This is a genomic window from uncultured Bacteroides sp., assembly GCF_902472605.1.
Classification (GTDB): domain Bacteria; phylum Bacteroidota; class Bacteroidia; order Bacteroidales; family Bacteroidaceae; genus Phocaeicola.
Genome location: NZ_CABROP010000005.1, coordinates 1 through 57,671, shown reverse-complemented (window position 1 = coordinate 57,671; position 57,671 = coordinate 1). Strand labels below are relative to the sequence as shown.

Here is a 57,671-nt window from a genome sequence, read left to right as displayed (position 1 = left end):
AATCTATAGCGTGAAAAGAATATTCAAATTTATTCTGATGGCAGTATGGCTCCTAACCTGTGCTTTCGGAAATCATGTGTGGGGAAAAAGTTTACCTCAAGTCCGTCTGTTGCATACGGGCTGGGAATTTTCAATGTATGGCAGTAACGAATGGTTGTCTGCTGAAGTCCCAGGTACGGTTCATCAAGATTTGCTGGCTCACCATCAATTGCCGGATCCTTTTTATGGCATGAATGAGGAGAAAATCCAATGGGTAGAAAAAGAAGACTGGCAGTATCGCACTTCATTCGTGCTTGGCGAAGAAGAAATGGAGATGGAAGAAGTGTTTCTGGTTTTTGAAGGACTGGATACCTATGCCGATGTGTTCTTGAACGGTTCTCTTTTATTGAAGGCGGATAATATGTTTGTGGGCTACCGCATCCCCGTCAAGAAAGTATTGAAAAAGGGTGAAAACAAGCTGGTGGTACGTTTTCGTTCACCTATTCGGGAGGCGATGCCCCAATGGGAAAGTAACGGATTCGATTATCCGGCAGACAATGATCATTTCCCACAGAAATTAAGTGTGTTTACACGTAAAGCTCCTTACTCTTATGGCTGGGACTGGGGCATTCGTATGGTGACCTGTGGCATCTGGCGTCCTGTGTACCTGGAGTTTGCCAATAAGGCGGTGGTAGAAGATTATTTTGTGCATCAGACGTCTGTGAGTGCAGCCCGTGCAGAGGTGGACAATCAAATAGAGATAAATAATATAGGCAATGATAGGCAGCAGGCTCTTGTCCGCGTCACTTATCGCTATCCTGGAGAGGCTGATAAAAGCATGGAAAAGAAGGTAGAGCTTCAGCCGGGACAAAATACCGTGTCGCTTCCGTTGTCGGTAGAATCACCGCATCTTTGGATGCCCAACGGTTGGGGAGAGCCTGCGTTGTATGAGTTTGAAGCATCGGTATGGATTGATGGACAGCTGGTTTCGCAGAAAAGCCATCAAATAGGGCTTCGTCAAGTACGTGTGATACAAGAAAAGGACAAAGAGGGAATGAGCTTCTATTTTGAAGTGAACGGTATTCCGATGTTCGCCAAGGGTACCAATTTGATTCCTTCCGATGCCTTGCTTCCGCGGGTGACTCGTGCTCGTTATGCGCGTTTACTGGAAGATGCACAAGCTTCTCACATGAATATGATACGTGTGTGGGGAGGTGGTATCTATGAAGATGATGCTTTCTTTGAGGAGGCCGACAAGCGGGGAATCCTTATCTGGCAGGATTTTATGTTTGCTTGTACCACGTATCCGCACGATCCGGCTTTCCTGCATCGGGTATCGGAAGAGGCTGAATACAATATCAAACGGTTGCGGAATCATGCCTCATTGGCCATGTGGTGTGGCAACAATGAGATTTATGAAGGCTTGCGTTATTGGGGCTGGAAAGAAAAATATACACCGGAAGTCTATCAGCAGATGCTGGAAGGATACGATGTGCTTTTCCGTCAGCTTCTGCCGGAAAAAGTGAAAGAGCTGGATCCGGGTCGGTTCTATCTGGAGGGTTCTCCGTATGAGGCCAACTGGGGAAGACCGGAAAGCTGGAAGATTGCCGACAGCCATAACTGGGGTACCTGGTATGGCCAGAAACCTTTTGAGAGCCTCGACAAGGAGATTCCGCGGTTTATGAGCGAATATGGGTTTCAGGCCTTCCCGGAAATGAAGACCATCCGTACGTTTGCTTCTCCGGAAGACTATGAGCTGGAATCGCCGGTGATGAACGCACATCAGAAGAGTACCATCGGGAATGCCTTGATAAAAAAGACGATGGCCCTCTATTATCCAGTGCCGGAGAAATTTGAAGATTTGGTATATGCTGGTCTTGTATTGCAAGGACAGGGCATGCGTCATGGCATGGAGGCACATCGCCGGAATCGCCCGTATTGTATGGGAAGTCTGCCTTGGCAGCTGAATGACAGCTGGCCAGTCGTGTCCTGGTCGGCCATCGACTATTACGGCAATTGGAAAGCCATGCAGTACCAGACCCAAAGGGCTTTTGCTCCGGTGCTGATCAATGCCATCCGGGAAGGAGATAAACTGCGCGTATATGTGTTGTCCGATTGCCTGAAAGGGGAGAAAGTGACCTTGCAACTGGAATGGACTGACTTCCAGGGAAAGGTACATCGTCGGCAGCAAATAGACGGTAACTTGCCGGTCAATGCTTCGGAGGTACTCTATGAAGAGGATTGGCAGAAGGCTTTTGCAGCCTGTGATACGACGGCTTCCTTCTTGCGTATGACCTTAAAAGGCCATCAAAGCCGGAAGATACTCTCGGATGAAGTCTACTATCCGGTATATCCCAAATACCAGCGTCTGCCTAAGGCGAAGATTTCTTGCAAGAAAACTCCTAAGAAAGGGGTTTACGAGCTAACCTTGAAATCCAATTTGCTGGCGCGGGATGTATTTATAGAGATACCGGTGCAAGGGGTACGTTTTTCCGATAACTTCTTTGATTTGCTGCCGGGAGTGACCAAGAAAGTGACGGTCTCTTCGGCCGATGGAAGTCCTTTGGAAGATATTACGGTCCATATTCATCAATTGAGTGATATTACTTCTAATTATTAACCTTTATATTATCGACATGAAACCATTTTCAAAAATGAATTGTTTGGGGTTGGCATTGGCTGGAATGCTGATCACTTCGTGTACGGATAGTCCGACCGCAGTCGCAGACTATCAGGTGGTACCTATGCCATTGGAAATTACAGTGGCATCACAGGGATCGTTTCTGCTGAAGGGTGGAGAAACGGTTTATTATCCTGCCGGAAACGAAAAAATGAAAAAGAATGCGGAGTTCCTGGCTACTTTTATCAAAGAACAGACGGGGATTACGTTGAAGACACAAGAAGGAGAGAAAGAAGAGGGAATTGTGTTGAAGCTGGGTCTGGAAGCCAATTCTCCGGAAGCATATCGTTTGACGGTGGACGGAAAGAAAGTGGTGATTGCCGCTCCTTCGGAAGCTGGTGTGTTCTATGGTATCCAGACTTTACGTAAGTCTGTATCTGTGCATGAAGGAGGGGGTGCCATTGAATTGCCTGCCGTAGAGATTAATGACAGTCCGCGCTTCAGCTATCGTGGAATGATGCTCGATGTAGGTCGTCATATGTTTACGGTAGATGAAATCAAAACATACATCGACATGCTGGCGTTGCACAACATCAACCGTTTCCACTGGCATCTTTCTGAAGACCAGGGATGGCGTATTGAAATCAAGAAATATCCGAAGCTGACCGAAATCGGTTCCAAACGTAGTGAAACGGTTATCGGACGCAACTCGGGCGAATACGACGGTAAGCCTTACGGTGGTTTCTATACCCAGGAACAGGCTAAGGAAATTGTGGCCTACGCGGCAGAACGTTACATCACAGTGATTCCGGAAATCGACATGCCGGGACACATGCAGGCAGCTTTGGCGGCTTATCCGGAACTGGGATGTACAGGTGGTCCGTATGAAGTATGGCGTATGTGGGGTATCTCCGATAATGTGCTTTGTGCCGGAAACGACAAGACCATTCAATTTATCAAGGATGTGCTGGCTGAAATTATCGAAATCTTCCCTTCTAAATACATTCATGTAGGTGGCGACGAATGTCCGAAAGTGAAGTGGGAGACTTGTCCGAAGTGTCAGGCCCGTATCAAAGCCTTGGGTATCAAGGGTGACAGCAAGCATTCCAAGGAAGAATATTTGCAGAGCTATGTGATTCATGAAGCCGAGAAGTTCCTCACTGAGCATGGACGGAACATGATTGGGTGGGATGAAATCTTAGAGGGTGGATTGGCTCCGAATGCCACAGTCATGTCTTGGAGAGGCGAAGCAGGAGGTATTGAAGCCGCTCACCAGAAGCACAATGTCATTATGACGCCGAATACTTACCTGTATTTCGACTATTATCAGGCAAAGGATACCGACAATGAACCGTTAGCTATCGGTGGCTATCTGCCGATTGAAAGAGTGTATAGCTACGAACCGATGCCTGCTGCACTTTCTCCGGAAGAACAGAAATACATCACGGGTGTGCAGGCCAATCTGTGGACGGAATACATTCCTACGCTTGCACAGGCGCAGTACATGGTATTGCCGCGTATGGCTGCCCTTTGCGAGACCCAGTGGAGTGCTCCTGAAAAGAAGAAAGATTATCAGGGATTCCTGAAACGTACGGCTCGTCTGACCAAGATTTATCAGTTGAAGGGCTGGAACTATGCGACTCATATCTTTGATGTGAACGTGAATATTGTGCCGAATTCGGAAACCGGTAAACTGGATGTCAGTGCCGCTACGATTGATGAGGCTCCGATATACTATACACTCGACGGAACTGAACCGACAGCTTCTTCTACCAAGTTTGAAGGTAATTTGAGCATCGATGCGGCTTGTGTATTGCGCATGATGGCGGTACGTCCGGAAGGCAATTCCCGTGTGACACTCGACAGCATCTCATTCAGCAAGTCTACGGCGAAACCGATTACAATGCTGCAACCTATCAACAAGCCCTACGAGTTCAAGGGAGCGGTGACGTTGGTAGACGGTATGACCGGTAACCGGAACTACAAGACCGGCCGTTGGATAGCGTTCTACAAGAATGACATGGAAGCGGTAATTGATTTGAAGGAAGCGACTGAAATCAGTTCCATGACCCTGCGTACCTGCGTGGAAAAAGGTGACTGGATTTTTGATGCCAGAGGAATCACGGTAGAAGTATCTGATGACAACAAGACCTTCAAAAAGGTGGCTTCAGAAACTTATCCGGCCATGACCGAAAAGGATGCCAATCAGATTTATACGCATACGCTGAAGTTTACGCCGGTAAAGACCCGTTATGTGAAAGTTACCGCCTTGTCTGAAAAGAACATTCCGGCATGGCACGGAGGAAAAGGCAATCCGGGCTATCTGTTTGTGGATGAAATCGTACTGAACTAATATATTGACAGTTCTTTTATAACGATGGGGTCTGGTTTCCTGAGAAGGAAGCTGGACCTTTTTTATGCAATTATTGAAAGGAGTATTTGAATTGTCGACCGACGATATATATCTTTGTACCTGTAAATGTGATTATTTAGAACAACTGCATGATGAAAAAAAAGTTGGTTTTTGCGACAAACAATGCCCATAAGTTGGACGAAATACGGGCCATCTTGGGAGATAAGGTAGACATCTTGAGCCTGAAAGATATTCATTGTGAGGCAGATATTCCTGAAACGGCAGACACCTTGGAGGGAAATGCGGCACTCAAGGCGGAGTATATTTATCAGCACTACGGTATGGATTGCTTTGCAGACGATACGGGTCTGGAAGTGGAAGCACTGAATGGAGCTCCCGGAGTGTATTCGGCACGCTATGCGGGTGGTGAAGGACACGACTCAGAGGCCAATATGAAGAAGTTGCTGGCTGAGCTGGAGGGAAAAGACAACCGGAAGGCACAGTTCCGTACGGCCATCTGCCTGATAGAAGGAGGACAGTCGCACTTGTTTGAAGGAATCGTAAAAGGTGAAATCATCCGGGAGAAACGGGGAGCCTCAGGCTTTGGTTACGATCCGGTGTTTGTACCCGAAGGTTATGCCGAGACTTTTGCCGAGATGGGGGCAGAAGAGAAAAATAAAATCAGCCACCGGGCAAGGGCCGTACAGCATTTGTGTGAGTACCTGAACGGACAGCCTTCTTAATTTGAAACATTGTCCGCAGTAAGCGTACACTTCAGATAATATCCCCGTCCCTTGACGGTGACAATCCGATAATCCGGGAAGTCTTGTAGGACTTTCCGGATGGTTTGTATATGGGTTTCGAGTTTTTCGTTGGCTTCGGCATCATCTGGCCAGCAAGTGGCTGTAATTTCCTCCCGATTGACGCATTCTCCATTCTTCGTCCACAATTGATGGAGAATCTGTAAATCCAGGCGGGAGATGGCACATTGTATGCCGTCGATGAGGAGGGCCTGATGCGTCAGATCAATGTAGAGGCCTTTTGCAGGCTTTTTCTGCCGTTTTTTGTAGCGTAGGTAAAGCAATACGCCTCCGGCGAACAGCACCAGGAAAAAGGTACCATAATAAGCCACAGGGACATAGCGCAGCAGCGTAAGGAAGTCGTAGTCTGCCCACCCCTGCAACTGGAGATTGTGCGTCAGGTCGAGCTGATAGACGGGCGTTCGATAAGCTGAGGCTGTCGGCAGGATGCCTGCCCGTGTTTGGGTGCGGGCCTGCGTGTGGATATAAAACACTCCGGCCATTCCACTGATGTGTCTTTGGGCAAGTTGTGCCTGGAACAGCTGGTTGATTTGTTCGGCATTGACTGGCAGAATATCATCTAACAAGTATTCATTCAGCAGTTTCCGGGCAGTGGCTTCCGGAATACTGTCCTGAAATACATAAGTCGTTTTTTTCTCCAAGGTTTGGAGGGTATAGCTCTTGATTTTCCGGTTAGTAATGGGAGCAAGAAGATAGGCCTTGAGCGCAGGGTCTACGAATAGTCTGTTGTCTGTCTGAAAAGTATTTAGACGGTCCTCATAATGCAAGCGTTCGGCTTCCCGTAAAGCCTTGTTGATGGCCGTGTGAACCTGTGTCCGGCTGCAGCGGAAGGCGATGTCGCAGATGGCAATGCAGGCACGGAAAAAAACGGCGGCAAACAGGAGTGTGATAATTCTTTTTTTCATGACAGCTTCTTTGAGGACAAATTAAACGAAAAAAAGCGGGAATTCAAAAACGTAACGGTATCCATGAGAAAGTGGGCTTGCTTGTTTTAGGTTTCCCAGTCAGGAAACATACGTTTCTCGGTGCGGAAACATACGTTTCGCGTAAGGAAAACGTACGTTTCCGCGCCGGAAAACGTAAAAAAGAACGAGGCCTTTTCCAGGAAATTTACCTGTGTTTTCTTATCTTTCTTTCAGAAATTGTGCTACTTTCTCAAAAAACTGGGAGATGTGGGCTCCGTCCACGAACGCATGACTCACTGTCAGGGCAATGGGCATTACCAGCCGTCCTTCCCGCTTGACGGCCTTTCCTGCGTTCATCAGCGGGTAATCCAACGGATGACCGGGGGCATACTGTGTGTAGGAAATAGACGTGAAATACAATTTCGGAGTCGCGCTGAGCAGGATGACGTCGAAGTCTCCCTGCGCGGTAATTTCCTTGTCGGTGCCGTACGGGTCTCCATCTTCCGGAATGGACGTGATGATGCACCGGGCTTCTTCGTAGAAGGCCTTGAAATCGCTTTGCCAGGGGATACGTACGGTGTAGAAGGTCTTTCCGGGGACGGCAATCGGGGTGGTGATGTCTACCGTGTCATGGTAGACCACCTGGCCATTTTTGTCCCATCGGTAGCGGAACTCCTTGATTTCGTTTGCAGCACGGAGTACGGCATACAGGTAATACAGGAAAAAGGAATGTCCTTTGGCCTTGGCTTCGGCGTAAGCTTCGGTACAGTCCACTTCGCTGGTGATGGCAATCCATGAGTTATGGAAGTCACGGAAGAAGAGATAATTGTCCTTCCGTTCCCAGGTGTCAATGTCAATCAGGTGTTTCATGCAGGTTTGAATTTCTGCGCCACTTTTCGGTAGGTAGGCATGTCGATGTGTAACTGTTCTCCTAAGGCAATCATGTCGAAGAGCAGGCCCTGAATTTCCGATTCATGACCGCGGGCGATGTCCTTCTGCATGGAAGCCGTGCTGTGCGGGTCGAGCTTGTCGATGACCATCAGGTTGTAAGCAACCGGGTCGTGGGGGTAGTGGATGCCTAATTTCTCACCTATCTGTGCACTTTCACGCGACAGGCCGATGAAGGTATCACGTACTTCACCTTCGTGTTGCACTTCTCCCATCGGCACGTCGTGATAAGCTCCTGTGCAGGCCATGGCAGAGATGAATGACCATTTGATGAAGGTATCACGGTTGATATCGTCCGATACGTCTACTTTGATACCGCATGCACGGAGTTCTTCGGCAATGGCTTCCAGCCGTTCGGGGGCGACATGCTGTTCCGGACGGGCTCCAAATACCAGGCGGAAGATGCTTCCCATCTGACTGATTTCTCCTTCACCGGACACGAAGCCTACGATGTAAATACAGCCGTCGAGTACTTTGACCGACGGAACAAGGCGTCCGATACGAGGACCAGTGCCATACACATTGAGGATAGGGATCACCAGTGTGTCGGGAGTGGCAGCCTGTTCCAGCACGTCCTTGATGGAGTCGATGGAATAGCCTTTCACGCAGACAAAGATCACGTCGGCTTTTCCCTGAAATTCTTCGGCGGTACAGGCTTTTACGGGGAGAAAATGTTCGCCTTTCAAATCCGATTTCAAATGCAATCCCTGACGACGGATGGCCTCCAGGTGCTTTCCACGGGCGATGCAAGTGACATCCTTGCCAGCCAAGGCAAGAAATCCGGCGATGCATCCTCCTACACCGCCTGTTCCGATGATAAGATAGTTCATGGTGTAATCAATTTAGAGGGATAAAAAAACAGCACGGAACCGTGGAGGTTCCGTGCTGAGGTAATGAGTTTTATACGTTGAAACGGAAGTGCATGATGTCACCGTCTTCCACGATGTAATCCTTACCTTCCACATTGAGTTTTCCAGCCTCACGTACAGCTGCTTCTGAACCGTAGTGGATGAAGTCGTCATACTTGATGACCTCGGCGCGGATAAAGCCTTTTTCAAAGTCGGTGTGGATGACACCGGCACACTGCGGAGCTTTCCAACCTTTGTGGAAGGTCCATGCACGGACTTCCATCTTTCCGGCCGTGAAGTAAGTTTCCAGGTTCAGCAGCTTGTAGGCGGCTCGTATCAGTCGGCTCACGCCTGATTCTTCCAGTCCGACTTCCTGCAGGAACATTTGACGATCTTCGTAGGTTTCCAGTTCGGCAATATCGGCTTCCGTTTTGGCGGCTACAATCAGGATTTCAGCGCCTTCGTCTTTGACTGCTTCGCGTACCTGCTCTACGTATTTGTTGCCATTTACCGCACTGCCTTCGTCCACGTTGCAGACATACAGTACCGGTTTGGAAGTCAGCAGGAACAAGTCGTGTGCGATTTTCTGCTCATCCTTTGATTCAAACTGTACGGTGCGGGCTGATTTTCCTTGCAGCAGGGCATCGCGGTAGCGTACCAGTACTTCGTAAGTTTGTTTAGCCACCTTGTCGCCTCCGGTCTGTGCTTGTTTCTGTACTTTCTGGATACGGCTTTCGATGGTTTCCAGGTCTTTCAGCTGAAGTTCCGTGTCGATGATTTCCTTGTCGCGCACAGGATCAACACTTCCGTCCACATGGGTCACGTTTTCATCGTCAAAGCAACGCAACACGTGCAGGATGGCATCCGTTTCACGGATGTTGGCCAGGAACTTGTTGCCCAGTCCTTCTCCTTTGCTGGCTCCTTTCACCAGTCCGGCGATGTCCACAATTTCTACCGTAGTAGGAACGATGCGGTCCGGATCCACCAATTCGGCCAGCTTGTTGAGTCGGTCATCCGGTACGGTAATGACTCCTACGTTCGGTTCAATAGTACAGAATGGGAAATTGGCTGCCTGCGCTTTCGCGTTGGATAGGCAGTTGAAGAGTGTCGATTTTCCGACGTTCGGCAAACCGACGATACCACATTGTAATGCCATAATTTATAGTTTGTTTTTAATCTATTTCTACAGATAATCCTCTAATTTTCTGCAAAGATAGTGAAAGCCTTGCGCAGAGGCAAATAGAAAACGCAGTTTTCTGAATTTGACTATGCCAAGGCGCCTCCTGTCTTCTGGAAAGATAGTGAAAGCCTTGCGCAGAGGCAAATAGAAAACGCAGTTTTCTGAATTTGTCTATGCCAAGGCGCTTCCAGTCTATTTAAGTACTTTCTTTACATCCATGGCATTTATAGTTCAACCTATGTGCTTATTGCGAAACTATTAATGAATCCTATCCTTTCTTTGTTGTTTGTGCTTTTTCAATTTGTCTTGAAATGTTTATATTGAGTGGACTTATGAGCAAAATAATTAGATATCTGTGATAAAAAGATATATTTAATTTTATTTTTATGACTTTTTTATTTGTCTATTGCGAAAAATATAAATAGTTTTGCGGCCGAAATAATTCTTATAGCAAGTGAAAAATAACAAAATTGTGAATTAAAACTTTTTAAGCATGGGAAAAAGATTGTTATTGATGCTTATCTTTCTAGTTGCTATGGTAAGCATGGTTTCTGCACAGACTCGAAAAGTATTTGGAGTGGTTACCTCTTCTGAGGATGGAGCTCCTGTAGTCGGTGCTTCTGTCTTAGTGGAAGGGACAACTATCGGTACGATTACCGATATAGATGGAAACTTTGAAATCACCAATGTGCCTTCTTCCAGCAAGACTCTGCGAATCTCTTTTGTCAGCATGAAAACTGCTGAAGTAAAGATTGTATCTGGGAAAATGACAGTGGTGCTATACCCGGATACTGAGGTTTTGGATGAAGTGGTGGTTACGGCGCAAGGATTGACCCGTAAAGAAAAATCAATCGGTTATTCTGCTCAGAAAGTAGATGCAGAGAAGTTGACAGTAGCCCGACAGACAGATTTGGGTAATGCGATGGCGGGTAAAATAGCCGGTGCGCGTTTCTTCGGAAAGTCTGGTTCTACATTTGATTCAGGTAGTATTGTATTGCGTGGTTCATCAGACTTTACCAAGCCTTCCGGTAGCGAACCTATCTATGTGGTAGACGGTTCTATTTCCAATAAAGATGCGGTCAACATGGATGATGTGGAAAGCATCAATGTGTTGAAAGGTGCGGCTGCTACAGCTTTGTATGGTTCTCAGGGCGGTAACGGTGCAGTCATCATCACGACCAAATCAGCCAAACAAGGTGATGATAAGGGACATATCGAAGTAAGCCATACTCTTTCTTTCGATAAGTATTACAACCATTTTGATATGCAGAAGTCTTATGGTGGTGGTAGTTATGGAGATTATGGTGAACGTTATGCCAGTCAATACGAAGGTGTGGACGTAATGAGTCCGCAGTTCCTGTATGGTACATACGGTGGCATGCAGAATGCAGACGGATCTTATTATCTGGATTACGGTTCAGATGAAAGCTGGGGTGCCCGTTATGATTCCAATGTCATGATGGCCAATGCCAACTACTATGACCCTACCAGCTCACAATACATGAAGGCAAAACCGTTTGTACATGGATTGAATCTGGCAGATTTGTTCCAGACAGGTATGGCCAACACCACAAATGTGGCATTCTCCAAAGCAGGAAAGGATTACAGCACACGTGTTTCCTTTACCAATAGTCAGCGTGACGGTATCCAGCAGAACTCAGATGCAGTACGTCGTTACCTCGGAATCAAGACTACTTTCAAGCCGGTTAAATGGTTGAACATATCTATGGATTATAAGTACACCTACCGTAGGGACCATAATGGAGCAACTGAAGGATATGGGGCAACGGGTAATGCCTTATATGATTTCCTGCAATGGGGACATACGGAAGTAGACTTGAATGACTTTAAGGATTACAAACGGCCGGATGGTACATGGAGAACTTGGAACATCATCTCTCCGGACAACCTGACAGCCAACTTCCATGATAACCCTTATGCTACTTTTGACAATATCAATAATTACAAGACTTATCGTTGGAATGTATTCACCGGTGATGCGGAAGTATTGCTGCCGCTCAACTTTAAAGCAGGTGTACGTGTAACTGGTAACATGAGAAATTATAACTACGAAAGCAAGCGTAATGAGGGTTCTATCAATTTCACGTCTTACTATGGTGAAGAACAGAATCATGTAAGTGACTTGACAATCCAGGGACGGTTGACCTGGGGTGACCGTTTCATCAACGACCGCTTGACCGTAGATGCGGCAGCCTTTATCGAACAGCGTAACTACGATTATGGCACGCTGGCTTCTAATACGACTGACGGATTGATTATGGATGGGTATTTCAACCTGGGAGCTTCTAATGGTTATGTGTCATCCAATAACAGTGAACAGCATTATAAGACCAGAAGTGTATTTGCTACTGCTACCGTGGGATTTGATGATACTTACTTCCTGGATGGCTCACTTCGTAATGACTGGGATTCCAGACTTCCGGTGACCAATAACAGTTATCTCTATGGAGGTCTCTCTGCCAGTGTGATGCTCAATCGGTTTATTGCTGATAAGGCTCCTTGGATTAACTATTGGAAAATACGTGGTTCGTTGGCCCAGGTAGGTTCAACCTTGGATGTATATAATACGATCATGCAGTATAATTATACGGATAGTGACAACACAAATTATAAATACAATTCCTTGACTTCTTTGTACCCTAACTCCACACAGCTGAATTCGTATATCAAGCCTACCATTTCTACTTCTTACGAAGTGGGTACTGAATTCAGACTGTTCAACAACCGTGTTTGGGGTGATATCAACTTCTACCGCCGTGACACAAAGAACCAGATTCTGAACATGACGGTTGCACCTCAGTCTGGTTTCTCATCTCGCCAGTTGAACTCCGGTTTGGTTCGTAACCAAGGTGTAGAAATCAGTCTTGGATTTACTCCGGTACGTACGAAGGACTTTCAATGGGATGTGGATGCCAATATTTCAAAGAACGACAACAAGTTGATTCGTTTGAATGAGAACATTACCAGCTATCAGCTGGATGGAAACAGCTTCTACTACTATTGGTATTTGAAAGCAATTGAAGGCAAACCGCTGGGTGTAATTACTACCATGGCCCGTTGGGCACGTAATGAGAACGGTCAGTTGATTTTGAGCCCGACTACTTCAAATGCATGGGGAGGTGGATATTCTCCGACGTATGAGTTCAATGAAGAGAAGGAAGTAGGTAACTTCCAGCCAGACTGGACCGGTGGTTTCTCTACCAACTTCCGCTATAAAAACCTGAGTGTAGCTGCCAACTTTGATTTCATGATTGGAGGTGAAATGGTATCATGGACAAACATGTGGTCTGTTGGTTCTGGTACGAGTGCTGCTACAGCTAAACTCAATGACAAAGGTATCAATGAACGTGAGCCGATTATCAATGGCGGTGGTGTAAGAGTAGATGGAGTAGATACAGATGGTAATCCGGTATCTTGTTATATGAATGCGTATACTTATTATCACTATAAAGCTTATTACGATTTGGATTCATGGGTATATAGCCGTTCTTATCTGAAAATGCGTGAACTTTCAGTCACCTATGACTTCCCGAAGTCACTTTTGGCGAAGGCAAAAATCGGTTTGAGCAATGCAAGTATCTCATTCGTTGCTTCCAATCCATGGTTGATTTATTCCGCATGTCCGAATGTGGATCCGTCTGAAACCGGTGACAACTGGTTGGAAGGTGGCCAGGCAGCGTCTACACGTTCTTTCGGATTTACAGTTAAATTAGGTTTCTAATTCAATTAATCAATAAGGAGATTAGATATGAAATTCTTTAAGACTTTAGCTATTGCTGCAACAGCATGTGTAACGATATTTACAAGTTGTAACATGGGAGATTTCGGTGACCTGAACGTAAGCCCGAACAAGCCGAACACAGCCTATACCTCCATGCTTTTTACTTATTCTGCCAGGTATGTGCGGAATTTCACCATGAATTCTTATACCTATGACCCATGGACACAGCTTAGAACCGGTTATTTGTCGGAAGCGAAGAACAACCAGTATGGAGGAATGACTACGACCACTACTTTTAATACGAAAAATTATTATTTGTATGTCATCAAGAATTTGAACACCATCATCGAAATGAACGAAGATGAAGCAACGAAGAATGATGTTTCTGTCATTTCATTTGGTGATAATGCCAACCAGATAGCCGTGGCAAAGACACTGAGAGCATTTTTCTATATGACATTGACCGATATCCTGGGGCCGTTGCCGTATTCAGATGCCTTCAAGGGTGAAAGTGAAGATAACTGGGAACCGAAATTCGATTCACAGGAAGACATCTATGCGGGTCTTGACGCAGATTTGCGGGAAGCATATAGCGAATTCAATACTTCCGGTTCATTGACGAGTGCTGACATCATCTATAATGGAGACATCGCCAAATGGAAGAAATTCAATGCTACTTTGCGTGCGATGATGGCCATCAAGATGGCTGACGTGGATCCGGCCAACGGAAAAGCACGGTTTGCACAAGCTTATCAGGATGGCATGATTACGGAGGTAGAAGATGGTTTCCATTATACTTTCGACAGTAACAGTTCGGCCTATGCGTGGATGTACTACATCGGCAACATGGACTATTCCGGAAGAAGTCTGTCTTTTGTGCCCAACAAAGTCATTGTAGATGCGCTGAAGGAATATCAGGACCCACGTATGTTCTCTTATTTCACACTGGATGGATATAGAGGTACGGTGGAAGGTGATCCGACTGACTTTAATGCATATAAAGGTGTACCGTTCGGATTGCCGACCAATGATGCAGTTATTTCCGCTGCAGAAGGATGTTGTAGTGTGGCAGCCAGCTATTGTGAACCGCAGGCAACCTACGGTGTCATCACAGCAGCACGTTCCTTGCTTGTGGCAGCTGAAGCAGCCGAACTGGGATGGATTGAGGCTGATCCGAAAGCTTTGTACGAAGCCGGTATTCGTGCGTCATTTGATTTTCAGGCTACTTATCACACCGCAGTTTCAGGCGTAGACGACTACATCAATTCGGCTAAGGTGACTTTGTCTGGCGACAAGGACACGGCTATCAAACAGATTGTAATGCAGCGTTTCTTGGCTGGATTTATGACGGATGGTATCGAATCCTGGTCAGACTGGCGTAGATATAATATTCCGGTGCTGCCCATTTATGAAGGCCAGACAGATAATGGAGTAGAAGTATATCCTTATCGACTTTCTTATGCGGATACGGATAAGCAGTATAATGTGACCAACTCACAGGAAGCGATAGACAAATACCTCAATGGCAATGATGGTATGTGGGAACGCGTTTGGTGGGATGTGGCAGATAATATATGATACTAAAGTCACTCATTGATAAATTATCAGGATCTCGTTAAAAGGAACTTCTCTCTTAATTTAACGATATCAATTCACACAGAGACCGTCTCGATTGAGGCGGCCTCTTTTTGTTTGTTTCTCATTGAGGTATTCTAAGAGAATCCTTGCTATGGTTCGAAAATGGGGCGTATAGGCCATTTTATATGCGGTACCTGGTTGGTGTATGTTTCGTTGGTGTTTTGGCCGTAGAATGGAAAAGAAGGCCTATATACGTAAATAGACTTGATGCACATAACAAAAAAAGAGGCGCTTCCTCTCGAAGCACCTCTTTCAAAGAGAGTTTATGAATTTTTTATTTAATCATTTATCCATAGTAACGGTCATTTCAGGAATCAGAATGAAATCGTTCTTCTTGGAATTCCATTTGTAGTATTCAGTAGTTACACTCTTGTTGTCGTAAGTATACCGGATACACAAATCATTTTTCCAGCAGTTGTCGCTTGCATCCCATTTCTGCGACATATTTTCTGTCATTTGGTTATTGGCGTTATACTTGTAACTATATCTCATATAGTTTGTCAGCATATTGCCATCTTTCTTGTATACAGTTTCAGCAACTTTTAATCCGTTTACTTCTTCTGCATTGTAAATCAAATTATTATTCATCTTTTCAGCGTAAGTTGATACACTTGCGATGAAAGTCATAACCAAAACAACCAAACACTTTGCTAAACTTGTCTTTTTCATATCTTTTGTATTTTAAGGTTTTACTTACTTTTTGTTCCTTTTGACAGTGCAAATGTAGTAAAAGCTTTGATACGTTGTATGGTTTACCGCGAAAAAAATGCGATAAATTAGCAAAATGTCACGAATTAAGCATTCGTTAACAGATTGGATGAATTAGTGTGCTTCCAGCCAATTTTGTCCCCAACCATAGTCTGCACGCAGTGGAGCTTTCATTTTGTAAGCAGCTTCCATTTCGGATATCACAATTTGCTGTACTTTTTCTTTTTCTTCAGGCAAGACGCTGAAATTGAGTTCGTCGTGTACCTGAAGAATCATCTTTGAACGGATACCTTCTTCCAAGAAACGGTGGTAGATTCGGATCATAGCTACCTTAATAATATCGGCTGCACTCCCTTGAATCGGGGCGTTGATTGCATTTCGTTCGGCATAGCCTCTGACTACCGCATTTTTAGAGTTAATATCGGGCAGATAGCGTTTGCGCTTGAAGATGGTTTCGATGTAACCTTTCTCTCGTGCCTGACGGATACTTTCGTCCATGTAAGCTTTTACTTTCGGATAATTCTCAAAGTAACCGTCAATCAGTTCCTTGGCTTCTTTCCGGTCAACGTTCAGGCGTTCGGCCAGTCCGAAGACTGAAATGCCGTAAATAATGCCGAAATTGGCGGTTTTGGCCTTGCTGCGTTGTTCGCGGGTGACATCCTCCAGTTCCACCTTATATATTTTAGCGGCGGTGGCTGCATGAATGTCCTGTCCTTTCTGGAAAGCTTCTATCATGTGAGGATCACCACTTAGGTGAGCCATGATACGCAATTCAATCTGAGAATAGTCGGCCGAAAAAAATTCGCATCCTTCATCGGGGATGAAGGCTTTGCGGATTTCTTTCCCGTCCTCGTTGCGGATAGGAATGTTCTGTAAGTTCGGGTTACTGGAGCTTAATCGGCCAGTGGCCGTGACTGTTTGGTTGAAAGAGGTGTGAATACGTCCGGTTGCCGGATTAATCAGTTGGGGGAGGGCATCGATGTAGGTGCCTAACAACTTTTTCAGGCCGCGGTGTTCCAGGATTTTTCCGACAATCTCGTGCTTGCCTTTCAGGCTTTCCAGTACCTCTTCCGAGGTGACGTATTGCCCTGTTTTCGTCTTCTTGGCTTTTTCTACAATCTTCAAACGGTCGAAGAGTACCTCGCCGACTTGTTTAGGTGAAGCAATGTTGAATTCCATTCCGGCCAGTTGATACACTTCTTGTTCTATCTGGTTCATGCGGGCGGTAAAATGGCGGGAAGTCTCTTTCAAGGCTTCCGGGTCAATACGGACTCCCGTACGTTCCATGTAGGCCAGTACCGGCATGAGCGGCATTTCAATTTCCTCAAACAGTTTCTCGACTCCGTTTTCCACCAGTTCCTTCTCAAGTACGTGTTTCAACTTGAGCGTGACATCGGCATCCTCGCAGGCGTATTTGTAGACATCCACCGGAGGCAGGTCGCGCATGTTGCCCTGTTTTTTTCCTTTCGGTCCGATGAGTTCTTCAATCTTGATGGTTTCGTAGTGCAAGTACACTTCGGCTAAGTAGTCCATGCCGTGGCGCAGTTCAGGCTGTAGCACATAATGGGCAATCATGGTGTCGAACATTTTTCCCTGAAGAGTCACTCCGTAATGTGCTAATACATTCAGGTCATATTTGATGTTTTGCCCGATTTTGAGCGAATGGGGATTTTCGAAGGCGGGTTTAAATATATTCACAATTTTAAGAGCTTCTTCACGATTGGCCGGTACCGGTACATAAAAAGCCTGATTTTCGGCAAAACTGAAGCTCATTCCCACCAGTTCGGCGGTGATGGGGTCTACTCCCGTGGTTTCCGTGTCTAAACTGAAAAAATCTTGAGCAAGTAATTTTTGGGCTAAAATCTCCATTTTCTCTTGATTGTCAACCAGTTGATAATCGTAGGGGAGAGATTCTAACCTCGTGAGATTTGAATTTTTGGCGTCGCCTGTATCTTCCTGCGCAAATAAGCCAAAGAGATCGGGTTGAGCGGAGGGGGAAGAAGGAGCCTTCTGTTCGGTTTTGAGTACCCGGTCAATCAGGGTCCGGAATTCCAGCATTTCGAACAAGCGGCGCAACTCTTCTTCGTTGGGGGCTTCTTTTTTCAGTGCTTCCATGTCAAGGGCGATGGGCACATCCGTTTTGATGGTTGCCAGGAATTTGGAGAACGTAATTTGTTCCTTGTTTTCTTCTACCTTCTTTTTAAGAGCTCCTTTCAGTTCGTCGGTATGCGCTAACAGGTTCTCGATGCTTCCGAATTGCGCAATCAGTTTCTGGGCTGTCTTTTCTCCTACACCGGGACAGCCGGGAATGTTGTCGGCCGTATCTCCCATCAGGCCCAGCATGTCGATGACCTGTAGGGGAGACTCGATGTCGAATTTAGCTTTGACTTCCTTGACTCCCATGACCTCGAAATCTTTGTCACCGTATTTCGGACGGTACATAAATACGCAGTCGCTCACCAGCTGACCGTAGTCCTTGTCGGGGGTCATCATGTAAGTGGGGATACCTTTCTTTCCGGCTTCAGTAGCCAGTGTACCGATTACGTCGTCGGCTTCATAGCCTTGCACCTCCAGAATAGGAATATTGTAGGCACGGATAATATCTTTGATGATAGGGACAGACTGCCGGATGGCTTCCGGTGTTTCTTCCCGCTGAGCTTTGTAGGCTTCATAAGCTTCGTGGCGAAACGTAGGTCCCGCGGGGTCGAAAGCAATGCCGATGTGTGTCGGATTTTCTTTCCGCAAGACCTCTTCCAGTGTGTTGACAAATCCTAAAATGGCCGAGGTATTCAGACCTTTAGAATTGATACGGGGATTCTTGATAAAGGCGTAGTAGGCACGATAAATCAATGCGTAAGCGTCTAGTAGAAATAGTTTCTCCATTCGTGTAAAAATATTAAGATTTTTCATGTAAAAGTACAAAAAAATACGGTATTCGGTCTTTTATTATTACTTTTGTGGGCTTAAATGAATGTACATGAACAAAATTGAGTTAATAAAGCAGCCTGTAGAAAAGGAATTGGAAGAATTCAGAACGCTTTTCGAGAGTTCTTTGACCAGTACAGACCCTTTACTGGGAGAAGTGCTGTCGTACGTAAAGAAGCGGAGTGGAAAGATGATGCGTCCGATACTGGTGATGCTGATGGCCAAATTGTTCGGTACAATAAACGATTCTACTTTTCATGCCGCTCTTTCGCTGGAATTACTTCATACAGCCAGTCTGATTCACGATGATGTGGTAGACGAAAGTGACAAACGCCGTGGGCAGTCCTCAGTCAATGCAATCTATAATAATAAAGTGTCTGTGCTGGTGGGCGATTACATGCTGGCTACAAGTTTGAAACATGCGGCTCATACCGGTAAGGTGGAGTTGGTGGAACTGGTGGCTTGTCTGGGACAGGAACTTTCGGAAGGAGAAATCTTGCAGTTAGGCAATACGGGCAAGGAAGATTTTGCAGAAAATACCTACTTTGATATCATCCGGAAGAAAACAGCTGCCTTGTTCAAAGCCAGTGCGCAAAGTGGGGCAGTTTCAGTAGGAGCCTCTTCGGAAGAGGCGATGAAAGCAGCACTTTTTGGTGAAATGCTGGGTATTGCCTTCCAGATAAAGGATGATATTTTTGATTATTTTGAGAGTCCTGAGTTAGGTAAACCGACAGGCAATGACATGCTTGAAGGAAAACTGACGCTGCCGGCCTTGTATGTGTTGAACAAATTACACGATGATGCTTCTCTGAAGGAACTGGCGTTACGGATACGTGCTTTGCATGCATCGAAAGAAGAGATTGCACAGTTTGTGGAGACGGTGAAGAAGGAGGGAGGCATTGAGTATGCCACTCGGAAAATGTATGAGTTCCGCGAGAAAGCATTGGCACTTTTGCCAGCTTCTGCCGACGAAGCGATTCGGACTTCACTTACTGCTTATATTGATTACGTTATCGAGCGAAACAAGTAACTCGTGTCATCCATAAGAAATGCCCCTTTCTTACGTGGTTTTCCCGCGATAGAAAGGGGCATTTTATTTTCTTTTTGATTAGAAGAACTTGGTCTCACTGCCTACAATTTCTGAAAGCAGGAGGTTGGCCAGACGGCTGGTGCCCAAACGGAACCGTTCGTTGGTCAGCCATTCTTCACCCAGCAGTTCCTTCACGATGGTATAATAAACCAATGCATCGTGTACGGAGTTGATGCCGCCGGCAGGTTTAAAACCTACTTTTCGACCTGTTTCCAAGAAGTATTCCTTGATGGCCTGGCACATCACATAAGCTGCTTCCGGAGTGGCTGCCGGTTTTTCTTTTCCGGTAGAAGTCTTGATGAAGTCTGCTCCGCAATACATGGAAAGAATGGAAGCTTTCTTGATGTTAGACGCACTGCCCAGAGCACCTGTTTCCAGGATTACTTTCAGGTGTTTCTCACCGCATACTTCTTTCAGTTCTTCGATTTCATCGCACATTCCCTCGTAGTCTCCGCTCAGGAACTTTCCGACCGGAATGACAATGTCGATTTCATCGGCACCGGCATGAAGGGCCATGGCAGTTTCTGCTACCTTGACTTCCATGAAGGTCTGTGAAGAAGGGAAGCCTCCCGATACGCAGGCAATCTTGACATCGTCTGCTTCAAGGGTATCGTTGACAATCTCGGCCATGTTAGGGTAGACGCAGATGGCGGCTACGTTCTTCAGATCTGGGTAACGGTCCACAAATTCATTCACTTTTTCGGTAAACTTCATCACGCTCGGTTCGCTGTCCGTACATTTCAGTGTGGTCAGGTCGATGCAGTTGAAAAGGAATTTCTTTACCTCCAGGGTGTTGTTCTCTTCCAGATGTTTCTCGATGAGCTTCGCTGTTTTTTCAGCGATTTCATCGTCATTCAGCTTCGTATTGTACTTGTGTAATGCCTCGTCATACTTGCTGGTCTGGTTCGGGTTTTCTCTTTCGTCCTCGGGGTTGTATCCATATCCGTCCCCATGTTCGCGATAATGTTCCATACTCTTTATAGTTTAGGGTTGTTTTTATGTCTGTCTTTGTCGCGGGTCGTTTTTTTCTCCAGGTTCTTGCGGAAAGCCTCGGTCAGGTCCACTCCTGTCTGGTTAGCCAGGCAAAGCAATACCCAAAGCACATCCGCCATTTCATCGCCCAAGTCCGTCTTTTCTCCCGCCTTGAACGACTGGTCGCCGTAGGTTCGTGCCATGATGCGGGCCAGTTCTCCCACTTCTTCTGTGAGCACGGCCATGTTGGTCAGTTCACTGAAGTATCTCACTCCATACGTTTTGATCCACGTATCTACCGTTTTCTGTGCTTCTTCCAGTGTCATAGTTATTCTTTGTTTTTGGTATCCATGCAGATGGTTACCGGTCCATTGTTAATAAGTTCCACTTTCATGTCGGCTCCGAATTCACCGGTGCCCACTTCTTTGCCGAGGGCGATGCTCAGCTCGTTGCAGAAGTAGTTGTAAAGAGGAATTGCCGTCTCATGTTCTGCCGCCCGGATGTAGGAAGGACGGTTCCCTTTCTTGGTGGAAGCCATCAAGGTAAACTGGCTGATGACCAGAATTTCTCCCTGCACATCCAAAATGGATTTGTTCATCACTCCGTTTTCATCGTCAAACACACGCAGGTTGACAATCTTCTTGCAGAGCCAGTCGGCGTCTTCCTGGGTGTCGGCTTCCTCAATACCGACCAGTACCATGAAGCCCTCTTTTATGGCCGATTTGCATGTCCCGTTGATGGTCACGGAGGCACGCGTCACACGTTGTATAACTACTCTCATGATATTCGTTTTCTTTCTACAAAAATACGCATTTTATTTGGATTCCGACAGCGATTCCTTGACGCTTTTCGCTGCGCTTTCTCCGATGACCTCTGCAATCTCTTCCAGGGTAGCCTGGCGAATGCGGGCCACGCTTTTGAATTTCTTCAGCAGGGCGGTTTTCCGTTTCTCTCCAATACCTTTGATGGTGTCGAGAGCCGAGGCAATCTGACTCTTGCTTCGCTTGTCGCGATGGAACGTGATGGCAAAACGGTGTACCTCGTCCTGTATGTTTTCCAGTAAGTGGAACAGGGGAGTACCTTGTTTGATGCCGAGAGTTTGCGGCGGAAATCCGTATAGAATCTCTGAGGTCCGATGCCGGCTGTTCTTGGCCAGTCCCACAATGGGTATTTGTAGGTGCAGTTCATCTTCTATGACTTCTCGTACGACTTCCATTTGTCCCTTTCCACCGTCGGTTAGAATCAGATCGGGCAGTTCGCCTTGCTCCTCTAAAATCCGTGAATAGCGGCGGCGTACTACCTCCTGCATGGAAGCATAATCATCGGGACCCACCACGGTTTTGATAAGGTATTTGCGGTAATCCTTTTTGCTGGGTTTGGCTTTCTTGAACACCACGCAGGCCGCCACAGCGTCCGAACCTTGTATGTTGGAGTTATCGAAACATTCGATGTGGTTCGGCATTTTCTCCAGGTGGAGCTGTGCCTGAATTTCCTTCATCAAGCGTACACTCCGTTGTTCTGGATTCAGCTTTTCTGCCTGTTTCAACCGGTCTACTTTGTATTGTTTGACGTTCATCAACGAAAGGTCGAGCAGGTGTTTCTTTTCGCCTCGCTGGGGTACGGTAAACGTTACCCCGTTCATTTCCATATCCAGCTCGAATGGCACGATAATTTCCTTGGAGGTACTCTTGTAACGCTCCCTCATTTCCACGATACCGAGCGAAAGCAATTCTTCCTTGCTCTCGTTCATCCGCAGCTTGTATTCAAAGGTGAAGGCCTGGTTGATACATCCGTTGGTGATGTGTAGGTAATTGATGTAAGCCGTGTTTTCGTCCGTTTCTATCGAGAATACATCAATCTGGTGGAGGGTAGCACTGACTACTTCGCTCTTGGCACGGTAGCTTTCGATAAGCAGGTATTGTTCCTTTACCTTCTGTGCTTCTTCGAAACGCATCTCTCCGGCCAGCCGTTTCATCTCTTCCATCAGGGCGTTGCTCACGGCCTGTGTGTTTCCTTTCAACAGCTCTTTTGCCTGTGCGATGTGCTGCATGTATTCCTCGTGCGATTGCTGTCCGATGCAAGGTCCCAGGCAGTTCTTGATGTGGTATTCCAGGCACACCTTGAACTTTCCCTGTGCGATGTTTTCAGGAGTCAGGGCGAGGTGGCAGGTGCGTAGCGGATACAACTTCTTGATTAGTTCCAGGATGGCTACCATTGAAGGGATATGGCTGTAAGGACCGTAGTAGGTAGACCCGTCGCGGATGATTTTCCGGGTCTTGTAGATACGCGGAAAATACTCGTTGCTGACGCAGATGGAAGGGTAGGTCTTGTCGTCTTTCAACAGCACATTATAGCGCGGCTTGTATTTCTTGATAAGGTTGTTCTCCAGCAGCAGGGCATCCTCTTCCGTATTGACTACGATGTAGCGGATGTCCGTAATCTTCGACACCAGCATCCGCGTCTTAGCCGACTGGTGGTCTTTGGAAAAATAAGAGTACACCCGTCGTTTCAGGTTCTTGGCTTTCCCTACATAAATAATGACTCCTTCCTTGTTCAAGTATTGGTAAATGCCCGGACCATCCGGCAGGTTCAGTACAATTCCCTTCAGGTATTCGCGGGTATTTTCTTTCTTTTCTACCTCTTCCATGGTTGCTGTTTAGGGTTGAAAAGCAGCCTTCCCTGCAGGGGCTTTCCGCTCCTCGCAAAGAAGGCTGCTTGGATTTTTTTGTATTACGCCGAAGCGGTTTTACAGCTTCAGCAGGGTAGTGACTTCTACGTTTTCGTCGAATGCTTTCCGGCCGTTCAGTCCTTCCAGTTCGATGACAAAGTTAACGTATGCTTGCTTCACTCCGCAGCGTTTCACCAGTCGGTGAGCGGCTGCCATGGTGCCTCCTGTTGCTAACAGGTCGTCGTGCAGCAACACCACGTCGTCAGGGCTGATGGCATCTTTGTGAATCTGGATGGTGTCGGTGCCGTATTCCTTTGCATAGGTTTCTTCAATCACCTCAGCCGGCAGTTTACCCGGCTTGCGGGCCATGATGAATCCTGCTCCCAGACGGGCGGCCAAAGCCCCTCCTAAGATAAATCCTCTCGATTCGATTCCCACTACTTTGGTGATACCTTTGTCCTTGTACATCTCGTAGAGTTCGTCAATCATGCCCTGTAAGCATTCTGGGTTTTTGAAGAGGGTAGTGACATCGTAGAACAAGATGCCTGGCTTGGGAAAATCAGGGATTTCCCGGAGGTTTTTCTTTAATGTTTCTTTGTTCATATCCAGTGTTTTATATGTAATCTTTAAATAAATTGTTTCACGTGAAACATGGCCTGTTTAGCGTCCTAACAGCACGAGTAACACGTTGATATCGCTGGGCGAAACACCCGGGATGCGGCTGGCTTGTGCCAGGGTCTCCGGGTCTATCTTCACGAGCTTCTGGCGTGCTTCGGTTGAGAGGGATTGGAGGTTGGCGTAGTCGAACCGGCCCTTGATGCGGATGGTCTCCAGCCGGTGGATTTTGTCGGCGATGGTCCGTTCGCGGTCAATGTAGCCTTTGTACTTGATACGGATTTCGGCTGCCTCTATAATCTCTTCTTTCCGGTTCTCAATCTTGTCCAGCTCGGCCTGGAAGGCGGTGATGTGTGGCGCAATGTTTTCGATGGTAATCTGTGGGCGACTGATTAAATCTACCAGTTTGCATCCATGCGTAAGTCGGGCAGTACCCAGGCTTTCCAGTGTGTCGTTAATCTTGTCGGCCTTTACCGAGAAGTTGTTCACGAAGTCTACCAGACGGTCGATGGCCTCCCGCTTCTTTTGGAAGATGGCGTAACGGTCTTCCTTTACCAACCCTAATTGGTGAGCACGTTCCGTCAGTCGCATGTCGGCATCGTCCTGACGAAGCAGGATACGGTATTCGGCTCTTGAGGTAAACATACGGTACGGCTCGTCCACGCCCTTCGTTACCAGGTCGTCAATCAATACGCCGATATACGCTTCATCACGTCCTAATACGAAAGGCTCTCCGCCATGGCAGTTCAGGTGGGCGTTGATACCGGCAATGATTCCTTGTCCGCCGGCTTCTTCGTAGCCAGTCGTACCGTTCACCTGTCCGGCGAAGAACAGGTTCTTCACTACCTTCGATTCCAACGTATGCTTCAGTTGGGTTGGGTCGAAATAGTCGTATTCGATGGCATATCCCGGACGGTATACCACCAGGTCTTTGAAGCACGGAATCTTCTTCAGAGCCTCTAACTGAATCTCCATCGGCAGGGAAGAAGAGAATCCGTTCAGATAAAGTTCGCGGGTTGTTTCCCCCTCCGGTTCCAGGAAAAGCTGGTGCTGCGGTTTGTCAGGGAAGGTCACGATTTTGGTCTCGATGCTCGGGCAGTAACGTGGTCCGATACTCTTGATTTGTCCGTTGAAAAGGGGAGAGTCGGCCAGTCCTTTCCGCAGGGTGGCATGCACTTCCTCGTTGGTGAAGCACGTCCAGCACTGCAATTGCTTCAGGTGACGCGGCTCGCTGATGAACGAGAAACGGTGGAAATCATTTTCTCCATCCTGGGTATCCATCAGGTCGAAGTGAACGCTCTTGCCGTCGATGCGGACTGGAGTACCCGTCTTCATTCGTCCAGCCGTAATGCCGTGGCGGGTGATGGATTCGGTGAGGTGATATGATGCCGGTTCCGCACAGCGTCCGCCGGGTAGCATCTTGTGGCCGATGTGCATCAGTCCGTTCAAGAACGTACCCGCGGTGAGTACGATACATTTGGCATGGAACGTCACGCCCCAGCAAGTCACTAGTCCCGTCACTTCTCCGTTTTCAACCAGCAGTTCCTCCACGGTGTCCTGCCAAATATGCAGGTTCGGCAGATTTTCGAGTACTTCTCTCCAGGCCCAGATAAACTTGCCGCGGTCGCATTGTGCACGCGGGCTCCACATGGCCGGACCCTTGGAACGGTTCAGCATGCGGAACTGGATAGCCGTCTTGTCGGTCACGAGTCCCATGTATCCGCCTAAGGCATCAATCTCTCTCACGATTTGTCCCTTGGCAATACCTCCGACGGCCGGGTTGCAGCTCATCTGTCCGATTTTGTTCATGTCCATGGTAATCAGGCAGGTCTTTGAGCCCAAGCTGGCCGCGGCCGCTGCGGCCTCGCATCCGGCATGACCGGCTCCGATTACGATTACATCATACTTGAAATCCATTCGTTTTTATGTTTTTATTTCTTTTGCAAAAATACGAATTACATGAAATCTTTCCGCATTTCCAGGGCCTTGTTTTCGGCGGCCTCCATGATTTCGCGTTCGCCGGGCCCCTTGTCGTTGATGCCGCATAAGTGCAGGATGCCGTGGATGATGACCCGGAAAAGTTCTGTTTCATACGGCGCTTCAAACTGCACGGCATTGGTGCGTACGGTGTCCAGGCTGATGAACAGGTCGCCCGACAGCCGTTTCCCTTCGCAGTAGTCGAAGGTAATGATATCCGTGTAATAATCGTGCTGCAGATACTGGCGGTTCACCTCCAGAATCTTCTCGTCCGAGCAGAAGATGTAGGCAATGTCGCCCACTCTTTTTCCATAGGTTTCTGCTACGGCTTTGATCCATGCGGTGGTTTCACGCTGCTTGATGGCGGGCATTTCCACGCCTTCCGTTTGATAAGTGATCATAATGGTATGTTAATTGAAAAATAAATATCCGATAAAGATGGCAGCCAGGATACCGGCAAAGTCGGCAATCAGTCCGCAAGGTACGGCGTGCCGGGTGCGCGTTACGCTCACACTGCCGAAGTAGACTGCCAAGATATAGAACGTGGTATCAGTGGAACCTTGGAAAATACAGGCCAGCCGTCCTACGAAGGAATCAGCCCCGTAGGTCGTCATGGCATCTACCATCAGTCCGCGGGCCCCGCTTCCGCTTAACGGTTTCATCAAGGCGGTAGGTAAGGCTCCCACAAACTGGTCGTCCAGTCCGCAGCCTCTCACTAAGGTGGCGATACCTTGTATCAGAAAATCCATGGCACCCGAAGCCCGGAACACCCCGATGGCAACTAAGATGGCCACCAGATACGGGATGATTCGTACGGCAGTAGAGAAACCCTCTTTGGCTCCTTCCACGAAGGCATCGTACACATTGACCTTTTTCCGTACGCCGGCCACGATGAAACCGATGATAATCAGAAACAGGAAGACATTGGCAAAAGTGGTAGAGTACAGGTCAATCTGTTGCCGGGTGAGCAGGTGGAAGAAATAGATGATACCCGCGATGAAAAGGCTGGCTCCTCCCAAGAACAGGAGGATGGTACGGTTCAGCAAGTTGATGCGTTGGTACAGGCTGACCGCAAGAATGCCGGCCAAGGTTGAAAAGAACGTAGCCAACAGGATGGGCACAAACACATCGGTAGGTTGGGCCGCTCCTAACTGCGCCCGATACACCATGATGCTGATAGGAATCAAGGTCAGCCCCGAAGTGTTCAGCACCAAAAACATAATCATCGGGTTGCTCGCCGTGTCTTTCTTTGGGTTCAGTTCCTGCAGTCCCTCCATGGCTTTCAGCCCGAGCGGAGTGGCTGCGTTGTCCAAACCCAGCATGTTGGCCGCTAAGTTCATGAAAATACTGCCTGTCACCGGATGTCCTTTCGGGATGTCCGGAAACAGTTTTGAGAACAGCGGGCTGAGCAGCCGGGCAAAGAGCTGGATCACGCCTCCCTTCTCGCCAATCTTCATGATGCCGAGCCAGAGCGACAGTACGCCGGTCAGTCCCAAAGAAATCTCGAAAGCCGTCTTCGACGAGTCGAAAGTAGAGTTGATGATGGTTGGAAAAACCGTCGTGTCGCCAAAGCACACCAATTTCACAAGGGCCACTCCGAAGGCCAGCAGAAAGAATGCAATCCAGATGTAGTTTAATGCCATTTCCTGTTTAAGTATAATTCATAATTAATCTGTGTTACAAAAGTATATATTTTCTTCGTCACTACCTTCACCTTCTTTGAAAACATATAACTTTGTGTGTATGAAAAGTTTTCCGTTGCGTTTTGTCCGTTGGGGCATAGAAGCCTTTTTGCTGGTGCTGGTAATTCTCTGCCGTTATTGGCCGGCGGCGGGAGAGGTGTATGCCCGTTACTTCTATCCCGTGTGTTCCACCGTGCTGTCCGCCCTGGTGGCATGGATTCCATTTTCGGTGGAAGAATGGCTGGTCATCGCTTTTTGTGCCCTTTTCATCGGGCTGCCGTTTTGGGCCCGTAGGAAGAAAAAAGGCTGGAAGTGGACGTTGCGTGCCGAAGCCGAAGTCCTCGTGGTCGTCTATCTCTGGTTCTATTGGGGATGGGGCATCAATTATTTCCGGAAAGACTTTTTCAATCGGTCGGCCATTGAGCCGGTGGCCTATGTGGAAGAAGACTTCCATCGTTTCCTGACTACTTATACCGACAGCCTGAATGCAGCCTGTACCACCCTGCCGCTTCCGGCCCACGATGAAATTGAGCAGGAAGTGAAACAACTCTATGCGCAGGTACCTTCCCGTTTCGGCTTGTCGTCTCCTCGCAGCTACCAGCATCCCAAGCCGGTGGCTTTCAACGCCCTCTATTCCGGTGTGGGAGTCTTGGGCTACATGGGACCTTTCTTTGCCGAATCGCAGTTGAACCGTGAGTTGCCTCCTTTGCAATGGCCTTTCACCTATGCCCATGAATATGCCCACCTGTTGGGAGTAAGCAGTGAGGCCGAGGCCAATTTCTGGGCCTATCAGATTTGCATCCGTTCCCAGTCGCCGGCTGTCCGTTATGCCGGTTACTTCGGATTGCTTCCTTATGTACTTTCCAATGCGGCCGGTTTGCTGGATGACGACGCTTATCGTCAGCTGCTCCAGTCCATTCGTCCGGAGGTGATACAGACCCTTCGGGAGCAGCAGGCCTATTGGGAAGAAAGATACAGTCCGTGGGTCGGACGGATACAGGAGCAGATTTACGAATGGTACCTGAAGGGTAATCAGATTCCGTCCGGGCAGAAAAACTATGGGGAAGTCATCGCCATGGTCTTGTCATTACCTGCCGACTGGTGGAAATGAGTTTGTGAGAATGTAAAATTCACGTCCACTCGCCGGATAGTGAATGAATTTTCGATTCTCATGAGGGAAAAGTGGCGTATTTTGTTGTGGAATAGTGGCTTATCAGTTTTGGAGGTTTGGCAATCTGGAAACAAATGAAAAGGATTGTTAAAATGCATCCTCCCAATAGGCCACAGAGAGCCGTCTCGGTTTTTTCCCGTCCTGGCTTAAAGTGTGAAAATCAGTAAATAGACCGCATTTTCGGAGAAAAAGCATTATCTTTACAGCCTTAATTTTTCTAAACTCTTAGCGAACGAAAGAAAATTATACCGCAATGACTATCTCGATTCAAAAAGTTACGACGAAAGCAGAACTGAAGAAGTTCATACGTTTCAATTACGAACTTTATAAAAATAATCCTTATTCTGTCCCCGATTTGTACGATGACATGCTCAACACCTTCAACCCGAAGAAGAACGCGGCGTTTGAGTTTTGTGAGGCCGATTATTTTCTGGCCTATCGGGGGGATGAGATTGTAGGCCGTGTGGCTGCCATCATCAATCACCGGGCCAGCGACACCTGGCACAAGAAGGAAGTGCGCTTCGGCTGGATTGACTTCATTGACGAAGAAGAAGTGTCGGCAGCCTTGCTCGATGCCGTGGCCAAATGGGGAAAGGAACGAGGAATGGAAGCCATGGTGGGTCCGCTGGGGTTTACCGATATGGATGCCGAAGGTATGCTGGTAGAAGGGTACGACCAGTTGGGTACGATGGCCACCATCTATAATTATTCCTACTATCCCGAACACATGGAGCAGTTGGGTTTTGAGAAAGAAGCCGACTGGGTGGAATACAAGCTCACCGTGCCGCACCAGCTTCCTGACAAGTTTGTGCGTATTTCCGAAATCATCCTGCAGAAATACAAACTGAAAATCAAGAAGCTCAAACGGGGTGACATCAAGAAAGGAAATTACGGGCAGAAAATCTTCGATTTGATTAATGAAGCCTACGCGCCGTTGTATGGCTATTCACAGATGACTCAGGGACAGATTGACCAGTATGTCAAGATGTATCTCCCGCTCATCGATTTGCGCATGGTGTCGTTGGTAGAAGACGAAGAAGGCAATCTGGTAGCCGTGGGTATTGCCATGCCTTCGTTGTCCGTCGCCTTGCAGAAAGCCAAGGGTAAGATGCTGCCTTTCGGCTGGTATCATTTGCTGAAAGCCCTGTTCATCAAGCGGCCCCGTATCCTTGACCTGTTACTGGTAGGTGTGAAGCCCGAATACCAGAGCAAGGGAGTCAATGCCCTGCTGTTCTACGACCTGGTACCTATCTTCCAGCAGATGGGATTCGAGTACGGCGAAAGCAATCCGGAACTGGAACTCAACAAGAAAGTGCAGGCACAATGGAGTGCCTTTGAATCGGTACAGCACAAACGTCGTCGGGCTTATAAGAAAATGATTTAATGTCAGAAAGGGGATTTATATAATGGAGGAAATTAACGAACACACCGTTTCTTCCGCCAACTATACGGAAGAGAACATTCGCCACCTGAGCGACATGGAGCACGTGCGCACCCGTCCCGGTATGTACATCGGACGACTGGGCGACGGTTCACAGGCCGAAGATGGTATCTATGTACTGCTCAAGGAAGTGGTGGACAACAGCATCGACGAGTTCAAGATGGGCGCCGGAAAGCGCATCGAGATTCAGCTGGAAGACAACCTGCGTGTGTCCGTGCGCGACTATGGGCGAGGCATCCCTTTGGGAAGTCTGGTCGATGCCGTCTCCATGCTGAACACCGGAGGTAAGTACGACACCAAAGCCTTCAAGAAAAGTGTGGGACTGAATGGAGTGGGTGCCAAGGCGGTCAATGCCCTGAGCTCGCATTTTGTAGCCTGGAGTGCCCGCGACGGACAGATGCGCAAGGCCGTCTTCGAACGGGGAGAACTGATCAGCGACGAAACCTGCGCTACCGACGAGGAGAACGGTACCTATATCTTCTTTGAACCCGACGACACCCTGTTCCTGAATTATCGTTTCCGTCCGGAGTTCATCGAGACCATGCTCCGTAACTATACCTATCTGAACACAGGTCTTTCCATTTATTACAACGGCCACCGCATTGTGAGCCGTAACGGATTGGAGGACTTGCTGAACGATAACATGACGGCTCCAGGATTGTATCCCATCGTGCACCTCACGGGCGAAGACATCGAGATTGCCTTTACCCACAGTGCCCAGTATGGCGAAGAATACTATTCGTTTGTCAACGGACAACACACTACCCAGGGGGGAACTCACCAGAGTGCCTTCAAGGAACACATTGCCCGCACCATCAAGGAATTCTACGGAAAAAATCTTGAATACCAGGACATCCGCAACGGACTGGTGGCTGCCATTGCCATCAATGTGATTGAGCCTACCTTCGAGAGCCAGACCAAAATCAAGCTCGGTTCGCTCACCATGGCCCCCGAGAAAGATTCCGAAGGCAACCCTTATCCGCTGTCGGGTGTCAGTGTGAACAAGTTTGTGGGCGACTTCGTGAAAGAGCAGGTAGACAACTACCTCCACAAGCATCCCGATGTGGCCGAAATCCTGTTACAGAAAATCCAGGAATCCGAGAAAGAGCGTAAGGCCATTGCCGGCGTGACGAAGATTGCTCGCGAGCGTGCCAAGAAAGCCAACCTGCACAACCGCAAGCTGCGCGATTGCCGCATCCATCTCAACGACCAGAAGGGCGGCAAGAAAGACGACGAGGACGACCCTCGTCTGGAAAGCTCCATCTTCATTACCGAGGGAGATTCGGCCAGCGGTTCCATTACAAAGAGCCGCGATGTCAACACCCAGGCCGTGTTCAGCTTGCGCGGTAAGCCGTTGAACTCGTTCGGCCTGACCAAGAAGGTGGTCTACGAGAATGAAGAGTTCAACCTCTTGCAGGCAGCCCTGAACATCGAAGACGGGCTCGACGGACTCCGATATAATAAGGTAATCGTGGCCACCGATGCCGATGTGGACGGTATGCACATCCGTCTGCTGATGATTACTTTCTTCCTGCAGTTCTTCCCCGACCTGATTAAGAAAGGTCATGTCTATATTTTGCAGACCCCGTTGTTCCGCGTGCGAAACCGCAAGAAAGGTGTTTACGAAACCATCTACTGCTATTCGGACGAAGAACGTCTGGCCGCCATCGAGAAGCTGAGCCCCAATCCGGAAATCACCCGATTCAAAGGATTAGGAGAAATCTCGCCCGACGAGTTCCGCCATTTCATCGGCAAGGACATGCGTCTGGAGCAGGTCACCCTCCGCAAGACCGACGCCGTAAAGGAACTGTTGGAGTTCTACATGGGCAAGAACACCATGGAACGTCAGAACTTCATCATCGATAACCTGGTGGTGGAAGAAGACCTGATTAAGAATGAAGAAGAATAATGAATAATTAATAACTGCCAGTCATCAGTGATGAAAAAAGCAATATTCCCGGGCACGTTCGACCCGTTTACCATCGGCCACTATTCCGTGGTGAAGCGTGCCCTGACCTTTATGGATGAAATCATCATCGGTATCGGAGTGAACGACAAGAAGAAAACCTGGTTTCCCACCGAGCGGCGTGTGGAAATGATCCGGAAACTCTATGCCGACGAACCCCGCATCACCGTCGAGGCCTACGATAACCTTACGGTGGATTTTGCCCGCGAACGGGGAGCCGGATTCATTATCCGCGGCATCCGTACCGTACACGATTTTGAATACGAAGAAACCATTGCCGACATCAACCGCAAGCTGGCCGGTGTGGAAACTATCCTGCTCTTTACCGAGCCGGAACTGACCGCCATCAGTTCTACCATCGTACGCGAGCTGTTGCAGTATGGCAAGGACGTGTCGGCGTTCCTGCCCGAAGGAATGGATATAGACGACAAATAAAACTTTCAGCACATGAAAATCAGCAAATATGTTTTGGCGTTCTGCTGTGGACTGGCTGCCTGGACGGCCCTGCCTGCACAGAACAGACTGCTTGACTCCCCTTCGCGCAAGTTGCAGTTGGCGGAGTTTGCCATTTCCAACCTCTATGTAGATAAAGTGGACGAGGATAAGTTGGTGGAAACCGCCATTGTCAGCATGCTCGAAAAGCTCGACCCGCATTCCACCTATTCCGACGCGGAAGAAGTGAAACGCCTCAATGAACCCCTTCAGGGAAATTTTGACGGCATCGGCATCCAGTTCAACATGGCCACCGATACCCTGTTTGTCATCCAGCCCGTATCGGGAGGACCTTCCGAGAAGGTCGGTATCCTGGCTGGCGACCGCATCATCGAAGTGAACGACACGGTGATTGCCGGCGTGAAGATGAACACCGACGAAGTGATGCGCCGTCTGCGCGGTCCGAAAGGTTCCACGGTGACGGTGAAAGTGCTGCGTGCCGGGGTAAAGGAACTTCTGCCGTTCACCATCAAGCGTGACAAGATTCCCGTATACAGCCTCGACGCTTCCTACATGGTAGAAGGACAGATTGGCTACATCCGCGTGAATCGTTTTGCGGCCACTACCGGCAAGGAATTCACGGATGCCCTTCATAAATTGCAGAAACAGGGCATGAAAGACCTGATACTCGACCTGCAAGGCAACGGCGGCGGCTATCTGAATGCAGCCATCAGCCTGTGCGACCAGATATTGGGGGCAAAGGAACTCATTGTCTATACCGAAGGCCGCCGCAACCCGCGGTCGGAATTTGAGGCCAAGGGCGACGGTGATTTCCAGCAAGGCCGTCTGGTGGTACTGGTTGACGAATATTCGGCTTCGGCCAGTGAGATTGTCACTGGAGCCATCCAGGACTGGGACCGCGGTATCGTGGTCGGTCGGCGTACCTTTGGAAAAGGACTGGTGCAGCGTCCCATCGACCTGCCCGACGGCTCCATGATCCGTCTGACCGTAGCCCGCTACTACACTCCTTCGGGCCGTTGCATCCAGAAACCCTACGAGAGCATCGAAAAATACAACCAGGATTTGATTGACCGTTACAACCGCGGCGAGATGATGAGTGCCGACAGCATCCATTTCCCCGATTCGCTCAAGGCCAAGACCCTGAAGTTAGGACGTACCGTGTATGGCGGCGGAGGCATCATGCCCGACTATTTCGTGCCCATCGATACCACGATGTACACCGACTACTACCTGGCGCTGCGCGACAAGGGAGCCATGGTACAGCTGAACATCAAGCTCATCGACCGTCACCGGCAGGAATGGCTCAAGCGTTACAAGACCTTCGACCGTTTCAACCGCGAGTTTGAAGTGACCAAGGAGATGCTCGACGAGCTGGTGGCACAAGGTACTTCGCTGGGCGTGAAGTATGACGAAGCCCAGTTCCAGACTGCCCTGCCGCTGATAAAGACCCAGCTGAAGGCCCTGTTGGCCCGCGACATCTGGGACATGAACGAGTACTTCCAGGTAATTAACACGCTGAGCGACAGCATGAAAAAGGCACTGGAACTGCTGCGCCAGCCCGGCATGAATTTCCCTAAAAGATAGGCCCGGAAAAACGCAAGTGCGTTTGTCCTGAAACGCAAGTACGTTTCAAGTAAAACGCAAGGACGTTTTCCCTAAAACGCAAGTGCGTTTGGATCAAAACTCTTCGGCGTTTTGTTTCAAACGCACTTGCGTTTTTTGATACCTCCGAATCGGCCGGTTGATTACAGAATTTTTTCCATAATCTGTTGTATTATCTCAATAAATCTTCTAATTTTGCATCGTAATTTAGACCGTGGGGTACGAATTTATAGTTCTAACAATTAAATAATTTAAATTCAATCATTTATGTGGTTAAGTAATTCATCTATTGGAAGGAAAGTGGTGATGAGTGTAACTGGTATCGCCCTTGTCCTGTTTCTGACATTTCACATGGCGATGAACTGTGTTGCTTTGTTCTCGGGCGAAGCTTACAACATGGTTTGTGAATTCCTGGGTGCTAACTGGTATGCACTGGTTGCAACTGTGGGATTGGCTGCCTTGTTTGTAATTCACATTATCTACGCTTTCTGGTTGACAATGCAGAACCGTGCAGCTCGCGGTAGTGAACGCTATGCTGTAAATGCTCGCCCGAAAAATGTGGAATGGGCTTCTCAGAACATGTTGGTACTGGGTATCATCGTTATCCTGGGTCTGGCTCTTCACTTTATGAACTTCTGGTACAAAATGCAGTTCGCTGAAATCATCGGTAACCCAATGATGGGTGGTCTTCATGCAGCCGACGGTTATGGCTATATCATGCAGACTTTCTCTAATCCGTTGTTCTTCGTGTTGTATATCATTTGGCTGATTGCTTTGTGGTTCCACTTGACTCACGGTTTCTGGAGTGCAATGCAGACTCTGGGCTGGAACAATACGATTTGGATTAACCGCTGGAAATGCATCTCTAACATCTATTCTACTATCATCGTTCTGGGCTTTATGCTGGTAGCTATTGTATTCTTCCTGAAGAACATGATGGGGTGTGGTGCTTGCTAATTTAAGTGTAACTGATTTAAACTGAAAAAACATTATGACTAAGATACTTGATTCTAAAATTCCTGAAGGCCCAATAGCTGAGAAATGGACTAATTATAAGGCTCACCAGAAATTGGTAAACCCGGCTAACAAACGTCGTCTGGACATCATTGTGGTAGGTACAGGTTTGGCTGGAGCATCTGCTGCTGCTTCTCTTGGTGAAATGGGATTCCGCGTATTCAATTTCTGTATTCAGGACTCTCCACGTCGTGCACACTCTATTGCTGCACAGGGTGGTATCAATGCTGCTAAAAATTACCAGAATGACGGTGACTCTGTTTATCGTCTGTTCTATGATACTGTAAAGGGTGGTGACTACCGTGCTCGTGAAGCAAACGTTTATCGTCTGGCTGAAGTTTCAAATAACATTATCGACCAGTGTGTTGCTCAGGGTGTTCCTTTTGCTCGTGAATACGGAGGTACATTGGCTAACCGTTCTTTCGGTGGTGCTCAGGTTTCTCGTACATTCTATGCTAAAGGTCAGACTGGTCAGCAGTTGCTGCTGGGTGCATACTCTGCATTGAGCCGTCAGGTAGGTGCAGGTACAGTAAAACTGTATACTCGTTACGAAATGGAAGATATCGTAATCGTAGATGGACGTGCACGTGGTATCATTGCCAAGAACCTGGTAACAGGTAAGCTGGAACGCTTTGCTGCTCATGCAGTAGTTATTGCTACTGGTGGTTACGGTAACACTTACTTCTTGTCTACTAACGCAATGGCTTGTAACTGTACAGCTGCAATGTCTTGCTACCGTAAAGGTGCCTTCTTCGCTAATCCGGCTTATGTACAGATTCACCCGACTTGTATTCCGGTACACGGTGACAAGCAGTCTAAACTGACTTTGATGTCTGAATCTTTGCGTAACGATGGTCGTATCTGGGTTCCGAAGAAATTGGAAGATGCAAAAGCTTTGCAGGCTGGTAAGATGAAACCGACAGATATTCCGGAAGAAGATCGTGACTACTACTTGGAACGTCGTTATCCGGCATTCGGTAACTTGGTTCCGCGTGACGTTGCTTCACGTGCTGCTAAGGAACGTTGCGACCACGGTTACGGTGTAAACAATACTGGTTTGGCTGTATACCTCGACTTCTCTGAATGTATCGAACGTCTGGGCCTGGATGTTGTTCGTCAGCGCTATGGTAACTTGTTCGATATGTACGAAGAAATCACCGACGTAAATCCGGGTGAAGTAGGAAAAGAAATCAATGGTGTTAAATATTATAATCCGATGATGATCTATCCGGCTATCCACTATACAATGGGTGGTATCTGGGTTGACTACGAACTTCAGACTACTATCAAGGGTCTGTTTGCTATCGGTGAATGTAACTTCTCTGACCACGGTGCTAACCGTCTGGGTGCTTCTGCGTTGATGCAGGGATTGGCTGACGGTTACTTCGTATTGCCTTACACTATCCAGAACTACTTGGCTGACCAGATTACTGTTCCTCGCTTCTCTACCGATCTGCCGGAATTTGCTGAAGCAGAAAAAGCTGTTCAGGCTAAGATCGATCACCTGATGAACATCAAGGGTAAGAAGTCTGTAGACTCTATCCACAAGGAATTGGGCCGCGTAATGTGGGAATATGTCGGAATGGGACGTACAGCAGAAGGCTTGAAGACAGGTCTGGCTAAACTGAAAGAAATCCGTAAGGAATTCGAAACCGAATTGTTTATCCCGGGTTCTAAAGAAGGCATGAACATTGAATTGGATAAGGCTATCCGTCTGAACGACTTCATCACAATGGGTGAACTGATTGCATACGATGCATTGAACCGTAACGAATCTTGCGGTGGTCACTTCCGTGAAGAATATCAGACTGAAGAAGGTGAAGCTAAACGTGATGATGAAAACTACTTCTATGTTGCTTGCTGGGAATATCAGGGAAGCGATGACAAGGCTCCGGTATTGTACAAAGAACCGCTGGTATACGAAGCAATTAAAGTTCAGACTCGTAACTATAAGAGCTAATCGGTGAAGTTAAACAATTAAAGAATCTAAGTAAAATGGATAAAAATATATCATTTACGCTGAAAGTTTGGCGTCAGAACGGACCTAAAGAAAAAGGTCATTTCGATACATTCCAGATGAAAGATATCCCGGGCGATACTTCATTCCTGGAAATGTTGGATATCTTGAACGAACAGTTGATTGAAGAAGGCAAAGAACCGATCGTATTCGACCATGACTGTCGTGAAGGTATCTGCGGTATGTGTTCTTTGTATATCAACGGACATCCTCATGGACCTGCAAAAGGTGCTACAACTTGCCAGATCTACATGCGTCGTTTCAAAGATGGCGATGTAATTACTGTTGAACCGTGGCGTTCTGCCGGTTTCCCGGTTATCAAGGACTTGATGGTAGACCGTTCGGCTTACGATAAAATCATGCAGGCAGGTGGTTTCATCAGCGTGCGTACAGGTGCTCCTCAGGACGCCAACGCCATCCTGATTCCGAAACCTATCGCTGACGAAGCCATGGATGCGGCTACTTGCATCGGTTGTGGTGCCTGTGTAGCTGCTTGTAAGAACGGTTCAGCCATGCTGTTCGTATCTGCCAAGGTGAGCCAGTTGAACCTGTTACCTCAAGGTAAGCCGGAAGCTTTGCGCCGTGCAAAGGCCATGATTGCCAAGATGGACGAACTGGGCTTCGGTAACTGTACCAATACCCGTGCATGCGAAGCAGAATGCCCGAAATGCGTTTCTATCAGCAACATCGCTCGTTTGAACCGCGATTTCATCAAGGCCAAACTGAAAGACTAATTGTCAACTATTTCTGAATAAACCAAGATTCGCCCCGGAGCAGAAAGTGTTTCGGGGCGAATTGTTTTTCTATTGCTAAATAGTTTTAAAAAGCTGAAAATCAAGGTGTGAATACTTGCACAGAATAAGTGTTATTCTTACATTTGCAACGTGATTTTTTTCATAGTATTAGATTTAAGGTTAACAAGGTTGGGAGAAAGCGTTCTCCCATTTTTTTTGCCCGTTTTTTTGTAGAGACTGAAAAAAATTGGTATTTTCGAGGCAGCTTTACATAAAACTGGGGATTTATGAAGCGGTTTATAGTTTTCATTTGGTTTGGTTTATTCATATCCTTTCTTTACGGGGCAGCGATATCTTTTGATGATATGCGCGAGAGGATAGCCTACGACCCTTTGGGGGCGCTGTCATCGCTGGACAGTCTGGAGACCGACTCAGCCTATTCCTCCTATCAGATAGATTATTTGCGGGCTTTGTCCTATCACACACAGTCACAATATTACATGTCCGTGTATTATGTGCGGCGTGCGTTCGAGGCAAAAGGCCTGCAGCGGGATACGGTATTGCTTCCTTATGCATATACGCTGTGGGCTAAGTCATCCATTATGTCCTTTCAGTTAAAAGAGGCAGCCAAGGTGATAGCCGCAGGGAAAAGTTATGCCTCAAAGTGCCATAATTTGGGCCTGCAGGCCAGTATGCTGCAGCTGGAGGGCGACCTTTACCGTAAGATGGGAATCCTGCCCAAAAGCTATGCATGCGTCACAGAGGCTGTGGCATTGCTTTCGGGGGCCAGGACGCAGGAAGATTATCTCTTGCTTTCCGACAGCATGGGCTACCTGATGTCCTATTATATCACCGATGGTCAGTTGCAGAAGGCTTGGGAGGTCGGTCAGCGTCGGGAAGAAGTGCTTGCCGCATGGGAGAAATGTCTGACTGAAAATGCCCATGTACTGGACCGGCAGAAAGGTTTCTTCTATAGTAAGATGGCGTATCTGGCTTATAAGCTGAAAAAAGGTGGGCTGTCTGAGGCTTATCTCAACAGATTCTATGCAACCAATTTTTCCAAGACCCAGAGAGGGATGCTCGAGATAAATAATTATTTGTTGAAGGTGGGCCGTTACGAGGAGGTATTGCGCCATAACGAGGCCTATCTGGGTCTGGTGAGTGAAGCCGATTCACTGAATCTCATGCGTCTTCGAACACTGGAGCAGAGTAGTCAGGCCTACCGTGCCTTGGGAGATTATGTACATGCGTATCTTGCGATGCTTCAGGTGCATCAGATTTCCCAGCAGATGGCTACTAACCGTGAGCGCAGCCAGATATTCCAGTTAGCAGATGTGACGGAAGCAGTGACCCGTCAGTATCGGTTGGAAAAGGCCGATTATGAGCTGAAGGTCCAGCGCTATGTCATTTCCGCTTTGCTGGTTGTGACGTTGGTGTTGCTGGTCTTGTTTGGCGGTCTTTGGCGTACGCTGCATGTGATTCGTCGGAAAAACCAGAAAATGAAGCAGCTGATGCTGCAACTGGACGATCAGCGCAAGGAAATCCATTTGGTGGAGGGAGAGCTGGAATGGAAGGAAGAAGAGAGAGAGGGGAAAGATACAGATGGGCAGCTGTTTTTCAGATTCGACTGGCAGGTAAAGGAGCAGAAACTGTATTTGAATTATCAGTTAGGAAGAGATGATTATGCGCAGCTGATGGGAGTGGACCGAAATCGTTTTGCTGCCATTTTGAAAAAGTTTACCTCCAATAACCTGAGCACTTATCTTAATGACCTTCGTCTGGAACATTCGGTCACTTTGTTTCGCGAACATCCCGACTGGAGTATTAATAAAGTGGCCGAAGAAAGTGCCCTTCCCCGCATTTCTACTTTTTACCGCTTGTTTAAAGAAAAATACGGCATCAGCCCCAACAGTTTCCGTAAAACTCTTTCTTAAAGCCGAATACGCGTTAAGCATGCGCAAACAGGCTACCTGTGCTTGATAAATAGACTATTACAAAGAATTCCCATTTTGTAAGAATGTTCTTGACAAAATGGGAATTTCTTTTGATTATATGAGAATTCTTTGCTTTTCATTGCATATTATTTGTATATATTTTTGTAACCGAAATAAAATATGAGATTGAAGGTATAAAGGTAAAGGGAATAGAACTATGAAGAAAATTTTGGGTGGAATTTCTTTCTATGGCAGTCAAGAGTTCTTCTGATTAATTAGTGAACATTTATTTTCTCCTTGCAAAATAATATATATATTTGTGATAATATAATAATATAGAAATATAGTGGAAAGATAAAAGAAATGCTATGAGAAAAGTACTGGTATGGATATTGTTTTTGTTAGTCTTTATATCGGCATCTGCTCAGAAAATAGCCGTGAAAACAAACCTGCTTTATGACGTGATTACTACGTTGAATCTTGGTACAGAGTTTCGCGTAGCTCCGAAGTGGACCATTGATTTGTCGGGTAATTACAATCCTTTCAATTTGGGAAACGACCGCAAGATGAGACACTGGCTGGTGCAGCCTGAGGTACGTTATTGGTTCTGCGAAGCGTTTAACGGGCATTTCCTGGCACTTCATGCGTTGGGCGGACAATTTAATGTGGCAGATATGGATCTCAAGATTTTCCCTTCTTTTAAAGATTACCGTTATCAGGGGGGTATGTACGGAGCCGGTATCGGTTACGGTTATCAGTTTGTGCTGTCCAAGCACTGGAACTTGGGCCTGGAAATCGGAGCCGGGTGGATACGTGCCAACTATGACCAGTACGACTGTCCGCATTGCGGGGAATGGCGAGGAAGCGACAAGAAAGACTATTTCGGCCTGACCAAGGCAGCCATATCCTTGATTTATATAATTAAATGATGGAGGAACGTAGGATGAAAAAATATATTATCTCTCTCGTATTTGTGCTGGCTGCCGGCATTCCCGTTTTGGGCCAGACTTCTTATTTGAGTGAAATCAAGATTGTGGACCGCGAAGTGGCGAAGACAGCCGACCGTCAGGCCCGTGTGAAGATGATGGTGAGCCTGGACGGGCTGGACATCAAGAACCAGCATTCGCTGTGCGTGGTGCCGGTGATTCTTTCTGCCGACGGAACGCAGGAGCAGGAACTGCCCTCTTTTGTGGTGAACGGAAAGGTGCGCGACAAGGTGCAGCAGCGTACGGAGGCTTTTGAACATACCGACCTTCATCCTGGGGCTGTGGCGAAAGTGCGCCGCAAGAACGGTACGTCCCAGACCCTCAATTACGATGCATCCGTTCCTTTCAAGCGTTGGATGATTGGGGGCAATCTCCAGCTTCGGGGCTATGTGACAGGCTGTGCTCAGTGTAATGATGGCGATGAAACTACTACCGCGGGCGATATTTTTCCACCGATGAATCCGGTCTATTATTCTCCGTTTATCCAGCCAAAGGAAGAGAGTGTGAAGCGGCGTTCCGAGACCCGTTCCGCACGCTTGCAGTTCCGTCAGGACAGTTATTGCATCGAGCCGAAATACAAGAATAACCAGGTAGAATTGGACACTGTGAGTAGTTCCATTGCGCTGGTAAGAGATAACGATGACTTGACCATTACGGGGATTTACGTAACAGGTTACGCTTCTCCGGAAGGAGCTTTTGTCTATAATATGAAGCTGTCTGAGCGTCGTGCCAAGGCATTTACGGAATATATGAAAGACGATTTGAAAGCGATTGATCCGCAGCTCTACCACGTGGACTGGAAAGGTGAAGACTGGACTGGTTTGCGTGAAGAGGTGGTAAAACGTTCCGACCTGCCGAAGCGTGAAGAAGTTTTGGATATCATCGATCATTGTGGGGATGATAAAGATGCCTGCGAAAAACAGTTGAAAGCGTTGGTACCACCGACCATTTACCAGTATTTGCTGAAGGAGCTGTATCCGGCAGTCCGTCGTAACGAATACCGCATAGAATACAACGTGCGTCATTTCACCGTGGCCGAAGGTCGGGAGATGATCAAGACCCATCCGGAGCTGATGAGCGTGAGCGAGATTCAGCAGGTGGCCGACAGCTACGGCAAGAGAAGTCCTGAATATGTGAATTGTCTGGTGAGTGGTGTAAAGGCTTATCCAAACGATGTGACGGCTGTAAACAATGCCGCACTGGCCCTGATGGAAGCCAACCGCACAGACGAAGCCATTCGCCTGCTGGACAATGCGCCGGCAGAAGGGGAACTATTGAACATGAGGGGAGTGGTTTATATCAAGGCAGGCGAGCTGGAAAAAGCCGTGCAGGCTTTCTCTGAGGCCCAAGCCAAGGGCTATCCGCAAGCAGGGGAGAATCTGTCGCAGTTGAAGCAGTATATGGAATATATGGCAGAATAAAAACAGGATAGAGAATAAGAAAAAATATGTGTAATTTAAATTTTATGGATTATGAAATTATCTAAAGGTTTATTTTTGGCATTTGCGGGCTTGGGTTTGTTCGCATGCTCTAATGAAGATGTGACTGAGAATGGAGCTCAAATTGAAGGCCCGGCCGATGTGGTTGTAAAGTTAGATTTACCGGGATTTGTGAATGGTGTTTCCAGAGCAGTGGAAACGGGGTTTACTACTAATAAAATTGTAACTCCTAGCTATGTCGTTGTTACTGTGGAAGGAAAAAAGGGAGCAACTGTGGAACAAGAATATACAGGAGGGAATATTACGATACAAGGAGTAGAGGATCCTACTAGCATTAAAGTAGAAATAAATACTAAAAAAGAAAGTGGTGAGAATAATTGGATAAATGTTCCTTATTCGACTTTTGCAGAGTTAAATGAAATTACAGTTGCAGGAACTAGAATGATTGGAACAGTTAGTGGAGTTGAAAATTTTATGGTAAGTGGTGAGAACTATATAGTGACAGTACCGGTGAAACACACAATGGCTAGGTTGGAATTTGGAGGTATTAAGCATGCTGCTCATTCAGGTGGAACCTGCCGTTTTAAAAATGGGAATTTGGCTGGTGTGTTCTTAAATCATGTGCAGTTGCATAGTACGGCTGCAACTGATGATCCTAAGGATTATACTGAGGACGATATAAAAGGAGCGAATTTCTTTAGTGGAAATGGAAGTACTGGTTGGTGGGATGCAATTACCGGAACAGATTTCTTCCCCGGTGGATCTGCTACATATCCATCAGACGGTGGTTGCTATGCATATAATATTTATCCTGTAGAAGCTAATAATGCTGCAGCTCTTCCGGTATTAACTCTTTATTTTAACAGTCTTCAGGAGCAAGATAATGCACCTTCTCATTTTGTGGGTTCTGAGGGTTTTGCTTTAGTGAAAACATATAAAGTTTCAAAGACAACAATGGATGGGAATCCTACATTAAAAGCTGCGTTATGTGGAGCGAATCCGACAGAGCTTGATGAAGGCACCAATTATCAGGTAATTAATTTCCCGGCAGGATACATTTATCAGATTCAAACTTTAAGTGTTCCAGATGAAGCGGTACACCCTGATCTTACTGGCGCGGGCGTTAATTTGGTAGCAACTATTACTTTGATTGATTGGAAGATAGTAGCAGGTAGTGTAGATTGGAAATAATTTGATATTTCTATTCCGGGCAGATATTTCTGCCCGGAATCAATAAAAACATACAGTAAATATAATCCTTAAACAAACAATAATGAAATCAATTAGATACATATTAATGATGCTGTTCGCTGCCGTCCTGACGACCAGCTGTATTAAAGAAGATCTGGATGATTGCGACAATGTGACCATTTACTTCCAGTATCTCGCCGACGGCGACAAGGACGTGTTACACCAGTATATGAGCAAGGTAGACCTGTATGTTTTCGATGAGAATGGCCATATGCTGGGAGTCGGCTCATACAATCAGGACGAATTAACTAATTTTGAGGTGGTCCCGTCTTTCAGACTGCAACCGGGACGCCGTTATAAGATGGTAGCAGTGGGGAATCCTCACGATCATACGGAGGTAATCAACCATACTACCGAAACCGATTTTGGCAATATTTATTTACAGGACCCGGCATGGAGTGATCCGGAGGTACCTGTAACCAATCATGATTACAATTATCTGGGTCAGCAGGAGTTTGTGATGCCCAGTCAAGAGGGAGTGATGTATCGTGATACAGTCACACTTTACAGTGCACACATCAAAGTAGATGTGGAAATTCATGGTCTTCCCGCTCCGGATGCTTCGCGTCAGGATGCTGGAATTCCTTATCAGCTGAGCTTCGAACATTCGAATGCCCAGACTTCTTTTGAAAATGAAATCAATCTGGATCAGAAAGGTACCATTTACCCTGATCTGGTTTACGATAGCGAGAACCAGTGCTACCGCACACAAAATCTGGCCCTTTTCCGTATGAACGACGAGACGGGAGAACTGAATGCGGACTATTGCGAGCATGAACTGGTACTGACCGAAAAAGGTACAAATCAAGAACTTTTCCGTGGCGTTCTTTACAATTACTTGATGTATAATAGAAGTGCCATTGATGTGACCAAACAGGAGGCTGAATTGCCTATCTCTATTGAGTTCCATGGAGTGGATGTGGAAATTAAACTTCCGGATTGGATAATTGTGGATGGACAACCGGACTGGAATTAACCTTGAGGAGAGAGAGACGTATGAGGAAATTAGAAAGATATTTAGGAATTGTCCTGCTTGTGCTGCTGACAGGGATGGTGTGTTCGTGCGGTAAGGAGAGATTATCGGATACCTCTTCTGAAAAGGTAAATGTGACTTTGAATTTCGATACTCGTGTGGGAGATAGTGAATCTGTGGCTATTGATGAGGGAGAGGGTATTAGGACTTTGCGTATAATTATTACAGATGAGAATAATCAGGTAATTGATAATATTTGGAGAGATTACTCTTCAGAAGGATCATTAACTGCTTCAAAGACTTTGACCATCATGGGATTGGAAGCCGGTATAAGGAAGTTCTATGTGGTGATTAATGAGAAGAGTATAGGTCTATCTGAATATTTGGACGGGATACGCACGGATTTACCTTCTGATTTTATTTCTAAAGTCATTCAGAATACTACCACTGATACTTATTTTCCAAGAATGGCTTCGAATATTGAAAATGGAGTCCCGGCAACAGGAATGATAGAAGTTAATTTAAATGAGAATAATACTTTTACAATTCCGTGTGTACATACAGTGATAAAGGTGGAATTGAACATTAAAAATTTGATGAATGTCCCGTGTCCTATATCAGCAATAAAGTTTGGAACGTTTGTTCCAAATGCGACTTATTTGTTTGATGATGATGAGCCAGATGCTGAAGAGAAATCTGTTAAATTACCTGAGGGCACAACTATTTCAACTCTTCAATACGATGAGCCGAATGGATTTACTGGTATTTCTCTGCCAGCAAATATGTCCGATTTTCAGAAGGTGCTTGTATTTTATATGTATGAGCCAAAGGTAGATACATCTGAAGATTTTAGTATAGCGTTGATTGCAGCAGGGTTTGAAAGTCTAAATGTGGCTAAAAGTTTTATTTCTCAGACCAAGATTCCCCGTAATAGTTTATTAAGAATCAATGCAACAATTGATTTACAAAATGAAGTTACAATAGATTATAAAGTTCTGTCTTGGGGTAAAGCAACTGTAGAGGTTCCTGGGTTTAATTAAGAAAAGGAGGATTGATATATGAGACAATTTGCTAAAATATATTCATTGTGCTTGATATTGCTCATTCTATGTGGAGTGTCTGCTTGTAATGATGATTTAGGTGTAGGAACCGGAACTGTAAAAGAAGGTGTTCCTACTACAATCTCCTTAAACTTCTCGACAAACTCACAAACTGTACAGTCTCGTGTGGAGCAGCCTGGAGAAACAGAATATAATGTATCTTCTGTGTATTTATTTGCTTTTAACAGTAATGGAGATAAAACGGGTGGACAGGCTTTTAATAGTCAGAATGGTTTGGCAGGTTCGTATGGAAATAATTCATTTATAGGCACATTGTCTGGATTTAATGTGCTGTCTGGAAGTAACCAGACATTGTATGCTTTGGTTAATTACGATAATGCAAATTTTACATTATCAAAATCTTTGGATGAGATTAATCGTATAGAGGATTTAGAAGATTTGACTGTAAAAATTGCGGATGAACGGATTACCCTGAATAGATACTCTTTTTTTATGTTAGGTAAAGAAGAAGGGGTGACTGTTTCAGAACGTGGAGTGGTAACTGCAGATGATGGGGGCGAGGTAAAATTACAAATGGAAAGATTGGATGCCAAGATTACGTTTGAAATTAATACTGATATTAAAGAGGCTAAATCAGGAACTGTGAAATTTATACCTAAAAGTTTTTTAGTGAAGCAGTTGCCTCTTTCAGCTAGGGTGGTTGAAGCAGAAGAAAATTCGTCAGATATAATTTATAAGTCGATGACTGAAGATATGAAAGTCACCAACTTTGATAAGGTGGGAGAGACAGAATCCTCCTTTAACTTTTATATGTTTGAGAATAGTGTGGCTCCGCCTACTAAAGGGGCTGATGGCGGAAGTGGCAAATGGATTGATGCAGCAGAATGGATTGATGCAACAACAGAACCGGCTACATATAAAGCAGAAAGTATGTATGCTCTGCGAGAAAAAGAGGTAAAAAAAACTTTAGAAGGAGGAGAAGATATGGCTCATCCTGGAATGACAGAGCAGAATACAGGCAATTATGTATATGCTCCTGAGCATGCTACTTCTGTGGAAATTACAGGTGAATTATCTTATGAACGCAGTAATAAATCTGGAGTCACTGAGTATGTCAATGTCTCAGCTCGCTATACAATACATTTAGGAGAAACAGGCACTGCCTCAAATCGTAATGATGAGGAATATGTTAATAATTATATGGTAAAGCGTAATACGCATTACACATATACTATTACATTAACTGGTATTAATTCATATCAGGCTGAAGTGGAGTCTGATCAAGAGAAGCGTCCTGGTATGGAAGGAGATGTCATTATTGCTGGTGACCAGGTAAAGGCTATTGATAGTCATTTTGCGCGTACGCGAATTAAGTTTACGCGTGAGGCATTGGAAGAGGGGCTTTCATGGATTGTTCAAACTCCTTTTGACAAAGGTATGAAATTGTATGATAGTGATGAAAATAGTATTAAAGATTATAAGTGGATTTTGTTTGCTGTAAACAAAGAATTTGGGCTTGATAAGGATGGAACTAATAGCCCTAATAATTCGAATATGGTTAAATTCCCGGGATATGATGCATATGATGGCGGAGCGAGTACATTAACTCCCCAAACAAATGCGTCAAATGATGAGGGAAATGGTACTGCTGATGCTAATGGAACAAAGTGGATAAATCGTATGTCATCGGATGCATATTATTATCAATATAAGAAGGACCATTTATCAGATGATGCATGCCTGCGTGATGTGAATCAGTTGATAAATCATTTGAAAGCTCAGGCACTTCGGGAGGATGATAATACGGATAATACGATTTTTGAGTTTGATGAGAATGGTAAGGAAGTGGTATATGTCACCGCTTTTGTAGATGAGTATATGTATAATTATAATCCTCTTGAGGAGGAATATAAAGCTCCAGAAGTTGCAATTGACAATAATCACCTACTATTATGGAAGAAAGTGGTTAATGGCTCAGAGCGAATGATGCATATATGTGTTAAAGGCGCACAATATAGTCCCGATGGAGATACTTCATGGTCAAATAGCGTGGTGACTTTCCGACAAACTCCAATTTATAGTATGTATGATGCCTCGAAAGTAGAGTCTGCGTGGGGGACGGAAAGTATTCTAGAAACCGGACCATTAGCAGCTACTACATCTCATACTCCTTCGTATACTTTGACAATGAACAATGGTCGGAAAAATACATTAGCCTTTTTTGTAAATCAAGATGGGGCTACTAATCGTACTAAATGGACAGACGTTTTAAGTCGAGATGCAGAAGATGTAGAAGGTGGCGAACATGAGTTGAATGGGAATTATCTAAATACTTGGTATGCTTGTATGACACGTAATCGTGATTTGGATGGAGATAATGTGATTGATCCGGAAGAAGTTCGTTGGTGTTTAGCTTCAATTGATGAATTGACAGATTTGTGGATTGGTGAGAATGCTTTGCCTCAAACTGCTAAATTATATAAGGGAGATGGAAGTTACATGGAGCATATGGCAAGCAGTTCTGGGGCTGAGGATACACCATGGATTATATGGGCAGAAGAAGGTGCATCCCGTGGACAATATAATGATGGAAGTTATAATAAGTCTAATTATACTTATCGTTGTATTCGTTATTTAGGCATAAGTTTAGACAATGTGGATGCTACTCCAACTGATTATGTACAAGTAACATTAGCCACCCCTGAAGTTTCTTCGTACGGGGAAAGTTATCGTATTGATGTTTCTCGTTTGTCGAATGCTGCTAAACGTGATTTGCAGGATAGTGGGTGTGAGCTTCCTAAACATTATGAACGAGGTACTGATTATTTGAATATGCCTTATACTGCATTTGAAGTATTGACTCAGCCTCAAGGACAGGGTAATGTGAGTAGATATTGGAATAATGATTATGAAAATATGATAAATTCTGGAGGAGTTAGTAAGCTGTGTCCAGAAGGATATAGAATTCCTAATCAAAGAGAATTACTATTGATGTTGACTTCTTTATCTTCAATAGAGTGGAAAGGATCTTATTGGGCTTCTACAGAATTTAGCTATTGTAACAAAGGAATTTTTGGTTTCCGTCCAGGATTTGCAACATCTGATGGTAATCTAATTTTGGTGAAGCCCAATGGAGGAGGATGGGATAATGTAGCTGGTAAAGTTCGTTGTGTCCGTGATGTTAAATAGTATCTGAATTCAAGTTCGATAATAGCCTTCATTTTGGCACAAAATAAGTAAAGTGTTGAAATGAAGGTTGTTTCTGTAATCAGGTTTTATGTGGTATGAGAAATAGATATGTAGTATTGGTATTTATAATCTTATTGTTTTCCGCCTGCGGAAACTCTTCTCAGCAGAAACAAATGGAAACTTCCGCAACGGTAGAACACCCTCAAACCGCTTCGGAAGCCAAGTTCCCTTTCCCTGAAATCCCCACCATGCTCACCCAGCCGGAGGAACGGAAAGCGTATCTCATGGCGCACTACTGGGATAACTTCAACTTCGCGGATACGGCATTGGTGAACAACCGCAACGTATCGGAGCAAGGGGTAGCCAATTACTTGGCCATACTGGCCGACGGTACGCTCACTGAGGAGCAAGTGAAAGGTAGTCTGGATGGTTTCTGCAAAGGGCTGGAGGCGCAGGAACATGCACGGAAGGTGTTCTTGCAGATGATGGAGGACTACTTGTATAACCCGAACTCGCCTTACCACAACGAGGCCTTGTATGCTTTGTTCCTGGAGCGGATGCTGAAAAGTGAATACGTGGACGAGGCACGGAAGAGTTCGCTGAAGTTCAGTCTGGACCTGATTAGCCGGAACTGCCCGGGGAAGAGGGCGACGGACTTTGTGTATTTCCTGCCGGACGGTAGCAAGCGGTCGCTGGCGCAGACGCGGGCAAAGAACAACCGTCTGCTGTTGGTTTTCTATGACCCGGAGTGCCCGAGCTGTCATGAAACGATGCAGGAGATGGTGGCCGACGGGCTGTTGGCAGAAGCCGTAAAGGCTGAGAAGCTGACGGTATTGGCGGTGTACACCGAGGGGAATCAGGAGGTATGGAAGCGCACTCTGAGTGATTTGCCTCAGGGATGGACGGTGGGCAGTGACCACGAGATGGTGAAGCAGGGGGCCTTGTACGACCTGAAAGCGATGCCTTCACTGTATCTGCTGGACGGCTCGAAGAAGGTGCTGCTGAAGGATGCGCCTTACGCAAAGATTCGGGAGGAGATTGCGGCACTGTAGCGTCAGGCTAACTTGTAAACTCCTCCTGCCAAAGCACGAACCACACCCTTCATCTCTAAATTGAACAGCAGGCTGGTCATGCGGTTGATGGCGATGTTGGTCTCCACTACGAGCGTGTTGACCTGAATACCGTCGGGGTGTTTCTTTAAATGGGTGACCACTTGTTCTTCTTCTGGGCTTAGTTCCGGGAAAAGCTGCCGCTGGACTACCTGCGGCACGACAGGGGCATGGTCCCAGTTCATGGCTTTTACTACGTCTTCCGCGCTCTGTATCAAGGCAGCGCGGTTTTTTTGTATCAGCACGTTGCAGCCCGTGGAGTAGGTGTCGCCCACACGGCCCGGAAAGGCGAAACAGTCGCGCTGGTAGCTCTCGGCAATTTCCGCAGTAATCAAAGAACCTCCTTTGGGACCGGATTCCACCACGAGGGTGGCATCGCTGAGGCCGGCCACGATGCGGTTGCGCTTCACGAAGTTCTGCCGGTCGGGATTGGTGCCGCTCATGAATTCAGTGAGCAGTCCGCCCTGTGTCAGCATCTCGGTAGCCGTGCGGCGGTGTACGGCGGGATAGATGCGGTCCAGCCCGTGAGCCAGTACGGCTACGGTGTCGAAGCCGCGGGAGAGGGCTTCCCGGTGGGCATGGATGTCAATGCCGTAAGCCAGTCCGCTCACAATCAGCGTGTCGGGCAGCAGGGTACTGAGTTCCTGCATGAACCGTTGGCAGAGCGATTTGCCGTAATCGGTGGCGTTGCGCGTACCCACGATGCTCAGGATGTGGCGGCAGTTCAGGTTAGCCGAGCCTTTGTAGAACAGCACGAGCGGGGCATCGGGACATTCGCGGAGGCGGGAAGGGTAGGCTTCGTCGTCCTCGGTCAGGCATTGAATCTGGTGTTTCTGCGCAAACGACAGTTCAGCCTCGCACACGCGGAACACTTCGGTGTGCTGGAAGGCGGTGGCTATCTTGGGCGACAGGCCGGGGATAAGAGCCGGCAGTTCGCGGGTATGCTCGAAAAGCATGGTGGCACTTCCGGCAGCCTGAATGAGGTGGCGGGCACTTACCAGACCGATGCCGGGCAGAAGGGGCAGGGCCAGACGGCAGAGGAGTTCTTTTTCGTTCATTTCAGGTAAGGCGCAAAGATTTCATTGAAGAGGGGACTGTCACCCAGTCGTCCGTGGATGACGCACACGGTTTCTACGGTCGATTTGATGACGGGTTTCAGGTCGGGCAGGCGGTAGATGTCCTGTACAAAAACGTATTTGATGCCTTCCTTGCGGAGAGCCAGCTTGGAAATGAACTCATCGCCACTGGTCAGCGGGGTTTTGAAGGCCATGCTCAGGCGGGCTACCACAGGGTCGATGCCTTGCTGGTGGAGCTGGGCGAAACTGACGCCGACAGAGGTCAGGAACTCATGGCGGGTATGCTCGATGTAGTGCTGGTAATTTGCGTTGTTGACGATTCCTTGCAGGTCGCATTCATAGTCGCGGACCTTCATTTTCAGTTCAAAGATGTAATTCTCCATGTGAGTGGGATTTATGTATTTCTACAAAGATACGGAATTATTCCTATATTTGCGGAATATGAAAGAGAATGTACCGGTAATTTATGCGGCCCCTTTGCAGGGCTTTACGGAAGCGGCGTGGCGCAATGCCCATGCGCAGTGTTTTGGAGGGGTGGAGGCTTATTACACGCCTTTTGTGCGGTTGGAGAAGGGAGTTATCCGCAACAAGGACAGGCGTGACGTGTCGCCTGACGAGAATACGGTGCCCCGGCTGATTCCCCAAGTAATTGCCTCGGAGCCGGAGGAATTGCGGCTGCTGACGGATTTTCTGGCAGGACTGGGCTATCGGGAGCTGGATGTGAACATGGGCTGCCCGTTCCCGTTGATTGTCCGCCGTGGAAAAGGAGCGGGTATTTTGTCTTCTCCGGAGAAAGTGGCGGCTTTGTTGGAGACGATGAAAACCTTTCCGGAGATACGTTTCTCGGTCAAGATGAGATTAGGAGGACAGGAGCCTGACGAGTGGAGAGCGTTAGTGCCGTTGCTCAACGGTTCGTGTGTGACGCAGGTTACTTTGCATCCACGTATCGGAAAACAGCAGTACAAGGGAACGGTCGACCGGGAGGCGTTCCGGGCGTTCTATGAGGCTTGTGAGCTACCGTTGGTCTATAATGGCGATTTGCAGACGGTGGCCGACATCCGGGAGGTGTTGGAAGCATTCCCTCGGCTGAAAGGGGTGATGTTAGGAAGAGGCTTGTTGGCCAATCCGTCATTGGCCCTTGCTTTCCGGGAGGGAGAACTGTCGGAGGGCGAGTTAAAGGGTCGTGTAGCTCAGATGCACCGGCTGATGTACCTGCATTACCATCGGGTGATAGAAGGCGGAGAGGCGCAGCTGCTGGCCAAGCTGAAGACCTGCTGGGAGTACCTATTGCCGGAGGTGGACAAGAAACGGCGGAAGGCCATCTTGAAGAGCAATCGCCTGGACGGGTATCTGCGGGCAGTGGAAGAGGCGTTGCGGTGAAAGGTATGAAGAATTGAAAAGACTTAACTTTTTTTACAGAAGTAGGATGGTGATTTTGGTATTTCCATCTGTCTCTATTTGAAATGGAAATCGATTTGCACATGGGAAGAGACAGATTAAATATAGATGAGTTGTTCAAGTTTTATTATAGACCTTTGTGTTTGTATGCCACACATTATGTACAGGACGTAGAGACGGCCAAAGATATCGTGCAGGATTGCTTTTCGTCTTTGTGGGAAAAGATGAATGATGAAAAGTCCTGTGAGGTAAGTAATATGAAGGCTTATTTGTATGTGATGGTGAAGAACCGTAGCTTGGATTATTTGAGTCAGGAAAATCTGTTCAAATCGGGAGTCTCGTTTACGGATTTAGAGGAAACCTTGTTGGATGAGGAGGTGGAGGAACGGAGTGTGATGGAAGCGCGAATGTGGACTGCCATAGATGCCTTGCCTGAGCGTTGCCGTGAGGTCTTTCTTTTGCATAAACGGGATGGCCTGAAGTATCAGGAGATTGCTGAAAAGTTTCATATTTCGGTTCATACAGTCGACAGTCATATTCAGAAGGCATTTCGTTTGATACGTGAGGGGGCATATAAAGTCTATCTATTTTTCTTTAACTAAAATTCAGGGTTTTCAGGTAGTGATTTTGGGGCTTTCTATTGTCACATGATTAAAAATATAATATCACCAGAAACATGAATGAATTAGAAGAAAAATGCCTTCGTTTTGTGTTGAGGCATTATCAAAAGAATAAACTGGACACACGGCAGGCTTTGAAAGTTTTCAAGGAAAAGCATGCAGTGGTCGGAAGAACAGGTAGAAAGAACCGGTATTTCCTGACCTTATCCGGGCTGGCTGCGGCTATATTGTTGGCGTTTATTGTCTGGGTGGGCATATCTCCTGAGAAGCAGTGGACAGAACTGGCAGCATACGAACATGTAGTAAAGTACCAGTTGCCGGACAGTTCGGTCGTTACGGTATATCCCTATTCCTCTATTTGTTTCCGTACAAAGGATTACGCAGACGTATGTCGTGAAGTGAAATTGACGGGGAAGGCAGGTTTTAGGATAAAAAGAGATTGTACTCGTCCGTTTAAGGTAATAGGAAAGCTGTCTGAAGTTCAAGTGTTGGGTACTTGTTTCGTAATGGATGAAAGCCGTGCGGATACCGCATGGGTTCAGGTGGAATCGGGAAAAGTTCGTTTTTCAGTACTGGGTCAATCTGAAGGTCTGGAACTTCTGGCTGGAATGGAGGCACAAGTGGTAAAAGGTCAGCACGTTCCGCAAATCGTCCGTCGTCCGGATTCTGTAAAGAAAGGAAGTTTTGTGTTTGAGAATACTCCTCTTCCGAAAGTACTTGCAGTGCTTTCCCGTTATTATGGAGTAAAACTGGTAGCCGATCGGACAGACAAACGGTTGACAGCCAGTTTCGACGCACACAGTCTGGACGAAATCATCGAGATAATAGAAAAAGTATTAAAAGTGCATATTAAAAGACAAGTATGATGAGTACCTTGTGGACTGTGGCGGCTGTCTGTTTGTGTGTAGGGGGGCATCCTCGTTCAGAAACTTCTGAATTGAAGAAAGCAATCGTACAAATGCAAGACTTGTATCACGTGAATTTCGTCTATGATTCTTCTTTGGAAGTGATACGGTTATCGGGCATTTTTTCTTCTGGTAAGTCATTGAAGGAGAATCTGCAAACTGTCTTTTCCGGAACCGGAATCAAATGGGAGATAAAAGGCAGCTATGTCTTGTTGTTTAAATCGAGTCAGTACACTTTTTCAGGCCACGTGTGTCAGGATAATGGGGAATCACTCCTCAATGTCACGGTGTATGACCAGAATATGCATATCGGTACCTTGACGGATGAACATGGCTTTTTTAGTTTGACATTACCGGAAGGAAAGCATACTTTGCGTTTCTCTTATGTAGGTTATGAAGAGGTGGTGAAAGAACTGGACCTGCGTTCAGATTATTCTGGCACGATTTATTTGAAGGAAAGTTCCACTGCATTGGAAGGGGTAGTGGTAACGGCCGATTTGAATACTTCTCTTTTTACGACTCAGACTGGAAAGGTTTCGTTGACTCCAGCACAGTTGAATACGGAATTTTCATTGTTCAGTTCACCGGATTTAGTCAAGGCGATTCAGCAGCTTCCCGGGGTATCTGCTGGCACGGAACTGCTCTCCGGCCTTTATGTACATGGGGGAAAGAATGATGAAAACTTATTCTTATTGGACGGCATGCCTCTCTATCAGGTGAATCATTTTGGAGGATTGTTTTCTGCATTTAATACGGATATAGTGAAGAACGTGGATTTTTACAAGAGTGGTTTCCCGGCACGTTACGGAGGAAGGCTTTCGTCTGTGACAGATGTCCGTATGAAGGAGGGGGATTTAAAGGAATTTCACGGTACGGTATCGGTGGGGCTGCTGGACGGAAGACTGCGTTTCGAAGGGCCTGTCATAAAGGAAAAAACCTCTTTTGTGTTCGGTATGCGTCGGAGCTGGTTGGACGTGCTTTCTGCTCCTGCTTTGCGGATTGCCAATCGTTTCTTTCCCGAAGAAGACATCAATGCCCGTTATGCTTTTCATGATATCAATGCGAAAATCACACATCGGTTTTCCAATGAGAGCAGACTTTCTTTTAGTGCGTATTCTGGAAGAGATTTGTTTAAAATGAAGGATAAACAGCTTTTCCCGTCAGGAAATCCGCTCCATCAAGAGAAAGAACAGACCACGGATGAATACCATATCCGATGGGGAAATCTTTCTGCCGCGTTGTCATGGAATAATCAGTTCAATCATAAACTGACCGGTAATTTTTCTTTGGTATATGCCCGTAATCTGTCTAAGTACGACTTCAGGTCAGATGATAGTTTTGATAAAGGGGAAGATGATAAAGAATATTCCGTGGACCGGATGCAGAGGGACAGTTATTCTACTATTGATGACGTAGGTTTTCGCATGGATTTTCATTACCTTCCTACGGCGAGTCATCATGTTCGTTTCGGAAGCGATTACTTGTATCATATCTATTGTCCGCAGCATGCGCTATCACAGGATATAAGAGGTACGGAGGAAATGACGGATACGTTATTGTCATCCGTAGAGAGCCATTATAAGGGGAATGAATTCTCTTTTTATGCGGAAGACGATATGAAGCTGACCCGGGAGCTGCGGATAAATCTGGGGGGACGTTATACCATGTATCAGGTTTCGGGAGCAGTATATCATTCGCTGGAGCCGAGAATATCGGCAAGCTATCGTCTGTTCAGTCGTACCACTTTGAAAGTTTCCTATACCGAGATGAGTCAGTTTGCACACCAGTTATCCAATTCATATTTGAACCTGCCGACCGATTGTTGGGTCCCTTCTACCTCTCGTATACGTCCTATGCGTTCACGGCAGGTGGCAGGTGGTGTGTACATGGAATTTCCGTGGAGGTTACGCCTGGAGGTGGAAAGCTATTTCCGTACTACCAGCCGAATGTTGGAGTACGAGGCGGGAGGCAGCCTTACATTACCTGCCGGAAACTGGGAGCAGGTGGTACGGGTGGGAGACGGCAAATCGTATGGGTTGGAAACATCGCTGGTGTATCATGATGAGCGGAACCTCTTTCAGGCTGGTTATACTTTGTCATGGAGCAAGCAAAAGTTTGATGACTTTTATTCCGGTTGGTATCCCAGCAAGTTTGACAATCGTCATAAACTGAATCTGGTCTATCGTCGTAAATTCAGCCGTCGAATGGATGTATATGCAGCGTGGATTTATCGTAGTGGTGACCATGCGACGGTTCCTACACAGTATGTGGAAAATCCTTGCCTACCCGGTACCTCGCAACTGTCGGACTTAGAGCCGATGTATGGAAAACCTAACAATATTACTTTGCCTGCTTACCACCGGCTGGATGTGGGTATCAATTTCCGACGGACTACCAAGCGGGGATTCGAGCGAATCTGGAATGTGAGTATCTATAATGCCTATTGCCGCATGAATCCTTTTTATACTAAGATAGAACGGCAGGCCGACGGAAGTTTCAGAGGAAAGGCTATCGGACTGTTCCCGATAATTCCTTCTTTCAGTTACACTTTAAATTTCTGAATCGGTATGCATTGGAATGTTATTGATTTATGGATAAATAAATTTCTAAACGTCGTATTTATGCATTTAAACAAACAGAATCTCATAATAATACTTGCAGCCTTCAGTCTGTTGTCATCTTGTGTGTATCATTTTGACTTGGATGAAGTTTCAGAGATTCCTAAGTTAACGGTATATAGTTATCCGGGAAGTGGTGACACTACGGTGGTACGTCTTTCGTACAGTCTTCCGGTTCATGACAAAGGAAGGAGGATGTATGGATTAAAGGGCAGGAACATCCGCTTGGAAGTGAATGACCGTTCTGTTCCTTTGTGGTGGGCAGAGGATTCATTGCCGGGAGTCCCCGCCAAAAGTTATTATGTGGTACAGCCCTATGAGACGGGCGACCGTGTCCGGCTGACTGCTTCGGTAGAAGGGGTGAAAGCGGTGTCTGCCTTTACTATTATTCCTGCTCCTTTCCCTTTAAACGCTGTCAAAATAGAACGAAAACCCTCTGAGTTGAGTGTGCTCCAGCTTCAGATAAACTTTACTGACTATGCAGAAACTGAAAATTACTATGCGGTAACGGTCAAAGAAAGGGTAAAGTATTGGAAAGAGGGGACTTCGGAGGTGCATTATGGTGAATCGTCTTCTGCGTACATGGACTGGAGTGATGAGCCGATGTTGGATGCTTCTTCGGGTTTGGATGACATTTTTATGGGAAACTATGCGTACTATCAGAATCTGTATTTTTGGAGCGATGAGAAGATTCAGGGAAAGAATTACACACTTCGCTTGAATATGACTTACATACCTGATTACAAGACTTCTATTCAAGATGAAACCTTTATAAACAGAAAGCAATATAAGGTTTATTTATATAGTCTGTCCGAAGACTTCTATCGCTATTTGAAATCGCTTAATGCACAGAAGAATAATGAGCTGGGTAATGTGGAACTGGCTCCTATGCGGGCTACCTACACCAATGTGGAAAACGGTTTCGGGCTGGTAGGGGGGTGCCGCTTGCGGCAAACGGAGTGGATGGATATGTCTGAGCCTGAAACACGAGGCTGTCTCAAAATGAATTGAGATGGCCTCTGTCGTTTCATATCAGATTGAAG

Annotated in this window: 43 protein-coding genes; 27 read left to right on the top strand and 16 right to left on the bottom strand. The window is 46.7% G+C overall.

Going from position 1 to position 57,671, the window contains the following annotated elements; genetic code table 11:
* Nucleotides 1-37 precede the first annotated feature (37 nt).
* The 3 genes from RDP42_RS02190 (at nt 38) to RDP42_RS02180 (ending at nt 5,695) form a co-directional block, all read left to right on the top strand.
* Complete coding sequence (locus RDP42_RS02190; protein ID WP_308762339.1) at nt 38-2,599, top strand: glycoside hydrolase family 2 protein; 2,562 nt, start codon at nt 38-40, stop codon at nt 2,597-2,599.
* A 34-nt stretch (nt 2,600-2,633) separates the two neighbouring features.
* On the top strand, nt 2,634-4,952 hold the full coding sequence (locus RDP42_RS02185; RefSeq protein WP_374046897.1) for a family 20 glycosylhydrolase: 2,319 nt from the start codon (nt 2,634-2,636) through the stop codon (nt 4,950-4,952).
* 152 nt (nt 4,953-5,104) lie between these two features.
* Nucleotides 5,105-5,695, top strand: coding sequence for a non-canonical purine NTP diphosphatase (locus RDP42_RS02180; RefSeq protein WP_308762372.1), 591 nt, complete (start codon nt 5,105-5,107; stop codon nt 5,693-5,695).
* Here the strand turns inward: RDP42_RS02180 and RDP42_RS02175 are convergent.
* From RDP42_RS02175 to ychF, 4 genes are all read right to left on the bottom strand, one after another.
* Complete coding sequence (locus RDP42_RS02175) at nt 5,692-6,678, bottom strand: winged helix-turn-helix domain-containing protein (RefSeq protein ID WP_308762337.1); 987 nt, start codon at nt 6,676-6,678, stop codon at nt 5,692-5,694. The two genes, RDP42_RS02180 and RDP42_RS02175, sit on opposite strands and share 4 nt — an antisense overlap.
* Before the next feature lie 219 nt (nt 6,679-6,897).
* A complete protein-coding gene (locus RDP42_RS02170) occupies nt 6,898-7,548 on the bottom strand; it encodes a chloramphenicol acetyltransferase (RefSeq protein ID WP_308762336.1) in 651 nt (216 codons plus the stop codon).
* On the bottom strand, nt 7,545-8,456 hold the full coding sequence (locus RDP42_RS02165) for a ketopantoate reductase family protein (protein WP_308762335.1): 912 nt from the start codon (nt 8,454-8,456) through the stop codon (nt 7,545-7,547). Before RDP42_RS02165 ends, RDP42_RS02170 begins: the two co-directional genes overlap by 4 nt.
* Before the next feature lie 70 nt (nt 8,457-8,526).
* The gene (gene ychF, locus RDP42_RS02160) at nt 8,527-9,630 is read right to left on the bottom strand and encodes a redox-regulated ATPase YchF (protein ID WP_308762333.1); all 1,104 of its coding nucleotides are present in this window, start codon (nt 9,628-9,630) and stop codon (nt 8,527-8,529) included.
* A gap of 517 nt (nt 9,631-10,147) precedes the next feature.
* Here ychF and RDP42_RS02155 point away from each other — a divergent pair.
* On the top strand, nt 10,148-13,396 hold the full coding sequence (locus RDP42_RS02155) for a SusC/RagA family TonB-linked outer membrane protein (RefSeq protein WP_308762332.1): 3,249 nt from the start codon (nt 10,148-10,150) through the stop codon (nt 13,394-13,396).
* A 93-nt stretch (nt 13,397-13,489) separates the two neighbouring features.
* Complete coding sequence (locus RDP42_RS02150) at nt 13,490-14,974, top strand: SusD/RagB family nutrient-binding outer membrane lipoprotein (RefSeq protein WP_308762331.1); 1,485 nt, start codon at nt 13,490-13,492, stop codon at nt 14,972-14,974.
* A gap of 342 nt (nt 14,975-15,316) precedes the next feature.
* On the opposite strand, the gene RDP42_RS02145 is transcribed toward RDP42_RS02150, so the two are convergent.
* Entirely contained in the window at nt 15,317-15,703 is a 387-nt protein-coding gene (locus tag RDP42_RS02145; RefSeq protein ID WP_308762330.1) for a DUF3836 domain-containing protein, read from the bottom strand.
* A gap of 153 nt (nt 15,704-15,856) precedes the next feature.
* Nucleotides 15,857-18,625 (bottom strand): DNA polymerase I, encoded by a 2,769-nt coding sequence (gene polA / locus RDP42_RS02140; RefSeq protein ID WP_308762329.1) that lies wholly within the window; start codon nt 18,623-18,625, stop codon nt 15,857-15,859.
* A gap of 94 nt (nt 18,626-18,719) precedes the next feature.
* On the opposite strand from polA, the gene RDP42_RS02135 reads away from it, so the two are divergent.
* Nucleotides 18,720-19,697, top strand: a complete 978-nt coding sequence (locus RDP42_RS02135) for a polyprenyl synthetase family protein (protein ID WP_303914617.1) — start codon at nt 18,720-18,722, stop codon at nt 19,695-19,697.
* A 78-nt stretch (nt 19,698-19,775) separates the two neighbouring features.
* Here the strand turns inward: RDP42_RS02135 and deoC are convergent, their stop codons facing one another.
* From deoC to RDP42_RS02095, 8 genes are all read right to left on the bottom strand, one after another.
* Complete coding sequence (deoC, locus tag RDP42_RS02130; protein ID WP_303914614.1) at nt 19,776-20,729, bottom strand: deoxyribose-phosphate aldolase; 954 nt, start codon at nt 20,727-20,729, stop codon at nt 19,776-19,778.
* A 5-nt stretch (nt 20,730-20,734) separates the two neighbouring features.
* Nucleotides 20,735-21,055, bottom strand: coding sequence for a nucleotide pyrophosphohydrolase (locus tag RDP42_RS02125; protein ID WP_303914611.1), 321 nt, complete (start codon nt 21,053-21,055; stop codon nt 20,735-20,737).
* Between the two features lie 2 nt (nt 21,056-21,057).
* Complete coding sequence (gene dtd / locus RDP42_RS02120) at nt 21,058-21,510, bottom strand: D-aminoacyl-tRNA deacylase (RefSeq protein ID WP_308762328.1); 453 nt, start codon at nt 21,508-21,510, stop codon at nt 21,058-21,060.
* A gap of 33 nt (nt 21,511-21,543) precedes the next feature.
* Nucleotides 21,544-23,376, bottom strand: coding sequence for an excinuclease ABC subunit UvrC (gene uvrC / locus RDP42_RS02115; RefSeq protein WP_308762327.1), 1,833 nt, complete (start codon nt 23,374-23,376; stop codon nt 21,544-21,546).
* A 99-nt stretch (nt 23,377-23,475) separates the two neighbouring features.
* Nucleotides 23,476-24,000, bottom strand: coding sequence for an adenine phosphoribosyltransferase (locus RDP42_RS02110; RefSeq protein ID WP_303914604.1), 525 nt, complete (start codon nt 23,998-24,000; stop codon nt 23,476-23,478).
* 57 nt (nt 24,001-24,057) lie between these two features.
* Complete coding sequence (gene mnmG, locus RDP42_RS02105; protein WP_308762326.1) at nt 24,058-25,929, bottom strand: tRNA uridine-5-carboxymethylaminomethyl(34) synthesis enzyme MnmG; 1,872 nt, start codon at nt 25,927-25,929, stop codon at nt 24,058-24,060.
* Nucleotides 25,930-25,967: 38 nt separating this feature from the next.
* Nucleotides 25,968-26,393, bottom strand: a complete 426-nt coding sequence (gene ybeY / locus RDP42_RS02100; RefSeq protein WP_308762371.1) for an rRNA maturation RNase YbeY — start codon at nt 26,391-26,393, stop codon at nt 25,968-25,970.
* 6 nt (nt 26,394-26,399) lie between these two features.
* Nucleotides 26,400-27,632 (bottom strand): nucleoside recognition domain-containing protein, encoded by a 1,233-nt coding sequence (locus tag RDP42_RS02095; RefSeq protein ID WP_204479024.1) that lies wholly within the window; start codon nt 27,630-27,632, stop codon nt 26,400-26,402.
* Between the two features lie 100 nt (nt 27,633-27,732).
* Here RDP42_RS02095 and RDP42_RS02090 point away from each other — a divergent pair, with 100 nt between their 5' ends.
* From RDP42_RS02090 to RDP42_RS02015, 16 genes are all read left to right on the top strand, one after another.
* On the top strand, nt 27,733-28,782 hold the full coding sequence (locus RDP42_RS02090) for a DUF3810 domain-containing protein (RefSeq protein WP_308762325.1): 1,050 nt from the start codon (nt 27,733-27,735) through the stop codon (nt 28,780-28,782).
* Nucleotides 28,783-29,095: 313 nt separating this feature from the next.
* On the top strand, nt 29,096-30,226 hold the full coding sequence (locus RDP42_RS02085) for an N-acetyltransferase (RefSeq protein ID WP_308762324.1): 1,131 nt from the start codon (nt 29,096-29,098) through the stop codon (nt 30,224-30,226).
* A 22-nt stretch (nt 30,227-30,248) separates the two neighbouring features.
* Nucleotides 30,249-32,192: a DNA topoisomerase IV subunit B gene (locus RDP42_RS02080; RefSeq protein ID WP_308762323.1), complete on the top strand. Its 1,944-nt coding sequence runs from the start codon at nt 30,249-30,251 to the stop codon at nt 32,190-32,192.
* Nucleotides 32,193-32,222: 30 nt separating this feature from the next.
* Nucleotides 32,223-32,684, top strand: coding sequence for a pantetheine-phosphate adenylyltransferase (gene coaD / locus RDP42_RS02075; protein WP_303914586.1), 462 nt, complete (start codon nt 32,223-32,225; stop codon nt 32,682-32,684).
* A gap of 12 nt (nt 32,685-32,696) precedes the next feature.
* Nucleotides 32,697-34,286: a S41 family peptidase gene (locus RDP42_RS02070; protein WP_308762322.1), complete on the top strand. Its 1,590-nt coding sequence runs from the start codon at nt 32,697-32,699 to the stop codon at nt 34,284-34,286.
* A 285-nt stretch (nt 34,287-34,571) separates the two neighbouring features.
* Nucleotides 34,572-35,261 (top strand): succinate dehydrogenase cytochrome B subunit b558 family, encoded by a 690-nt coding sequence (locus RDP42_RS02065; RefSeq protein WP_022233637.1) that lies wholly within the window; start codon nt 34,572-34,574, stop codon nt 35,259-35,261.
* 34 nt (nt 35,262-35,295) lie between these two features.
* Complete coding sequence (locus RDP42_RS02060; protein WP_294597684.1) at nt 35,296-37,278, top strand: fumarate reductase/succinate dehydrogenase flavoprotein subunit; 1,983 nt, start codon at nt 35,296-35,298, stop codon at nt 37,276-37,278.
* Nucleotides 37,279-37,313: 35 nt separating this feature from the next.
* A complete protein-coding gene (locus RDP42_RS02055; RefSeq protein WP_308762321.1) occupies nt 37,314-38,069 on the top strand; it encodes a succinate dehydrogenase/fumarate reductase iron-sulfur subunit in 756 nt (251 codons plus the stop codon).
* Between the two features lie 365 nt (nt 38,070-38,434).
* Nucleotides 38,435-40,003, top strand: a complete 1,569-nt coding sequence (locus RDP42_RS02050; RefSeq protein WP_308762320.1) for an AraC family transcriptional regulator — start codon at nt 38,435-38,437, stop codon at nt 40,001-40,003.
* A gap of 368 nt (nt 40,004-40,371) precedes the next feature.
* The gene (locus RDP42_RS02045; RefSeq protein WP_308762319.1) at nt 40,372-40,932 is read left to right on the top strand and encodes a DUF3575 domain-containing protein; all 561 of its coding nucleotides are present in this window, start codon (nt 40,372-40,374) and stop codon (nt 40,930-40,932) included.
* A 14-nt stretch (nt 40,933-40,946) separates the two neighbouring features.
* On the top strand, nt 40,947-42,410 hold the full coding sequence (locus tag RDP42_RS02040; RefSeq protein WP_308762318.1) for a DUF3868 domain-containing protein: 1,464 nt from the start codon (nt 40,947-40,949) through the stop codon (nt 42,408-42,410).
* A gap of 51 nt (nt 42,411-42,461) precedes the next feature.
* Nucleotides 42,462-43,619 (top strand): hypothetical protein, encoded by a 1,158-nt coding sequence (locus tag RDP42_RS02035; RefSeq protein ID WP_308762317.1) that lies wholly within the window; start codon nt 42,462-42,464, stop codon nt 43,617-43,619.
* Between the two features lie 82 nt (nt 43,620-43,701).
* On the top strand, nt 43,702-44,655 hold the full coding sequence (locus RDP42_RS02030) for a FimB/Mfa2 family fimbrial subunit (RefSeq protein ID WP_308762316.1): 954 nt from the start codon (nt 43,702-43,704) through the stop codon (nt 44,653-44,655).
* A 20-nt stretch (nt 44,656-44,675) separates the two neighbouring features.
* Complete coding sequence (locus RDP42_RS02025) at nt 44,676-45,692, top strand: hypothetical protein (RefSeq protein WP_308762315.1); 1,017 nt, start codon at nt 44,676-44,678, stop codon at nt 45,690-45,692.
* An 18-nt stretch (nt 45,693-45,710) separates the two neighbouring features.
* Nucleotides 45,711-48,902, top strand: coding sequence for a hypothetical protein (locus tag RDP42_RS02020; RefSeq protein WP_308762314.1), 3,192 nt, complete (start codon nt 45,711-45,713; stop codon nt 48,900-48,902).
* Between the two features lie 95 nt (nt 48,903-48,997).
* Nucleotides 48,998-49,954: a DUF5106 domain-containing protein gene (locus RDP42_RS02015; protein ID WP_308762313.1), complete on the top strand. Its 957-nt coding sequence runs from the start codon at nt 48,998-49,000 to the stop codon at nt 49,952-49,954.
* A 2-nt stretch (nt 49,955-49,956) separates the two neighbouring features.
* On the opposite strand, the gene dprA is transcribed toward RDP42_RS02015, so the two are convergent.
* Together dprA and RDP42_RS02005 are read right to left on the bottom strand one after the other, a co-directional pair.
* Nucleotides 49,957-51,069 carry a DNA-processing protein DprA gene (gene dprA / locus RDP42_RS02010; RefSeq protein WP_204479000.1) on the bottom strand — a complete coding sequence of 371 codons (1,113 nt, stop codon included), beginning with the start codon at nt 51,067-51,069 and terminating at the stop codon, nt 49,957-49,959.
* The gene (locus RDP42_RS02005) at nt 51,066-51,470 is read right to left on the bottom strand and encodes a thioesterase family protein (RefSeq protein WP_303916635.1); all 405 of its coding nucleotides are present in this window, start codon (nt 51,468-51,470) and stop codon (nt 51,066-51,068) included. Before RDP42_RS02005 ends, dprA begins: the two co-directional genes overlap by 4 nt.
* 58 nt (nt 51,471-51,528) lie before the next feature.
* Between RDP42_RS02005 and RDP42_RS02000 the strand changes: the two genes are divergently transcribed.
* From RDP42_RS02000 to RDP42_RS01980, 5 genes are all read left to right on the top strand, one after another.
* Complete coding sequence (locus RDP42_RS02000) at nt 51,529-52,467, top strand: tRNA-dihydrouridine synthase family protein (RefSeq protein ID WP_308762312.1); 939 nt, start codon at nt 51,529-51,531, stop codon at nt 52,465-52,467.
* A 101-nt stretch (nt 52,468-52,568) separates the two neighbouring features.
* Nucleotides 52,569-53,087 carry an RNA polymerase sigma-70 factor gene (locus RDP42_RS01995; protein ID WP_204477093.1) on the top strand — a complete coding sequence of 173 codons (519 nt, stop codon included), beginning with the start codon at nt 52,569-52,571 and terminating at the stop codon, nt 53,085-53,087.
* 74 nt (nt 53,088-53,161) lie between these two features.
* Entirely contained in the window at nt 53,162-53,971 is an 810-nt protein-coding gene (locus tag RDP42_RS01990) for a FecR domain-containing protein (protein ID WP_308762311.1), read from the top strand.
* Nucleotides 53,971-56,571 carry a TonB-dependent receptor domain-containing protein gene (locus tag RDP42_RS01985; protein WP_374046898.1) on the top strand — a complete coding sequence of 867 codons (2,601 nt, stop codon included), beginning with the start codon at nt 53,971-53,973 and terminating at the stop codon, nt 56,569-56,571. Before RDP42_RS01990 ends, RDP42_RS01985 begins: the two co-directional genes overlap by 1 nt.
* Nucleotides 56,572-56,631: 60 nt before the next feature.
* Complete coding sequence (locus tag RDP42_RS01980; RefSeq protein ID WP_308762309.1) at nt 56,632-57,639, top strand: DUF4249 domain-containing protein; 1,008 nt, start codon at nt 56,632-56,634, stop codon at nt 57,637-57,639.
* Nucleotides 57,640-57,671: the final 32 nt, after the last annotated feature.

Coding starts and splice junctions, on each gene's coding strand:
- RDP42_RS02190 (WP_308762339.1), top strand. CDS start 38: ATGGCAGTATGGCTCCTAACCTGTGCTTTCGGAAATCATGTGTGGGGA.
- RDP42_RS02185 (WP_374046897.1), top strand. CDS start 2,634: ATGAATTGTTTGGGGTTGGCATTGGCTGGAATGCTGATCACTTCGTGT.
- RDP42_RS02180 (WP_308762372.1), top strand. CDS start 5,105: ATGAAAAAAAAGTTGGTTTTTGCGACAAACAATGCCCATAAGTTGGAC.
- RDP42_RS02175 (WP_308762337.1), bottom strand. CDS start 6,678: ATGAAAAAAAGAATTATCACACTCCTGTTTGCCGCCGTTTTTTTCCGT.
- RDP42_RS02170 (WP_308762336.1), bottom strand. CDS start 7,548: ATGAAACACCTGATTGACATTGACACCTGGGAACGGAAGGACAATTAT.
- RDP42_RS02165 (WP_308762335.1), bottom strand. CDS start 8,456: ATGAACTATCTTATCATCGGAACAGGCGGTGTAGGAGGATGCATCGCC.
- ychF (WP_308762333.1), bottom strand. CDS start 9,630: ATGGCATTACAATGTGGTATCGTCGGTTTGCCGAACGTCGGAAAATCG.
- RDP42_RS02155 (WP_308762332.1), top strand. CDS start 10,148: ATGGGAAAAAGATTGTTATTGATGCTTATCTTTCTAGTTGCTATGGTA.
- RDP42_RS02150 (WP_308762331.1), top strand. CDS start 13,490: ATGGGAGATTTCGGTGACCTGAACGTAAGCCCGAACAAGCCGAACACA.
- RDP42_RS02145 (WP_308762330.1), bottom strand. CDS start 15,703: ATGAAAAAGACAAGTTTAGCAAAGTGTTTGGTTGTTTTGGTTATGACT.
- polA (WP_308762329.1), bottom strand. CDS start 18,625: ATGGAGAAACTATTTCTACTAGACGCTTACGCATTGATTTATCGTGCC.
- RDP42_RS02135 (WP_303914617.1), top strand. CDS start 18,720: ATGAACAAAATTGAGTTAATAAAGCAGCCTGTAGAAAAGGAATTGGAA.
- deoC (WP_303914614.1), bottom strand. CDS start 20,729: ATGGAACATTATCGCGAACATGGGGACGGATATGGATACAACCCCGAG.
- RDP42_RS02125 (WP_303914611.1), bottom strand. CDS start 21,055: ATGACACTGGAAGAAGCACAGAAAACGGTAGATACGTGGATCAAAACG.
- dtd (WP_308762328.1), bottom strand. CDS start 21,510: ATGAGAGTAGTTATACAACGTGTGACGCGTGCCTCCGTGACCATCAAC.
- uvrC (WP_308762327.1), bottom strand. CDS start 23,376: ATGGAAGAGGTAGAAAAGAAAGAAAATACCCGCGAATACCTGAAGGGA.
- RDP42_RS02110 (WP_303914604.1), bottom strand. CDS start 24,000: ATGAACAAAGAAACATTAAAGAAAAACCTCCGGGAAATCCCTGATTTT.
- mnmG (WP_308762326.1), bottom strand. CDS start 25,929: ATGGATTTCAAGTATGATGTAATCGTAATCGGAGCCGGTCATGCCGGA.
- RDP42_RS02095 (WP_204479024.1), bottom strand. CDS start 27,632: ATGGCATTAAACTACATCTGGATTGCATTCTTTCTGCTGGCCTTCGGA.
- RDP42_RS02090 (WP_308762325.1), top strand. CDS start 27,733: ATGAAAAGTTTTCCGTTGCGTTTTGTCCGTTGGGGCATAGAAGCCTTT.
- RDP42_RS02085 (WP_308762324.1), top strand. CDS start 29,096: ATGACTATCTCGATTCAAAAAGTTACGACGAAAGCAGAACTGAAGAAG.
- RDP42_RS02080 (WP_308762323.1), top strand. CDS start 30,249: ATGGAGGAAATTAACGAACACACCGTTTCTTCCGCCAACTATACGGAA.
- coaD (WP_303914586.1), top strand. CDS start 32,223: ATGAAAAAAGCAATATTCCCGGGCACGTTCGACCCGTTTACCATCGGC.
- RDP42_RS02070 (WP_308762322.1), top strand. CDS start 32,697: ATGAAAATCAGCAAATATGTTTTGGCGTTCTGCTGTGGACTGGCTGCC.
- RDP42_RS02065 (WP_022233637.1), top strand. CDS start 34,572: ATGTGGTTAAGTAATTCATCTATTGGAAGGAAAGTGGTGATGAGTGTA.
- RDP42_RS02060 (WP_294597684.1), top strand. CDS start 35,296: ATGACTAAGATACTTGATTCTAAAATTCCTGAAGGCCCAATAGCTGAG.
- RDP42_RS02055 (WP_308762321.1), top strand. CDS start 37,314: ATGGATAAAAATATATCATTTACGCTGAAAGTTTGGCGTCAGAACGGA.
- RDP42_RS02050 (WP_308762320.1), top strand. CDS start 38,435: ATGCGCGAGAGGATAGCCTACGACCCTTTGGGGGCGCTGTCATCGCTG.
- RDP42_RS02045 (WP_308762319.1), top strand. CDS start 40,372: ATGAGAAAAGTACTGGTATGGATATTGTTTTTGTTAGTCTTTATATCG.
- RDP42_RS02040 (WP_308762318.1), top strand. CDS start 40,947: ATGAAAAAATATATTATCTCTCTCGTATTTGTGCTGGCTGCCGGCATT.
- RDP42_RS02035 (WP_308762317.1), top strand. CDS start 42,462: ATGAAATTATCTAAAGGTTTATTTTTGGCATTTGCGGGCTTGGGTTTG.
- RDP42_RS02030 (WP_308762316.1), top strand. CDS start 43,702: ATGAAATCAATTAGATACATATTAATGATGCTGTTCGCTGCCGTCCTG.
- RDP42_RS02025 (WP_308762315.1), top strand. CDS start 44,676: ATGAGGAAATTAGAAAGATATTTAGGAATTGTCCTGCTTGTGCTGCTG.
- RDP42_RS02020 (WP_308762314.1), top strand. CDS start 45,711: ATGAGACAATTTGCTAAAATATATTCATTGTGCTTGATATTGCTCATT.
- RDP42_RS02015 (WP_308762313.1), top strand. CDS start 48,998: ATGAGAAATAGATATGTAGTATTGGTATTTATAATCTTATTGTTTTCC.
- dprA (WP_204479000.1), bottom strand. CDS start 51,069: ATGAACGAAAAAGAACTCCTCTGCCGTCTGGCCCTGCCCCTTCTGCCC.
- RDP42_RS02005 (WP_303916635.1), bottom strand. CDS start 51,470: ATGGAGAATTACATCTTTGAACTGAAAATGAAGGTCCGCGACTATGAA.
- RDP42_RS02000 (WP_308762312.1), top strand. CDS start 51,529: ATGAAAGAGAATGTACCGGTAATTTATGCGGCCCCTTTGCAGGGCTTT.
- RDP42_RS01995 (WP_204477093.1), top strand. CDS start 52,569: ATGGGAAGAGACAGATTAAATATAGATGAGTTGTTCAAGTTTTATTAT.
- RDP42_RS01990 (WP_308762311.1), top strand. CDS start 53,162: ATGAATGAATTAGAAGAAAAATGCCTTCGTTTTGTGTTGAGGCATTAT.
- RDP42_RS01985 (WP_374046898.1), top strand. CDS start 53,971: ATGAGTACCTTGTGGACTGTGGCGGCTGTCTGTTTGTGTGTAGGGGGG.
- RDP42_RS01980 (WP_308762309.1), top strand. CDS start 56,632: ATGCATTTAAACAAACAGAATCTCATAATAATACTTGCAGCCTTCAGT.